Here is a 56,576-nt window from a genome sequence, read left to right as displayed (position 1 = left end):
TTAAGCTCCAAGAAACTTCATCGGAAGGCAGCGATGCGTCGAATCAACGCTCTGCCAAGTTATTCGCCATCAACCAATTGTTTGGATACCAGATTGGGCGGTCTATTCGCCTGACAGGTTTAATACCGTTTAAAGGACTAAGTCAAATGTACGCGATTACAGGAATTACAGGAAAAGTCGGCGGTGTCGTCGCCCGAACGCTTTTGAAGGCAGGACTGCCTGTTCGTGCCGTTGTCCGAGACATCGCAAAGGGTCAGCCATGGGCAGAGCTCGGTTGCGAAATCGCTCTTGCGGAAATCGGCGACGCCGAGGCACTTACGAAGGCTTTTGACGGTGCAGACGGCGTGTTCTTGATGACACCTCCAAACTACGATCCCCAACCTGGCTTCCCGGAAACACAGGCTAACGCTGTTGCAGTCAAGAAAGCGCTGGAGACTGCGCGGCCAAAACAGGTAGTATTCCTTTCGACAGTTGGTGCGCACATCGCCGAACCGAACCTGCTCAATAACTCCAAGATGACCGAGGAGATGCTTCGCACCCTGGACCTCCCGGTGTGCATGCTCCGTGCGGCCTGGTTCATGGAAAACGCGGCGTGGGATGTAGATGCGGCGCGCACCGGGGCAATTCATTGCTTCCTGCAACCGCAAGACCATCCAATACCGATGGTGGCTGCTGATGAGATAGGAAGCAACGCCGCAGAAATCCTTCGTGACGAATGGACCGGCGTGCGAATTGTCGAACTGGAGGGGCCTGCGCGCTATAGCGCAAACGACATCGCGTCCGGGTTCAGCGCCGCCCTCGGCCGTCCTGTGCGCGTGGTCCCGGTGCCGCGCGATACATGGGAAACACTGTTCCGGTCCCAAGGCATGCAATATCCAATACCCCGTATTCGGATGATCGATGGATTCAACGAGGGTTGGATTGACTTCCAGGGCGGTATTGGCATTGAGCACCGCAAAGGCCAAATTCCTCTCGATGATGTCCTGAAGGCGCTTGTCGCGTAACTGGGCAAAGATACGTCGACAGAAAATCGGTTTCTGTCTCCCGCTACCTATCCGCCCGAACAAATGACAAGATGGCATTGATGAGATGAGAGTCGCGATATTGTTGGCTCGGAGGAGTCCTCGGAAAATCGACCCGTTGATTAGTTAATCGGACGGCTGGGGGTTGAGCAAAACGTAGTCAACGCCCAGCCGCAAATCAGGGGGTTACAGTGGCGACAGATCTATCAATTGAGGAATCGCACGGTTCCTCAACTCACCGCATCGGCTTTGCGATGACTGCGCTTATGGCGCTCGCATGCGGACTTATCGCAGCCAGCAGTTACCTCGCACAACCTCTTATCGTCTTCATCGGGCCCAAGGTCGGACTGCCGCTTTGGGGCGCAAGTCTGGTCATGACACTCAGCCAGGCCGGCTACTGCGTCGGACTAGTCCTTCTCGCCCCACTCGGCGATCTCCTGGAAAATCGACGACTCGTTTTGTTGACGCTTTCCGGACTCTGCGTCGCGTTGACTGTGATGGCTGGCGCTACCAATGTTGTTTTGCTCCTGGTGGCCGCGTTTTCTCTTGGTGTCGGAACCACCGCCGTACAGATGCTTATCCCTTTGGCGGCGCACATGACTGACGATGCGTCCCGAGGTCGAGTAGTTGGCAAGATCACTGGCGGATTACTCGCAGGCATCATGCTTGCGCGACCTATCGCGAGTGTCGCTGAAAACGTCGTGGGGTGGCGGGGTCTATATATTCTCGACGCCGTCATTCTTGTCGCGCTCACGTTTCTTCTCAGTCGCCAGCTTCCAGTTAGGCAACCGGACGCAAAGCACGACTACAAGGCGTTGATCGGATCTTTACGTTCGCTAGCGCGAACGCACCGAGCCCTACGGCAACTCTCGGCGGCCCAGGCATGCCTATTCGCGGCATTTAGCCTCTTTTGGGGTACTGCGCCAATCATCCTCATGCACCGATTCGGGTTCAACTCGACGGCAGTGGCATTGTTCGCGCTCGTCGGCGCGGCCGGCGCATTGTCGGCACCTGTCGCTGGCTACGCAGCCGACCATGGGTTCGAACGGATTGGTCGCAAGGGTGCGATTTCGCTTGTCGTCTGCGGGTTCGCGGTGGCGGGGACCCTGGATTCGGTGGCAGGATGGGTCATAGGAACGCTGATGATCGACGCAGGTGTGCAGGCATCCCACGTCATTTCACAGCGAACCATACTAGCGCTGGACCAATCAGCCAGCAGTCGCCTGAACAGTCTGTACATTGCCATCTTCTTCCTTGGCGGTGCCTTGGGCTCTGCTCTGGTCTCGCCCCTGCTGCTGACCAATTGGCGATGCACCGCAGTGGCAGGAGCGCTGATTGCCTCCTTGGCCGCGGTATTTTTTCCAGGCAAGATGCAATGATCAGCGCGGCTAGCAGTCAGGCCAAGGGGCGCGTCGAGCGCGTGAACCACTACCACACGCACTTTCCGCGATCCAGACGAACGCCTATGGATCGGCGCGGCTTCGCCGATCGACAAACTTGTGCAGGGCGAGTGCCCAGCCAACTAACTCCCTGTCCGCCCCCGGCTTCCCGACCAGTTGCACACCGACCGGCAGGCCATCCTCGCTCAACGCAGTGGGCAAATGGATGCACGGCCAGCCCAGCAGGGACCACGCTTTATTGAAGGCCGCGGTTCCAGTCGATTCGAGCCCTCTGGGAGCCGGACCCAAAGCGCTCGACGTCAGGACGACGTCCGCATCGCCGAAGTAGTCCGCCCAACATAAACGCTGCGTGTTTTGCCACGCCTTCATCTCGCGATAAGTCTGCGCCGGCATCTCCAGTCCTTGGTCGATAGCCTCACGCAACGGCCGGCTCAGTTGCGCTGCGTGCTCCGAGGCCACCGGTAAGAGGCTGCGCGCCAGTTCGTAACGCATGATCACCGAATGCGCTTCGAGAAATCTGGCTGGGTCGGTTAATTCAGGGACCGGTTCGATCGTCGACAGATCGCGAAGCGCACTCCTCGCATCTTCGAGAGCGGCCTGTGCAGCGTGTTCCAGCACATGTCCGGGATTGCCCGGCAAAAAACCGATCTTTACCGTCCGCATATGTTCGGTTGAGTACAGCGGAGGTGGAGCATCGGGGAGCATGACTTCCGCGACCCGCGCCACGTCAGCCACATCGGCGCAGTACCAGCCGATCACATCCAGCGACTCGCACATTATCTTCATACCGTCGCGACCGAGCGCCCCGAAACTCGGTTTGAAGCCGACGACACCGCAAAACGCAGCCGGCCGGATCATCGATCCGCCAGTTTGCGTGCCCAATGCCATTGGCACCATGCCTGCCGCTACGGCAGCGGCCGAGCCGCTCGATGAGCCTCCCGGCGTATGTTGGCGGTTTGCCGGATTGCGCGTGGGTCCCGGCGTCATATAAGCGAATTCGGCCGTCGCCGTCTTGCCGATCGGCACCGCTCCGGCTCGCCGTAACAAGGCGACGCAGGATGCATCGAATTGGGAGGGCGAAGTGTTGCAGGCCTCGGAACCGCATCGCGTCGGCATGCCGGCCACGTCGATGATGTCCTTCACGCCGAATGGAACCCCCGCCAGCGGACCGGATGCGGTCCGCGCGGACGCGTCAATGAGGTCGCTCGCAGACGCGACATGCGACCAAGCGTTCAACTCTCGTTCTCGCCGTGCAATGACCGAAAGCGCACGGCGTGCTGCATCGAGTGAATCGTCCACCCCCGTTTGCACTCGACGGGAAATCTCGACGACGGAATAGGCATCGGTTGCCATTTTCATTCCGGGATCGTCAATAGTTGGCCGCGCTGCACTTTCCTCAACTCCGCCCTGCCGCGCTAAAAGGATGTTCCTGCAACCAGTGATTCGCGATATCGATGCGGCGGCACATCCACACATCCTCCCGCCGCGCGAGGCTGTCGAGCAAACGCTCGAGTCCCGCGGCACGGCCAGGATGACCGATCAAACGCATGTGCAGCCCGATAGACATCATCTTCGGCGCTCGAGCGCCTTCGCGGCACAGCATCTCGACCGCGTCGTTGACGAACATGTAGAAGTCCTCCCCGGTCGCCATCGCGCCGCGCGCGAACTTGACGTCGTTATTTGTCAGGCTATACGGAATCACCAGATGCGGCTGCTGTTGCACCGTCGTCCAGTACGGGAGCTCGTCGTTGTACGCGTCAGAATCGTAAATGAATCCACCATGCTCAACCAGCAACTTGCGAGTATGAACGGTCGGCGCATAACGGCAATACCAACCCGCTGGTGGCCGTCCCGTGGAGTGGGTAATAGATTCGAAGGCACGCCGGATTTCCTCCGCTTCCTGCTCTTCAGTGAGATCTTGCGCCCTCACCCAGCGCCGACCGTGACTGCACACGTCCATGTCGCCATCGCGGATTACCTGCGCGAATTCCGGATTGCGCTCCAGCGCCTGCGCGCAGGCGAACGCGGTGGCAGGCAAACTGCGCTCCTCAAGCAGGCGCAGTACGCGCCAGATACCCACCCGGCTGCCATACTCGAACATCGACTCGGCAGCGAGATCGCGGCCCTCGAAGCCGCCCGCCCCTCCTTCGCCCAGGCCACTTTCAGAGTGGCCGTCGCCATCAGAGAAGGACGCTTCCGCGCCTTCCTCATAGTTGATGACTATATTGACTGCGAGTCGGGCGTCGTTGGGCCACCGGGGGTGGGGCGGCCGGCGTCCATAGCCGGTGAAGTTCCGTTCCAGGTGATCATATTTGCCGTCCATTGCGTGCTCCTGCTCTATAGCGCGACCATAACAGGCTCGGCCAGTCTCGTTACGACGGTGTCATCGCTGCGGCCGCTGTCCGCCATGATCACCGCTACCTCATTGACGTCGTCGAGCGACGTAAACGCGAAGTGCCAGACCGAGCGTCGATAGCACACGCCCTGGCCGCCGTCACTGGTAAAAGCGGAGAGCGTGGCGAGGTCGGGAAGGCCGTCTTCGCCGGGTAGTGCAACCGCGATCAGGTATGGAACCTCGCGCATCGGAATGAAGGTCTGATGGGAGTGCGGATGGCATTCCATCGTATCGATGGTGATAGACCGAGTGCGGCTCGGCTGCAAGCGGTTAATCCACAGACGCGGCGTAGTGCCAGCGTCGAGTCCGGCAAACGGCATTGAAAAATCGCGCCGTCGCTTTTCGGTCTTGTTTTCGAGAACTTCGCCATAGACCTCGAACGCGTTCGCGCTTAATGGCTTTACATCGATGTACGGTGCTGCGCCTGCCGTCGTCATATCAAACTGCCTTCCCTAAAGCACGTCGCGATGTTGTGAACATCGGTGTGCGACTAAAGAGTACCGTTAGCACGGTTCCCAAGACCAAAAAGCCCGCAAAAATCCACGCCGGCAGAGCGAATCCACCGCTGACCTGACGACTCCATCCCAGCAGACTGGGTGCGATCACACCAGACAGGTTAGCCAATGAATTAATGACGCCAATTGCCACGGCTGCCGCTGTGCCGGTCATCAATTCGGAAGGCAGTGTCCATAGCAGCGCGTTGGAAGCATAGACGCCCATCGCCGCGAAGCAGAGAGCGATCATGGCGGCCCAGTGCACGGGCAACAGGAACGCGAGAGCAATGAAACCGAGCGCACCGAACAGCGTCGCCGTGGCCAGATGCGCGACGCGTTCGCGATGGGTATCGGAATGGCGCGCCCATGACACCATTGCAATCACGCCAGCAAGATACGGTACGGCGCTCAGAAAACCAACCGTCGTATTGCTATAGCCAAAACTCTTGATGATCTGCGGCAAAAAGAACGCGATGCCGGTCGTACCAAATACGATGCAAAACAGCGTGCCGGCCAGCAGCAAGACAGCGCGGTTCGCGAACGCTGCTGACAACGGATAGCGTGCCTCTGAGTCGAGTGCGCGACGCTCGCTCTCGAGCATGCGTTCCAACCTGTCCTTGTCGTCAGGGCTCAGCCACGTCACGTCCGCGGGGTGATCGGCCAGCCACCATAGACAACCGATGCCGAGTACAACCGCGGGGATGGCTTCCAGTAGAAACATCCATTGCCAGCCGCGCAGGCCAGATACGCCGTTCATGCCGTCGAGGATCAGCCCGGAAATCGGACCGCCGATCAGGCCCGACAGTGGGATTGCAACGATGAAAATGCCTGTGACCCGTCCCCGGTAACTCGCGGTGAACCATCGGCTCAAGTAAACCACAATGCCCGGGAAGAAGCCTGCTTCTGCCATGCCAAGCAGGAAGCGCAGTACATAGAAACTCTTCTCGCCCGACACGAACATCATGGCGCCGGAGACCAGCCCCCAGGTCACCAGGATGCGTGCGATCCATCTTCTTGGCCCGACCTTCGAGAGTATGAAGTTGCTTGGCACCTCGAACAGAAAATAGCTGACGAAAAACGCACTCGCCCCGATTCCGTATGCCACGCTCGACAGCCCGACGTCCGCGTTCATTTGCAGCGACGCGAAGGCAATATTGACCCGGTCGACGAACGCGACGAAATAAAGCAGCATCAGGAAAGGCAGAATTCTCCATGCCACCTTTGGCATGACCGTTTGTTCGACACCGGAAAAGTTGACGCTTGCGACTTTATTCATTGGGGTGTCTCGGTCTGAGGGGGTTGGGCCGTTACGGCGCGCATCCGGTCTTCGGGATGCGATAACTGGCATTATCAAAAGCGGCCTTACAATAATCAACTATTGAAAATTATTCACACCGTATAAGAAAAGGTTATTGTGAACACGAGACTGCTGGGTATCTTCAGGACCGTCATGACGTCGCAGACCACGGTCGGTGCTAGCCGTGTGCTCGGGATCTCGCAGCCGGCTGTCAGCACTGCGCTCGGCCAACTTGAATCGGAACTTGGATTCCCGCTCTTCAATCGCGTGGGAAACCGGCTGGTCCCGCGCGAGGAGGCTAAGCTGCTGTTCAGCGCATCAGAAGCCATGTTCATGTATTCCGAGGCTCTCGACCAGACCGTCGAGGACATCAAGGAGAACCGCCTCGGACATGTGCGTGTGAGCGCCACGCCGCAGCTCGGGCACTCGATACTTCCGCAGGCAATTCAGCGTTTCATGATCGGCAAACCCGACGTAAAGGTGTTCTGCGACGTCGTCGATTCATTCAAGGTGATCGAAAGCGTTGAAGCGCTGGCGGCCGATTTCGGCCTGGCGATGGCGCTCGAACCCGAGCTTGACCAGTCGCTGAAGATGGTGAAGATCGCGTCGATCGAGATGGTTTGCGTCGTGCCCCATGGACATCCGCTTGCGCGGCGCAAACGCGTCGTGCCGGCCGATCTCGAGCCGTATCCGCTGATCGGTCTGTCGAGTCTGGCGCGCGTCAGCACGCAAATTGCTGCGGCATTCCGCGACGCCGGCGTGCCGTACCGCGTGGCTGTCGAGACACGCTATTCGGAGACCGCGTGCAGGCTGGTAGGCGCCGGCGCCGGTGTCGCGGTGGTCGACGCACTGTCGGCCGTCGCACATACCGGTCAGCAGCCGATTGTCGCGCTGCCGTTTCGGCCGAAGAACACGATCGACGCGTGGGCGATTTCCTCGAAAGACCGCCCTCTGACGCGACTCGCGGAAGCGTTGCTGGTTGAAACACGTGATGCGATAAAGGCTCTCCGGCCATAGGGCCCGTTAAACCTCAGATCCCAACCCGATCGGATTCGGGCGCGCGGGCGTGGTCGTCCGACTTTTCGGAAGTGGCGCTCCGTCTGTTCGCGCCCGTGATTAACGGGTCATGTAGGTCACGCTGCTCATTGCCCGATCGCGGGCGGTATGCGCTCATGCCAATCAGTCACCTGCTGATAAGCCTGACCGATACGCAGCGCCAGCGATTCATCATATCCACGGCAAACGATTTGCAGCGAGCTCGGCAAGCGCTCGGCGGTAAAGCCGTTTGGCAGCGACAGCGCGCACATATCGAGAAGGTTGACGAAGCGCGTGAGGCGGGTTGGTTGGTCGTTTTGATTCACCTCGCTGAGCGGTATGGCCACCGTCTCCGTTGTCGGTGTCAAGAACGCGTCCACCCCTGCCAACGCGGTTTTCATCCCCTGCTTCATCTGGTCCCGGCGGTGCAGCGTTGCCAGATAATCCTGAGCCGAGATGCGGGATGCACCAAGGATGCGAGAGCGGACCACTTCGTCGAGCGGCAGGCGCGGATCCTCGACGAGATGCCCGTGAGTGAAATACGCCTCCGCCATCGTGACGTTGGTCATTGAAATGAATTCAACGAGGCTAAACGGCAGAGCGATATCGACGATCTCCGCGCCGAGCCCGCTCAGCACTGCAAGTGAGCGGTCGTAAGCGTCCAGCACATCGGCCGCGACACCCAATCTTTCCTCGGACGGAAGGCGCGCGAGCCGCAGACCGCGGACGCCATGCTCCAGCGTCGAGATGGGATCGGCCGGCAGGTGGCCGCTCGTGCGATGATCGCGCGGGTCGGGGCCCTGCAGGAGATCGAAAAGCAGTGCCACGTCCCGAACTGTATGGGCCATCGGACCGGGCGTATCAAGAGTGGGGCTGAGCGGCAGGATGCCATACGTGCTGATTCGACCGATCGACGTTTTCAGCCCTGTAATGCCGCACCACGCAGCGGGCTGGCGGATCGAGCAACCGGTATCGGTACCCAGCGCCCAAGGCGCGAGGCGGGCCGCGACGGCGACGGCGGAGCCGCTGCTCGAGCCTCCAGGCGTGCGCGGCACGTCAGCGTCCCACGGATTCCACGGTGTGCCTCGATGCTGGTTCATCCCCCACGCGCCACAAGCGAATTCCACCGTGTGCGTTTTGCCAAGCACAATCATCCCTTGGCTCACCAGGCGACGCACGACCGTTGCCGTTACGGTCGCGCGATGATCGAGCCGGCTCGCGGAGCCGCCTGTCGTGATCCGTCCTTCGATGTCGATGATGTCTTTGATGGCCACCGGGATACCATGCCAAGGTCCCACCGCATGGCCCGAACGAATCGCCTTATCCGTTGCCTCAGCGGCGAGTCTCGCCTCTGGCGCATAAACCTCCACGAATGCGTGCAGCTTCGGGTCGTGCGTTGCGATACGCGCGAGCAGCGCATCCATCAAGTCCACAGGCGACAGACGCCGTGCCGCGATTTCCCGCGACAGGACATACGCGGGTGCGAGAGCAATATTGTCAGTCAAGTCAGGATCTCCACTTCATGCCGAGTACAGGCCCTCGACAGGTTCGTATAGGCAGCGCGGAACGGTGTGCACTTCGGTCTTACTGCATATTGACCAGAGTCGCATATTATTCGCAACTTCAGGCGTTGCGCACAGCCGCGTGACTCGAACAAAAAAGTCTACGGGATTCCCGGGGCGATTCAAGTATCAAGCGGCAGCTGAATTCGGCCTGCGAGCAATAAAGTCAATTTCGACGAGCGCGTCGCGCGCCAATCCAGTCACGCCTATACAGGTCCGCGCCGGCAATTTCCCGGGCGGGAAACAGGCAGCATAGACCGCGTTCATCGTCGCGTAATCTCGTTTGAACTCGGTCAGAAAGATCCGCACCGAGAGGACATGTTCGAGGCCAAGCCCGATCCCCTTTAACACGAGGACCAGATTGTTCATTACCTGGGTCGTCTGTGCGGCCACGCCTTCTGGAAGCGGTGCGCTGTCATCCTCCGGTGATGTCGGCATCTGGCCAGTGAGAAACACCCAGCCGTTTTGTTCGGTTGCATGCGAGAAGGGACCGACCGGGGTAGGCGCGCCCTCCACCATCCAGAACTTCGTTGATGAATCCATCTGCTGTCACTCCATGATCAAAGAAAAGCGTCGTATGAGTCCGCACCAGCAGCGCTCCCATACCTCGCGCTGGCACATCCGGCACGCCAGCCCATGTGCAACGCCCGCGGCCCGGACGAGAACGCTTAGCCCCCCGCGCCGCCAATGAAGACGTTCTTGCGGATCGAGCCATGCACGCCCCAGTTGCCGTCGACGACTTGCGTGACGCCGAAATCCGCGGCGACCGACATCAGCGCGATGGCCTCGTCCTCGCTCAGCCTGTGTACGGTCATCAGGAAGCGGCGCAGCTTGCGGAACGCATCACGCATCGCCTTGTCGAGGCTCGCGTGCTGTGCCACCTCGATCTGTCCGGCCGGACCGAGCTCCGCCAGGTAATTCGCGAAGGTGAAGCCGTACACCGACCATTGGTCTTCGGTTTCCAGCATCGGGTGCGTGAGGCCTTCGAGGATAGTGCCGCCCAGGTCGTTCCTCTTGTGCAGCACGAATTCGAAGTCTCCGGTCAGCGAGGTCTCGATGGCGGTACCGCCGAGCTCGCTGTCACCCTGTGCCGCATGCGGATCGCCGACGGAAAAAAATGCGCCTTCGACAGCGACCGGGTAGTACATCCGCGCCCCCTTGCCGACACGCCAGTCGTCGATATTGCCGCCGGTGTAGCTGGGTGGATTGGAGCTGACGTAGTCGACCTCCGTCGGCGCAAGTCCCATGGTGCCGAAATGCAGCCGGGCGGGTACCTTCACGTTCGACAGGATGCTTTCCCGCTTCTTGACCAGCGAATGATCGACCTTCACGCCGGGGTAGTCGATCGTCGTATGCACGATGCCGTCCGGATCCGTCTGCGGCGTCCACACGTAGTTGTAGACCGCACGTGCGAACGGCTCGCCCGAGGAATCGAGCTCGAAGATCGTCACGACTTCACGCGGCTTCGGCTCCTCGATCAGATCGCGATATTGGAAGCCCCAGGATGCGGCGACGTTCGAACCGAAACAGCGGCCGCGATAACACGCATTGCAGCTCGGCCGCGGCCGTACGTCGAGTATCCGCACTTCGAGCACGTCGCCGGGCTCGGCCCCTTCGATCGCGACCGGCCCGGTCAGCAGATGCACGCCGACACCTTCGCCGGAACCGACCGTAAACGGTCCATCGGTTGGCCCCGCGCCACGGCGCGGCATGGCCTTGTGCTCGCGGGTCCAGTTAAAAATACTTTCGGCGCCGGGGTCGCCCGCTACCATCCGTTCGTGATCGTCGTTCGCATGGTGAGTCAGCGTCTCGATCGTGATCCGGTCGCCGGAGCGCACCGTCAACGCGGGCGCGACTTTCTTGCTGAAGTAACCCCAATGAACCGTTTCAGGCGACACAGGCAAAGTATGGTGCTTCATGGTTGTTCGATTCTCGCAAAGGGCCGGGCAAAGCTGAACGGCGCGTGCCGTCACGACGCGACTTCGAGCCGATTGTCGGCGCCCATCACGTTCAGGAATCGCGCCGTCAACGGATCGCGCGGGTGTGTGAGCACTTCGTGCGCAGGCCCCTGTTCGACCACCGCGCCGCCGCTCATGAACACGACGCGATCGGCGACCTGATCGGCGAAGCGCAACTGATGCGTTGAGATGATCATCGTCAGACCGCCTTCGTCCACGAGGCGCTGGATCACGTCGAGTACTTCGCCGACGAGTTCGGGATCGAGCGCGGACGTCGGTTCGTCGAGCAGGAGCACGCGAGGATTGGGCGCAAGCGCGCGGGCGATCGCGACGCGCTGCTGTTGGCCGCCGGACAGATGGCGCGGCAACGCGTCGGCGCGATGACTGAGGCCAACGCGTTCGAGCAGTTCACGCGCCCGGCGCTCGGCATCGGCGGGCGCCATGCCGTGCACCCAGCGCAGCGGCCCCGCGATGTTCTCGCACGCAGTCAGATGGCTGAACAGGTTGAAATGCTGGAACACCATGCCGACGCCAGCACTCGCACGCTCATTGGCGATATCGCCCTGCGTCATCGGCTGACCATCGTCCCGAAAACCGAGGCGCTTGCCGCCGATGCGGATTTCCCCCGCATCCCACTGCTCCAGGTGGTTGATACAGCGCAGCAGCGTGCTTTTGCCCGATCCGCTCGGCCCGAGCAGCGCGATAACCTCGCCGTAGCGGACGGTGAGGTCGAAGCCGTCGAGCACCGTCTGCTCACCGTAACGCTTGCTCAGCCCCTTCACCTGCACGGTCGCGCTCTGCTTCTGGAGCGTCGCGTAGCGCTGCGCGCGCTCTGCGTGAACATCACGCTGAACGTCACGCGCGTTGGGCATGGGCACGGGCGACGGCGCCGGTTCGAGCAGCGCATCGGCGGGAAGTGTCGCGCCCGCGCCGGGTGGGTTCGCCGCAATTTGGGCACGGCGCCACGGCAGCAGCCGTGCAAAGCGTCCAGACGGGCTGCGATCGAGATCGAGTGACGTTTCGGCGAACAACTGGATCGCGGCGATCACGCCGGTCAGCACGAGATACATCAGCCCGGACGCGAAGAAGATCGAAAAGAAATCGAACGTCGACGACGCGAGCTGGGTGCTGCGCAAGGTCAGTTCGTCGACTGCGATCACGGATGCCAGCGACGAGTTCTTCAACGCGCTGACCGATTCGTTCCCGAACGCCGGTATCATCGTGCGGATCGCCTGCGGCGCGATCACGCGGCGCAGCAGCACGGTCGGCGTCATGCCGAGCGCCTGCCCCGCGAGCAGTTGCCCACGGTCGACACCGAGCACGCCAGCGCGCAGGATCTCCGCGATGAACGGCCCCTCGTTCGCCGCGAGCGCGAGACCCGCTGCGCCCATCGCGCTCAACTTCAAGCCGATGTGCGGCAACGCGTCGTACGCGAACACAAGTTGCAGGATCAGCGGCGTCCCGCGAAAAATCACCGTGTAGCCTCGCGCGATCGCGGCGAGCGGCCCCACCTTGCTCAGTTGCATGCTCGCGAGCACCAGTCCCACGATCAGACCGCCCGCCAGCCCGAGGGCCGTGACCGCGATCGTAAAACCGATGCCGCTTAGCAGATACGGCAGGCCGAGATAGTGCAGAAACAAATTCATCAGTTCAAGGCAACCAGCTTGGGGGTTTCGAGGTTTTCAACGCCGAGCGACCACTTCTTTAGCAAGTCGGTCTGGATGCCGGCCTTCTGGATCGCGACAAGCGCTGCCATCACGGCTGCGCGCATTGCCGGGTTGGTTTTCGGTACGCCGATACCGATCGAATACGGCAGCGTCACCGCACTGGCCTTTTCGAGTTGGTTCGGATACGCCTTGACTGCCTGGTCCACCGTGTTCACGTCGTTGATATATGTGTCGGCGCGGCCCGCGAGAATCGCCTGGATCGCGTTCGCGTTGTTGTCATACAGCTGCACGGCGGCTTCCGGCTTGTTCGCCGCCTTGCAGGCCGGCGCAAGATTCTGGATCAACGGCACTTCGACGTAGCCGGTGTTCTCGGCGGCAGTCGTGCCGCACATCGTCGGGTTGATGCCGCTGATCTTCTTCGGATTGCCCTTCGCTACGAGCACGCCGTCGAACACCTTCGAATAGGTGATGAAGTCCGCCGCCTTCGCGCGCTCTTCGGTCGCATACATGTCGGAGATCACGATGTCCGCCTGGCCGCTTTGCAGCGTCGGCAGCAGCGCGGCGAACGAGACCGGCTTGTACGCAATCTTGAAGCCGAGGCAGTTGCCAATCGCGTCGCCGAGGTCGATGTCGAAGCCGATATATTTACTCGGGTCATTCGGGTCCAGCGCTTCATAGCCCGGCGTGTGCGGATTGATCGCGTTGATCAGCGTCTTGCCCTTGAATTGCGGGTATTTCGCCTGTAGCGCCACGCATTCGGCAGGCGCCGGCGCGGCAGCCTGTGCGTGACCCGACAGCAGCAGCGCCAGCATACTGACGGCGCCAAGAACCAGCTCGCGCCAATGGCGGGCAAAACCGCCTGCGCGCCGCACTCGATGCCCATGATCGACAAGATTGGTATACATCCCTGAACCCCCTGAAGCGGCAGATGCCAATGGCCCACACCATGTACGCCTTGTTGCATCGCACCAGCGCGAGAGTATGTGAACGAAATTCCGCGGACTTGTCCCAGCGCGCACAAATGCTTGTACGGGGATGAAGGAGTTGGCATACAGCGAATCGCAGACGAGAAGCGGGCCAGAATTTCGCGCCGAGAGACGCAGGGGTAGAGTCAAGATGAAGCAAACCCGTTGCCTTGGCGGAGGCCGACATGAAGTTCTGCGGAATATCAAGCGCGACGCGCCGACTATCGGCTACCGACTGCTAAAGACGTGCCAGGCATTGGTGAAGTATTTGCGACGGTGATCATGCTGGAGACCGGAACGGTGGCACGGTTTGCCAGCGTGGGGCAGTTCAGTTCGTACTGTCGTTGCGTCGATAGCGTAGGGCAAAGCAACGGCGGGGAGAAAAGCGAAGGCAACACCCGCGACGGCAATGCATGCCTCGCGTGAGCGTCCATCGAGGCGACGAACTTTGCACTGAGGCAATGCGCGCCGGCACGGCGTTTCTATGAACGCATGTAGCGCGCGACCAACCGGATCGTCGCGCTCAAGGCCGTGGCCCACAAACTTGCGCAAACCTGCGCCCGGCGCCGTCCAGCCCGAACTTCACCGACCAGCGCAGCACCGTCTCGTATGTAAGCTGAATGCCGCGTGCGGCCAGCAGTTGCTCGACCATGCGCAGGCTGAGCGGGAAACGGTAGTACAACCACGCCGCACAGCTAATCACATCGGGCGGGAAGCGATAGCCCGCAAGTTCGCAGTACCCGCCCGGCTATGCCGTCATGTCGATCGCTTGTGTTGACCGCAGCACGGATGTTGCATTGCGCGGCGAACCCGTGCTTATCCCCGTGTGCGTATTGGTGCTTACATCAACACCTGGCCGCCATCGACCACCAAGGTCTGCCCGGTGATCCAACCCGCGTGCGAGCTGGCGAGAAACAGCACCGCATTCGCGACCTCTGCGGGCGTCCCGAGCCGGCCGAACGGAACCGAACGCAGTATCCGCTCATATAGCTCGGGATCGGAAGTCTTGCGCTGTTCCCACGATCCACCGGGAAACTCGATCGAGCCGGGCGCAACCGAGTTGACACGGATCCGGTCCGGCGCGAGCGTCAATGCATGGGAGGCCGTGTAGTGTACGACCGCTGCCTTGATCGCCGCGTAAGACTGGGTGCGTGTCGACGGACGCAGCGCTGAGATGGACGTCACATTGACGATGGCGGCGTTGGCCGACTGCCGCAGGAATGGAAGCGCGGCATGACCCGCTCGCACCGTTGCCATGAGGTCGACCTGGATGCCGGCCTCCCAGCCGGCTTCGGTATCCCCACCTCCGAAACCGGACGCGTTGTTAATCAAAATGTCGATACCGCCGAGCGCGTTGCCGGCCATCGCAATGTAAGCGGTGATCGCCTCGCCGTCAGCGAGATCGCAAGGTGCGGTATGGACCGGACGGTCATAGACGGCCAGTTCGGCCTCCACCGCTTTCAATCCTTCCAGGTTGCGTGCACAGACGGACACGGCGGCGCCTGCCTGCGCGAACCCGAGCGCGATGCTGCGGCCGATACCGCGCGAGCCCCCCGCGACGACGACACGTTTACCGTTGAAATCGAAACCCATGTTTTTGCCCTCCAGGACAGCTAAACCAGCACGTGACCGCCGTCGACAACAATGACTTGCCCTGTGCTGAAGCCCTGCTGCATCAGGTAAAGATACGTTTGCGCGACGTCGCTCGCCTCCCCAACCCGCCGTACCGGCATCTTCCCGGAGATATGGTCGTAGAGACTCTCGCGATCGGCTTTGCTCATGTTGTCCCACAGCGCGGTACGCAAGACGCCAGGTGCCACGGCATTCACACGGAGCGGTGCAAGCTCGACGGCTAGTGTCCGTGTGAGTGATTCAATCGCCCCCAGGATACTGGCCGGGATTGCCCACGTAGGCAGTGGACGCGACGAGGCCACTCCGCTCGTAAGGGTGATGGAGCCGTTCGCGCGAATGAGCGGGGCTGCATATTTGACGGCCTTGAGCGCCCCCCAATAGCGCACCTCGAAGGCCCGCTGCGCGGCTTCGATGTCGAGTTCAGCAAGGGTTTGCAGGAACAACGACTCCCCGGCGGTGTAGACGAGGTGGTCTAGCTCACCGATGCGTGCAAAAAACGCGCGCACTTGCCCCTCGTCGGTAAAGTCGAGTGACTCGCCGCGCGTGCCTCGAGGTAGGCGCTCAAGTGCGGCAGCGACGCGCTCCGGCCTGCTCGAGGCGATGATGACTTCGGCTCCGGAACGCGCCGCAGCTTCGGCTACGGCAAAGCCAATTCCTGACGTGCCCCCGGCCACAACGACCCGGCTTTGTTGAAGAGTAATGCTGGTAGATTGGCTGTTTCCCATGCTTGAAGTTTCCGTGAGAGAGCGGTCCACGCGGTGGCGTCCAGCGTAACGCAGCATGTACTGCTGAACCACAGATCGACGCGCTACCGCGGCCGCGTCCGAGTGTACGGGATTTGTGGAAATCGCGTTGAAGGCGCCGCGCGAGAGTACATTTGAGTACATTTTTCGGGAGCTTCGCATTCGGTGGACCAAGGTGACGTGAGCCTTGTCACCGCGACGGCGCGCATTGGCTCAGAAGGCTGTAGACGGATCTTGGGTGAGTTCGGAAAAGCGATGCCACGTAGCAAATCGCAAGGCCAACTGTTTGCGAAAAGTAAAGTAGCAGATGTCGCCTGATGGCGAATGCTGCGGATCGGGCCTTGGCTCGAGAGAAAAGTCTGAGTGCGTTCAGGCTTTCGAAATCCATGCATGCGACGCTCGCGTGCGCGCGTCGGCTGATGGCTATTTTTCGCGCGATTATTCATTCGTGCGGAGGCTTTCAAAAACACATGATTAACGTGCATCAACTCGGGGACCTCCGCCAATCGCGGCGCGATAGCTGCGAAGCTGGTCTGTCACGATCTTGCGCGGTACTTCGCGGCACGAGGCGAGTACGCGTTCGAAGAAGCGCTTCGGTACAGCCTTGTCGCGACGTTGTTGCAGCAGGAGATCGAGTTCGGCGCCTTGTTGATTTCACGCGATGCGCAAAACTCGCGCCAAACTCATCACACCAGCGGCGAATCGTTTCGAAGCTGACGACCACACCGCGTTCGAACGGCAGTTCTTCGATATCGCGTAGGCTAAAGTGAATCAACCATGACGATAATTGACCCGGTAGAGCGGCAGCATGATCTCAAACCTCGACGTCTTGCAGACGACACCGCGTGTAGCTCAGCAGCGATGCTCGCGTGGATGATCGAAGAGAAGGGGATTGCACCGCATATTCGGGTCTGGGAGAAAACGACGCGCAAGGACAATACATTGTCTAGCAGCAAGTTTCAGTGGGATGAACAGGCCGATGAATATCGCTGCCCCACCGGGCACGCACTACGCAGTGATCGTCGTAAATTCAGAAATCCGCGCTCGCCAGTCACGATGGCTGACACGATCATCTATCGGGCAAGCCAGCTCGACTGCGAGAGCTGTTGGATGAAAGATCGCTGCTGTCCGAACACACCCATTCCGCAAGATCGCCCGCTGCATCCATGAAGCTGCGCGTGACGAAACGAGGCGTATTGCGAAGGCGTCTGAATACAACCGCTCTTGCCGTGAGCGAAAGAACGTGGAAATGATCTTCGCTCATCTCAAACGCATTCTGAAGCTCGACCGTCTCCGATTGCGAGGTCCAAGCGGTGCCCATGATGAGTTCCCGATGGTAGCGACTGCGCAAAATTTGCGAAGATTGACCAGGTGGCTCCTGGCAGGAAGCAAGCAGATGAACCAGGCAGTTGCATGACGAGCAACGGGAACCGTTGCTTCGTTCAAGTCGCCGCTTCGCCGATCGCCACAACTCGAAAACGTTCTGCCAACTCCTGCATCTCCGACCACAATTCGACATTTTTCCAATGTGAGGGACTTCCCCATCTTGAGGCAACGTTCAGGTCGCATGGCATCGAGTGCCAGGATTGAGGTGTCAGCCATCAATCTGAACAGGAGGGGAAGTCATGGACCGCCTTGCTACGGTCGGCATCGACCTCACAAAGAATGTGTTCGCGCACCCTGCAAGTCACGTAAGTTTCCGTTCCACTGGAGCAGGTATGAGCTGCCACCCAACAGCTATTCAGCATCCTCGATAGCGGCCGTTCGTAGTCGTTCAACATCACTGCATGTTGCCCGTAATTCCACGTCGCGGAGCCACTCACACTGCGCGCCGCACGGTGGCCAACGTTGCTGCTGTGCCAAGCGTCAGGATCTGGGCGTCGCGCTCGTCGCGTTCATCGCGATTGGCAAATGCGACGACCGAGCGCGTGCCGTCATGAGCGATGAAGCGAAGGACGTAAGGGCGAATTGCAGATATCGGTGAGGACTGTGAAGCGCATGAGACACGAACCCGTGCGAGTGCGGCTAACGACATGATGACTTCCAATCGGACAGCGAGACAACCGGGCGCCCTGCTTCTGAAGATCCAGCTGCGGCACCGCCGCAACCACTACGCCGTTCTCCGCAGAAACCTTAGCTTCGGCGACCAATGGTTGTTGCACGGTTGCCCGTTTCCACGCGCCAACCTCGCTCACTCTCTCGACGCATCGACGTCGAGGAGCATCCAAATTTCTTTCAAATAAAAAACTAACATTACTTTTAGCTTTCATATATAAAGGCAAAGCATGTTGCGAACAGCCTTGTCTCGCTCCATGTCCTCGGCCCGCCGGCATTGCCAGCGGGCCTTTTTTTCGCAGCGAAATAATGTCGGCGCTTACATACAGGCAGCTTTCATATTAAGAATTACGTGGTGATAACCCCAATAATTCTTTCACTTGACTTACTTGATATATCACATACTGTATGGGGTGGATCACCGGTTATCGTGCCGGTGGCGGGCGGAGAAGCCACCTTGGCCCCGCAAACATCAGGCAGCAAGACCTAGGAGACAGTTATGAGCGCGGATCTACAGGGAGGGGCGTCGTCGTGGAGGGCGTCGCCGTGGGTGCAACTCGTATTTGGTGTGATTTGCATGGCAATGATCGCGAACATGCAGTACGGCTGGACGTTGTTCGTGAATCCAATCAATGAGAAATACCAATGGGGTCGCACGGCGATCCAGGTTGCATTCACCATCTTCGTGGTGACGGAAACGTGGCTCGTGCCGATCGAAGGTTATCTCGTTGACAAGTACGGTCCGCGTCCCGTCGTGGTCGTCGGCGGCCTGCTCTGCGCAGCGGCATGGGCGCTCAACTCGGTGGCGTCGTCGTTGCAGCTGCTGTATATCGCGGCCGCCATTGGTGGCGTCGGCGCGGGCGCAGTGTACGGCACCTGTGTGGGCAACGCGTTGAAGTGGTTTCCCAATCGTCGCGGGCTCGCTGCGGGCATAACCGCGGCCGGCTTCGGCGCAGGCTCGGCGGCCACCGTCGTGCCGATTGCCAGCATGATCAAGAGCAGCGGCTATGAAGCCACGTTCCTCTGGTTCGGTCTTGGCCAGGGCATCATCGTTTTTATACTCGGTCTCGCGCTGCTCGCGCCGCCGGCCACTCTGCTCGCGTCGGCGAAGAGCGCGGTGCAACGCGTGGTCTACAACGCGACGCCACGCGAAGTGATTAGTTCACCGGTGTTCTGGGTCATGTACCTGATGTTCGTGATGATGGCTGCGGGCGGCCTGATGGCGACCGCGCAGCTCGGACCGATCGCAAAAGACTTCGGTCTGCACGATTCGCCGGTTTCACTGCTCGGATTGACCTTGCCCGCACTGACCTTCGCGCTGACTATCGACCGCGTGTTGAATGGTCTGACCCGGCCGTTCTTCGGCTGGATCTCGGACCGCATCGGCCGGGAAAATACGATGTTCATCGCGTTCGCCATCGAGGCGGTCGGTATTCTGGCGCTGTCGAAGTACGGTCAAAGCCCGGTTGCGTTTGTCCTGCTCACCGGCATCGTGTTCTTTGCATGGGGCGAAATCTACAGCTTGTTCCCCGCCACTTGCGGCGACACGTACGGACCGAAATTCGCCGCCACTAACGCGGGGCTGTTGTATACGGCGAAGGGAACGGCCGCGCTGCTGGTGCCATTTACCAGCGTCGTCACGGCGATGACGGGCAGCTGGCACGCGGTGTTCATGCTCGCGTCCGGAATGGCCGCAGTGGCGGCACTGCTCGCCCTATTCGTGCTGAAGCCGATGCGTCGCGCCTATGCGGAACAGCACGCTACGCCGGCTCTGGAGATGCCGTACGGTCCAACGTTCGTCAGTGACTCGGCTCGAGTTTCGGCCGACGGCGGATAATCGGCGAGACAGTTGAGCGGTTCCCGGTCGACTGTGAGCGCGAGGTTCCGGGCAGTCCCTTCCTGGTCCTGAACCACGATGATTTCCGTATCCGATCTCGGAGGGAGAGAGATGACGCGGTTCGTTCACGGCGGCAGCCGTCCGCGAAGTTTTCTCCTTCCTGATGCACTCGACGACTACGTAACGGATACGAATCGCGTGCGTGTCGTCGATGTATTTGTAGATGAGCTGGATTTTCGGCAGCTAGGGACGGAGGGCAGCGAGCCTGCGCTCATATACCGTCCTTCGTACCACCCCGAGGTGACGCTCAAGATCCATATCTACGGTTAGCTCAACCGCATTCAATCCAGTCGCCGGCTCGAACGTGAAGCGCCGCGCACCGCGCTATTCAAACCCAAAAAGCTCCACCGGATTGTCGATCAGCAACAGCCGTCGTGCTGCTTCGACATGCACGATATCGGCAATCAGATCGACCAGATCGCCATCGTAGTCGAATGGATGAGGGAATAACGTTGCGAGAATAAATCGGTTCAGTCGCGCAGTGCGCTCGGATAAAGTGGTTTGACCTCGCCTCGGCAACCTCTGCCTATCAGGCCCGACCATAGAATTTCTTCTCCACAGGACCAGCCCATGACGACATCGAATTCACGCACCGCCGAACATGTAATCGACCGCCAATTCCTCGACCGCTGGTCGCCGCGCGCTTTCCGTTCCGATCCCATTCCCGAGGCAACCCTGCTGACGCTTCTGGAAGCGGCCCGCTGGGCACCCTCCTCCTATAACTCCCAACCCTGGCGGTTCGTCTATGCACGACGCGATACGCCTCATTGGGAACAATTCGTCGGGTTCCTTAACGAATTCAATCAGAGCTGGGCGAGACACGCTGCGGCCATTATCATCGTGCTGTCGAAGAACACGTTCACGCCACCCGGCGGCGCAACTGAAGTCCCCGCTCCCACTCATTCGTTCGATACCGGCGCCGCGTGGGGCTATCTGGCGCTCCAGGCCAGTCTCTCCGGATGGCATGCGCACGGGCTTGCCGGCATCGAACGCAAAAAGATCCGCCAGGCGCTCGCGGTCCCGGACGCCTATTCGATCGATGCCGCCATCGCGATCGGCCGCGCGGGCGACAAGTCATCACTGCCGGAGGCATTGCAGGCGCGCGAAGTACAGAGCCAGCGCAATCCGCTGTCCGCCATTGCGTCAGAAGGGCGACTCGCGCTCTGACGAGAGGATTCAGCGAGGCGAGCATGAAGGCCCGCCTCGTCGAATTTCAATGCGCCCGAATCAGCAACTCGTAGCTCGCGTCCTGGCTCGCGGTCGACTGCCGTTCGCGGCCCCAGCCGATGGCCTGCCGATATTGCCCGAACACTGTGTCAACGGCCTCGCCGGCCGGCATCGGCTCGACCTGCGGCGCCACGAACAGCGCGTCTTCAGGGCAATACAGCTCGCACATGAAGCAGGTCTGGCAATCGCTCTGACGGGCAATACGCGGCGCGCCATTTTGCACGATGTCGAACACATTGGTGGGGCACGCGCGCACACAGATGTTGCAACCGGTGCAGCGCCCGCTGTCGACGATTTCGATCATGCCGGCACCCCTTCGACTTTCGCTACTGGCCGCGACACGGCCAGTCTGTCGATCCAGACTTCATCCAGCCCGCCGCTCAACAAACGCTGCCCCTGCGATGGGTCGAGCGCGGCGTGCTCGCGGCGCCGATGCATTCCACGCGTCTCGGTGCGCTGCTGCGCGCTGCGATACATCCAGCGCGAGGTGGCCAGCATCGCTGCCGCCTCGCGCGCGCGCACGGCCTCCAGCGCGCTTCGCGCCGGCGCGGCGCCGCGCACGCGATGCCACAGCGCATCGAGTCGTGAGAGCGAGTCGTCGAGCAGATCGCCCTCGCGGGTCCAGTTGCGCTGCGTCGGAAACACCTCGTGCTGCACGCTGCGAATCACCTCGTTGCTGTCGTACGGCGCCGCGCCGCCGCCGTCGCGCAGCCCTGCGCCGCCCGCTCGCAGTACCCGGCCCTGACGGCCGGCGCGGCCACCTGAACGGGCGTAGTCCGCCGCGCCCGCGCCGGCCCAGAAACCGGACGCCATCGCCCACGCCGCGTTATGGCTGCCACCGCCGGTAAAGCCGCCGCAGATCAGCTCGCGCGTGGCTGCGTCGCCGGCGGCATACAGCCCCTCGGCGGAAGTCGCGCACGTCTTATCGATCAGATGGAGGCCGCCGGTTCCACGCACCGTTCCTTCCAGACGTAGCGTGACCGGGAAATGCTGCGTGAAGGGGTCGATGCCGAGCCGGTCGAATGGCAGGAAAAAGTTCGGCTGCGCCGTGCGCATCCATGCGCGAATCTGTTCGTCGGCGCGATCGAGGCAGGCAAACACGGGCTCGCTCTGCAACGTTTGCGCTATCACGCCACGCCCGTGCGACGACCCCGCGCCCGGAATCACGGAACCGTCCCGGTAGTAGAACGTCGCCCAGTTATAGAACAGCGATTTCGTTACCGATGAAAACGCCGGTCCAAGCCCATACGCATTCGAAAACTCCATGCCCGATAGCGCCGCCCCTACTTCGGCGGCCATCAACTGGCCGTCGCCGGTGAGCACGTTGCAACCGAGCGCATTGCTGAGAAACGCGCAGCCGCCCGTCGCGATCACGACCGCGCCCGAGCGCACGATCCACGCGTCGCCGGCCTGGCGATCGACGCCGGCCGCGCCGGCCACCGCGCCGTGCTCGTCGACCAGCAGTTCCAGCGCCGGGCTGTGATCGAGTATGCGGACGCCGGCTTCCTTGGCGCGCTTGCGCATCAGGCGCATGTACTCGGGTCCCTGCAACGACGTGCGTCGTTGTTCGCCGGATTCATCGACGGGGAACGGATAGCCCCACTCGGCCAGTTGCTGCGCATTGATCCAGGTCTGCTCGAGCACGCGATCCATCCAGGTCTGTTCGGCGAGTTCTCCGCCCAGCTTGAAGCGACTTGCCTTCGCGTTGCCGCGCGCGTCGCCGTCGGGCGGCACGTACCAGACGCCTGTGCCGGCCGGCGCGGTCGCGCCCGAGGTGCCGCAAAACCCTTTGTCCGCCAGCACCACCCGCGCGCCGCGCGCGGCCGCGCTGATCGCCGCCCATGCGCCCGCCGGACCGCCGCCGATCACGAGGACGTCGGTATCGTGCCGCAACGCATTGTCCGCGGCCGTCACTGAAGGCCGGCCATGTTTTCCCGCACCGTCCGTCATGAAGGAGATTCCCTTAGATGATGTGCCGACTGCTTGAAGAAGCTGAACGCTCAACGTTCGCCTTGCCAGGCCGTCAGCCGCCGTTCCGCCAACATGACGGCGTGATTGAACACGAGACCGAGTAACGCGAGCGTGACGATGCCGGCGTACATCTTCGGAATCTCGAACGTGAACTGCGAATAGTTGACGAGGTAGCCGAGGCCCGCCTTCGCGCCCACCATCTCAGCCGCGATCAGCACGAGGATGGAATACGCACCGGCGACGCGAATGCCCGTGAAGACAGTCGGCACCGACGCCGGCAGCACGACCTTGCGGAATAGCTGCAACGGGGTCAGCCCCATCGAGAGCGCGGAGCGGATCAGCAATGGATCGACATTGCGCACGCCGCTCACGGTATTGAGTACGACAGGCCAGATGCAGGAGTACACGACCATCGAGACCTTCGAGGTCTCGCCCATGCCCAACACCAGCACAAAGACAGGAAGCAGCGCGAGCGGCGCGGTATTGCGAAACAACTCGAGCAGCGGATTGAGAACCTCGGCAAGCGTCCGGTACCAGCCGATGACAAGTCCCAGTGGCACACCGACGGCCACCGCAATCGCAAAGCCACCCACGGCCCGCGTCGCGCTTGCAAACAGATGATCGGAGAGCTCGCCTGAACGCACCATCTCGAACAGCGCGCCGAGCACGGTCGAAAACGGCGGCAAAAACGTCGCATCGACCCATCCTGCGCGCGGCAGAATCTCCCACAGCGCACAGAAGGCGACGATCGCGACGCCGCCACGCAGCACGCGCGGCAATGCAGTTACGACACCAGAAGCAAGCGAATTCGCCGACGAGAATCGTGTCGATAAGGTACTCATCACTCAGACTCCCTCCTGTATCAAGCCGCGTGTGCAACCGCGAGGCGCGAAGTCGCCCGGCGCTGATGCGTCAATTGCCAGATCTCGTGTCTGAGCCGAACGAATTCCGGCGTCGAGCGCAAGTCCTCGGAGAGGTCACCGCGCGCCAGATGCACATCGAGCGCATGGGTGATGCGACCGGGCGCGGCCGCCATCACGAGAACCCGTTGACCGAGATAGATCGCCTCGTCGATTGAGTGCGTGATGAATACGACGGTCGTGCCGGTGCGCTGCCAGATGCGCAGCAGTTCGTCCTGCAAGGTCTCGCGTGTCTGCGCATCGAGCGCGGCGAACGGCTCGTCCATCAGCAGCACGGCCGGCTCGAAAGAGAGCGCGCGAGCAATCGCGACGCGCTGCTTCATGCCTCCGGATAGCTCATGCGGATAGCGGTCGCCGAACCCGCCGAGGCCGACCAGTTCAAGGAAAGAACGGGCACGCCCGGCGCGCTCCGCTTTAGCAACGCCTTTCGCCTCCAGACCGAACTCGATGTTGCCGAGCGCCGTCTTCCACGGAAAGAGCGCGTATTGCTGGAACACGATGCCGCGATCGAGCCCCGGCCCTTCAATCGCCTGGCGGTCGACGAGTATCTGCCCGCGATCCGGCTTCGCGAGGCCTGCGATCAGATCCAGCAAGGTCGTCTTGCCGCAGCCGCTCGGGCCGACCAGCGTAATGAACTCGCCCGCCTGCACAGTGAAGGACACGTCCTCCAGCACGCTGAAGTGTCCGCGTCGCTTGAGATGAAACCCCTTCGTGACATTGCGCACGCCGATTGCAGCACCCATATTCGCGGGCCTCGTGATTCCATGCAGTGGCCGCCTAATGCGCCGCCACTGACTGGTTGAACGGATTGAACTGGTTCGAATAGATGTTTTCGGGCCTCACCTGTTCGGGCTTCAACACACCATTCTTCACATACCAGTCGATGTACGTCGTGAAGTCGTTGGCGTCGATCAGGCCGCCCTTGCCTCCCACACCGGCCGATTTCCAGTAGTTGACGATCGAAGTGTCTTCATTGCGATGCCGCGTCTCCACGATCTTCTTCAGACGGGCGACCACTTCCGCACGCGGCGTGTTCTTCGCCCATTCGATCGCGCGGGCCGTTCCGTCGACGAATTTGCGCACCGTATTCGGGTTCTGCGCGATGAAGCGATCCGTGAACAGATAGCTCGCGTAGCCGAACGAGCCGAACAGCTGATAGTCGGTGGTGAGCAACGTCGCGCCGCCGTCCGCGAGCAGCTTGTCTTTGATGATGTCTTCGAGGAACACCGCATCCAGTTGCTTCTGCCTGAGCAACTGTGCGAGATTGACCGGCGGCGCCGCGACGAACACCACCTTCTGGATCTCTTCTTTGGACAGACCTGCCTTCTCGAGATACGCGGTCACCAGATACTGCTCGTAAGCGCCCGGCGTGTTCACGCCGACCTTGCGGCCGATCAGGTCACGCGCACTGTGGATCGGACTGCCTTGAAGCACGAACAGTCCACCATTGGTCTCCTTGTCGGTACCAACGTAGGAAATCACCGCCTTGACCGGCGCATGCGCCGCCACCAGTTTGACGATCGAACCGTTGAACGCACCGCCGAAGTCGACGTCGCCGGTAACCGCCGCCTGGATATCCTGCGGTCCGCTGATCGTATTGCCCACCCATTTGAGTTTGATCGGCGCAAGGTAGCCGAGGTCTTCGGCGAGTTCGGGATACAACACCTTGCTGGCCCACCCCTGATAGCGCAGTTCGAGCTTCTCAGGGGTTTGCGCCAACGCCGGGCTTGCTGAAGCCGCGACGCCCGCGGCGAGCGCCGACAGATAAAACAGGCGCGCAACACGATGCCGTAAGTCACGTGCGGTTTGCTTCATGCTTCGATCTCCGTGATCCGACGAGGAAGGCGTGCGTGCGCGGTTCAGAACACGCCGTCGTGTTCCAGCGTGATGCGATGAATACGCCGGCGCGCCGAGCCGTAGTCTCGCGCCGCGTAATGTTGGACCTGACGGTTATCCCAGATCGCGACATCGCCGGCACGCCATTCGAAGCGGGCTTGTACTTCCGGCGTCTTGATGAGGTCGTAGAGATAGTTCAGCAGACTCTGGCTTGCCGTTTTCGATACGCCGAGCAGATGGCTGGTATGCCCTTCATTGACGAACACCAGCTTGCGGCCGTTCTCCGGATGCGTCTTGATGACTGGCACTTCAATGGGCGGATATTTTTGCGCGGCATCGCGCACGCGTGCCAACCCGGCCTCCACACTCTGCTCGCTCGTGCCTTCGGGAATGTCGTAACCGCTCAGCAGATCGGACAGCGCGTTCTTCTTGGGCGACGCAAAGAACGTGTTCACCGCTTTCAGCTTCTCGAAGTAGCGGGCCAGATCGGGATCCAGCAAGTCGTAGACTGCCGCCGACGAGGTCCAGATCGTGTCGCCGCCGCCCCCCTCAGGAATCTCCTGCGCGTGGAGGACGGTGGCCTTCGGCGGCTGCGGTTGCCATGAAACATCCACGTGCCAGTTGTCGGTGCCGCCGGACTGGGTTTTATCGCTGTGGGCGATGACTTCGATCTCCGGGAACCCCGCGACGGCCGGCAGATAGATATTCTTGCGAATGGGCGTGCCGAAGATGCGCGCAAGCGTGACGTGCTGTTCTGGCGTAAGCGTCTGCTCGCGAAAAAAGATCACGCCGTGATCGACCAGTGCCTGCCTCACCGTTTGTTGGTTCTCATCGCTGAGCGGCTGCGACAGGTCGACGTTCTCGATCACTGCGCCGATCAGCGGCTTGTAGCGGCGTACGCGAAGTTCCTGGTGAACGGTGGATGGCGATTGCTGGCGGTCGAGCACTGTACTCATGACGTCCTCCTTGGGGTCGATGGCGTAATTCATGAAAGCAGCATCGATGCGGCATCGGCAACCAACGATTCAGCTCATGCTTATGCGTTGTCGGGCGATTCGATTAGTCGCCGTCGCGGCAAAAAAAGTCCACCAGAGAAGCGCTTTGGTTCGAATAAAAGCTTATTTCTAAGCCCGCTTGTGTTTGCCTATAGTCGAAGGTCGGGTCGTTGCTCCGCAAGACGTCGATTCTGGACGGGCGATCCGTCGTTCGCCCCATTGCTGTCAATACACGCCGATTGCATTCGGGCGACGCTGCCGTGAAGCAACGCGCTGAAACTGCAAAGCAAAGCATAAAAAACTGTTTGTCATTGCGATGTCAAACGGCCTTTAATAACAGGCTCGCCTTCGTGACATGCCGAAGTTGACCAATGTCTGCCCCCGCATCGGGGTATCGCTGAAGTAGCAATCGTGTGTCAGGACTCGTCTCCGCATGGCGGGTTGATTTGTACCGGCTCCATATCGGAGCACTCTTTTTTCATGGCTGATATGGAACCGACATGGCTGACTTAACTTCTTCTCGCAACAGCTATGTCTCTTCGAAACGAATGCGTGCAGGTGTTTCGAGAGGTGCGCTTTATAGTTGGCTCTCCTGGATTGTTCCAGTTCTGGTCCTGGTGCTTTGGGAGGCTGCGGCGCGTATTGGACTGATTGCGCCTCAGGTGCTCCCGGCTCCAAGCAGTGTCGCGGAAACCGCATTGGATCTGACCAGAAACGGCGATCTTTTCGTTCACCTCGGCGTCTCGCTTCTGCGTGCAATGGCGGGCTTCCTCATTGGGGGAATCATCGGCCTCGCGCTTGGCATCATGGTCGGCTTCTCACCGCTGGCACAGGCCCTTTTCGACCGTTCGATCCAGATGGTGCGCGCGGTCCCTTTCCTTGCGATGCTGCCGCTCGTCATCGTCTGGTTCGGTGTGGGCGAGGTTGCGAAAATTTTCCTTGTCGCGCTCGCGGTCCTGTTCCCCATCTATATCAACACCATGCTTGGCATCCGCCAGATCGATCCGAAGCTGATGGAGCTCGCCAAGGTTATCGGGCTGAACTGGACCGCGATCGTGCGACGGATCATTCTGCCCGGAGCGATGCCGTCGATCCTCACGGGCGTACGTTATGCGCTCGCTCATGCCTGGCTCGCGCTGGTCATCGCCGAAACACTCGCGACCACAAAGGGCATCGGCTTCCTCGCAATGGATGCCCGCGAATTCCTCCAAACCAATGTCATTTTGCTGACCATGATCATCTACGCGATCATCGGCGTCGTAGCGGACGCGCTGGTACGGGTGCTTGAAACCCATTTCCTCTCATGGCACGCGAATTACGCCAAAGGAGAGCAAAAGTGAGCCAAAGCATCGCACTGCCCCGTGGTTCCGAAGTATCGGCACTCGTCAACGAAGATCGCGTCAGTCAGTCCGCGCTGGGCGTATCGGTACGTGGCCTGCGGCGCTGCTATGGCACGCGTGTCGTCATCGATGCACTGGATCTTGATATCCACCAAGGCGAATTCGTCGCGCTGCTGGGTGAAAGCGGGTGCGGGAAGACCACCCTGCTGCGCGCGCTGGCAGGCCTCGATCTGCCCGACGCTGGGCAGATCCGCGCGCCCGAGCGTCCTTCCGTCGTGTTCCAGGAGCCTCGTCTACTGCCTTGGGCTAGGCTGTGGGAGAACGTCGCTCTAGGTCATGAAACCACTGTCGGCCGAGCCGGCGCGGCTCGTGCCCTGGCCGAAGTCGGGCTTTCCAGCCGGGAGAACGACTGGCCCCGCAATCTCTCAGGCGGTCAGGCGCAACGCGTCGCGTTGGCGCGGGGCCTCGTTCGCGATCCCGCCCTTCTGCTGCTGGACGAACCGTTTGCGGCGCTCGACGCGCTCACGCGGATCAAGATGCACGGTCTCGTCAAGGAGCTCGTTGCCCGCCACCACCCGGGCGTGCTGCTCGTGACGCATGACGTCGACGAAGCGCTCACGCTCGCCGACAGGATTCTCGTCATGCGCACTGGGCGCATCGCTGCTTCTTTCCGACCCAAGAACCACACGCCACAGGAACTGCGGTCCACGCTGCTCGCAGAACTGGGCGTTCTGTCTCACTGATCGATTTCCTGCACGACTCCAAGGACCTGACAAGGATGAATGATTCTTCACTGAGCCGCCGCCAACTATTGCGCGCGGCGGGTGGCCTGCTGGCCGGCGCCGCCGCCAGCAGCCTGTTCCCAGCGCGGGCAGCCGAGCCGCGCAAGCTGACACGCAACACCGATACGGTTCGCATCGGCTGGGGGTACGGCAGCCTGCCGGACATTGCCAAGCAACGTGGCGTGTTCGAAAAGACGCTCGCCGCAAAAGGCATCAAGGTCGAATGGATCGGTCCGTTCCCGAACCATGCGCCGTCAATTCAGGCAGTGGTCGGCGGCAGTGCGGATTTCGGCTTCTGGGGATCGACTACGCCTGCATTGGCCGCCATGCTGGCCGGCTCACCTATCGTCTTCAATGCGTTCGACGTCTATTCCCCACGCTCGACTGCCATCATCGTGAAGAAATCGAGCGGCATCAACTCGGTCGCCGATCTGGCGGGCCGCAAAGTTGCCATCAACCGTTCGGGGCTTGGCGAATTCCTGCTCATTGCAGCCCTGGAAAAGAACCACATTGACCGCGACAAGGTCGAGTTCGTTTATCTGAATCCGCCCGATGCCGCGCCCGCGTTCGCGCAAGGCAAGGTCGACGCCTGGTCGATGTGGTCGCCGGCGGTGGATATCGCGCGTAATTCGAACGACGCCAAGGACATCTTCAACGAGGGACGCGACCTCGATTTCCTGATTGACTACAGTTCGCTGGTAACGCGTCGCAAATTCACCGAAGAGAACTCCGAACTGATTCGCGCGGTAATCGACGCGTACTACGTCGAAGGCTCCTGGCAGTCGACGCATTCCACCGAAGCCGAGCAGCTCGCACAGGGAGAAGCCAAATACCCGAACCAGGTGCGCGACTATCTGGCGAGCCTGAAGCGTGTGAATCAATTCCACGAACCCGACGACGCCGCTTTCATCGCGCAGCTTCAACGGGCAGCCGACTGGCTCGCGGAACGCAAGATCATCCGCTCGCGGATCAAGGTCGCGGATTACAGCATCAAGGTTTGATGGAGCACCATGACCACGCCTGAAACCACGATCGTCGACAGCGGCCGGCCCCAGCTTGTCTCGCCACTGTCCGCAAGCCTCGGCTTCTCGGAGGCCATCGCCGATATCGCATCGACTGCGGCAGAGCGGGAACTGACACATCGTCTGCCGTACGATGAGATCGCGAAGCTCAAGGCGCTAGGGGTCGGTGCGCTACGCCTGCCGACCGATGCGGGAGGGCAAGGTTTGTCGTTGACCGAGCTCTTCTTCGTAGCTCGCGATCTTGCTGCGGCCGATTCCAATATAGCCCATGCTTTTCGTAACCATCTGTGGCAAGTCGAAGCCTCGCTTAGACAACGAGACCACCCTTTCCATGCGCATGTCCTCGACCTGACCAGGCAGAACAAGACCGTCGGGCTCAGTTTTACCGACAGCGACGCGGTGGCGGCGGGCGCTCGTCCGAGCCGGGTCCTGAGCAGGCTCGAATGGGACGAAACACGGCATGCCTACATCGGCTCGGGCGAGAAAGTTTATGCGACGGGCAACCTCTACAACGACGCATTCATCGGCGTTGCTGTGGAAAGCCGTGCGGGCCGGACTGTGCAATACGTGCTCGACCGAGGCGAAGGGGTCAGCGATCACGACGACTGGCAGGGATTCGGCCAGCGCCTGACAGGCTCGGGCACGGCGGCCTTTCGCGCCGTGATCGTGCCCGCCACCCATGTTTACCCGCCGGATTCGCCGAAGCCTGAAGAAGCCGCGCCGTGGGGATACACCTTTCATCAGGTCTATCTGACCAACTGCATCGCTGGCGTCGTGCGGCGCATCGTACTGGACGCTGTAGAGGTTCTGCGCGCGCGGGGGCGCAACTTCTATCATGGCGAAGCCGCGCATCCTACCGAAGAGCCTGTACTGCAGTCGTTGCTCGGTCGTATGCGCGCATATGCGGCCAGCACCGAGGCGACTGTAGACCGCGCTGTCGGAGCGCTGCAACGAGCCTGGGACAGCTATGGCACGAGCGACGAATATGAGACTACGCTTGCCGCCACGCTCTCGGCGGCAGAGGCCAAGGTGGTGACCGACGATCTCGCCCCGCAGATCGCCAGTTGGCTGATCGACCTCGGGTCAGGCTCGGTCGTCTCGCGCGTGGGCGCTCTGGACCGGCACTGGCGCAACATCAAGGTCATTGCCTCGCACAATCCGCGGCTTTACAAGGAGCGCCTGCTCGGGCAGAACTTGCTGACTGGGCGTCTTCCGCCCACAGGCGCGTTCTTCTGATCACGAACCACGTCGTACCTGGCTTCAGGTGCGACCCTTGATTGACTCCAACCCGATATTCCGCATTCAGGCGGAAAGGAGACGCCGAACGCGCGGCGCCACCTCTTCCGCAAAGCGCTGCATATCGGCCTCGAAGGGCTGGAACTGCAGCATGAACAGTTCAATTCCCGCGCGGTGAAACTCGGCAATACGGCGCGCGACCGTATCGTAATCGCCAACGAGCCTTGCGGCCGTGCCCCCGTTCGAACCGACGCGTGGCGACTGTGCGAACGTCTGGATCATCACCACGTTCGGATCGATATTGGCTTTCTGCCGATCCCTCAGCGGTTTGTCCAGCTCGGCCAGCGCGAACAGATGTTCGAGGTGAGCCTCTGCCTGCGCCTGTGTTTCGCGTGCGATCACGAACGCCGACAGGCCGAAACGCAAAGCGTCCTGCCCGACGGGGCGCGCGCGAGCGGATACGTCGGCGATCAGGCGTGCGACGTCGTCGTGCGGTTGACCATTGATGAACCACACGTCGCCGTGCGCCGCCACCAGTGCGCGCGCCGGCTCCGACTCACCACCGACGTAGATCCGCGGACGTGCGCGAAACGGATCAGCGGGACGCAACTGATACCCGTCGATGTGGAAGTTATCGCCGCGGTGATTCACCACTTCGCCGCGCAGCAGCGCATCGACGACCGAGATCCATTCGCGGCCGTACACGTAGCGTTCATCATGTTCCGGAAAACCGATGCCGGCGCGTTCGAGCTCCGGACGATTCCACGCGTTCACCAGATTGATCGCAAAACGCCCGCCGCTAATGTGCTCGATTTGCTGAGCCATTTTTGCGAGCACGACCGGGTGATAGAGATAGGGCTTGATGGCCGTAATGATCTCGATGCGCGACGTGAGCGCCGCCCATGCAGCCGATGCCGTCCATGCCTCGAGCTGGTCGAGCGAGGCGTCATGCGGATTGACCGTATGCTGGGCGACGAGCACCGAGTCGTAGCCGAGGCGCTCGGCCTCGAGCACGAGCGTCTTGTTGCGTCCCCAGGAGGCGTCATACGGTTCTGCGGGATCCTGCAGCGCCGCGCGGCTACCATGCACGAGCGCCCAGATGCCGAAGCGCGGAGGTTTGGCTGACATCGCTTTGATCAACGGGAAGATACAGGTGAAGGGACGCCCATGCTACCGCTACCTGTACGCCTCGCCATCCAATTTCTATCGATATGCAATTGCCAGGAAGGCATTAGGACCCTCGTCGCGCAATGCGCGCATACAACAATGCGGACTACCCCGCGCCCCACAAGTCGACTCAACAGTCTATTTTCTGTATCTGCCATTTACAGCATATTTTCTGTATTTGTCGAATACATAATATATACTGTTTCTGTCACTCACAGACTGGTTGATGTTTTCACGACTTCCCGAGGTCACCCGTGGACTATCCCGTTAAAACCCCTCGTCAGTTGCGGCCACTTCTTGTCGGCTTCCGCAAGGCCGCCGGACTCACGCAGTCCCAGGTGGCGAGCCATTTGGGGGTCGCCCAGCAAACCTACGCCCAACTCGAGGCAAAGCCCGAATCCGCGAGCATGGATCGGCTATTCCACGTTTTGAAGTTGCTCAAGGTCGATATCGTTCTGACCCAGGTGTTGAGCTCGGCCAATCCCGAAGGCCACCAATCCGGGCGTCTGCGTATAGCGGGGCCGCCGGTCGCGGCAAAGCAGAGCGTGGCAAAAAAGCGTGCGACTACTACGGCCGCGAAGACAGCGGGGACCCGGAAGGCGGCCGCCACACCGGCGCGCGGTAGCGGGCAAGGCGCGCCGAAGCCGCCCACCCGGAAGCGAGTGGCACCAGTGACTACTGCCCCCAAGAAGCGGGAGGACTGGTAGCAATGGGCCGCCGCTCGCACGCCAAAAGCCTCAACCTCTGGATGAACGGGTTGCCAGTCGGTACCTGGGAGACCACGCGGGACGGAGAGAAACTCACCTACTTCGAAGATTGGATAGCAGACGAACAGGGACGTCCTCTATCGCTCTCGCTGCCTTTTACGGCCGGCAATCAGCCCTATCGGGGCAAGGTGGTCTCGGACTATTTCGATAACCTGCTGCCTGATAGCAGGGCTATCCGCGAGCGCATCGCAGGGCGCTACAAAACTGGCGGCACGTCGCCGTTTGAGTTGCTGGCCAAGCTTGGACGAGACTGCGTAGGCGCTACCCAGATGCTGCCTCCAGACGAAACCCCGGTGAATCTTGAGCAGATCAGCGGGCGCCCCCTCAACGAGGCGGAAATCGCGCGGCTACTGCGGGAAACAACGGCCCCGCCCGTATTGGGCCAGCATGAGCCCATCGATGACCTGCGCCTGTCCATCGCCGGCGCGCAGGAAAAGACTGCGCTTCTGTGGCACGACGACCAGTGGGCCATCCCGGAAGGCAGTACCCCGACCACGCATATCCTGAAGCTACCTCTTGGACTGGTCGGAAACATGCGCGCCGACATGCGCACGTCGGTGGAAAACGAGTGGCTGTGCTCGAAAATCGTCGCAGCGTATGGTTTGCCGATCGCCAGTTGCGACATCGCCACCTTCGAGGACCAGAAAGTGCTCGTCGTCGAGCGATTCGATCGCCGGTACGCGAGCGACGGTTCATGGATCCTGCGGCTTCCCCAGGAGGATATGTGCCAGGCGACCGGGACGTCCGCCGCCGACAAATATGAGTCAGATGGCGGGCCCGGAATCCAGAAGGTCATGGAAGTCCTGGCCGGTTCAGAACGGTCCGCGATCGATCAGCGCCATTTCTTCATGACGCAGATCGTGTTCTGGATGCTCGCCGCCACCGACGGGCACGCGAAGAATTTCAGCATCGCACACCTGAAGTCCAACCGCTATGAGGCCACGCCGATCTATGACGTTCTCTCCGCGCACCCGATCATTGGCAATGGACCGAACCTGCTTCCTGCGCGTCGGGTGAAACTGGCAATGGCGGTGCGTGGCAACAACGCTCACTATCTGATCAACGATATCCGTCGACGCCACTGGATTGCGCAGGGGCAACGAGTCACGCTTGCTCCGGCCGACGTCGAGGAGATGATCACCACCCTAACGGACATGACGGAGGATGTCGTCGCGGAGGTGAAGGCGCTGTTACCCGCCGCGTTTCCAAATGATGTGTCGGACAGGATCTTTGAGGGCCTGCGACAACAAAGCGCGAAGCTCGCCGCCCAGTAGGCCCAGATTCGCCGCCGATGTAGCGAACAAACATATCCCCAAGGAAATGTAATTTGCCGCTCCAGTATTGGGCGGCGAACTTGTGTCCGTGATTTGAGCACGGATGGGGCATGTCGACGCATGCATTGCGCACGCACAGGACCTCAGCATCCCGTGCGACGAAAATGCAATCAAAAGTCAGCATCAAGCAGTGCTGGCGCCTATCGCGATCGGCGTCGGGCCGCCGGCCTTCGGCGTGGAATCACGACGGAGTTTCGTCACGGATCTCGCGTTCAACTACATGAATGCGGGATCGAGTCGGGCTGTGTCAAAGCGTCGCGGGCGGTCGAAAAAAAAGCCATACATTGCCCACATTCGCGATGTTTCATCCAGCCGTCAGTTCGCGGCCATCTTGGCGCCACTCTAGCTTTGTATGATCAGCACAAGCGAGTGCCGAACAGCAAACGGCATCCGCATTCCATCGATCCATGGTTCAGCGGAGAATCAGATTCATGAGCAAAGAGTCTCAACAGCCCGACGCCAGCGAAGACGATGCCGAGTCGGTGCTTGAACGCCCAACGCGTCGATCGTTCCTGGCCCGCGTAGGTGCTGCCGGGGTAGCAATCGGCGCCGGACAACTTCACTCAGTTGCACTCGCGGATTCCGATGACACTAGTCTCGAAGCATCAGCAGCGTCGACCGCGAACAGCGCCAATGTGCATGTTCAACTGAATGTCAACGGTACGAACTACAACTTGGATATCGATCCTCGTACAACCCTGCTTGACTGCGTGCGAGAGCATCTACATTTGACCGGCACCAAGAAGGGTTGCGATCACGGTCAGTGCGGTGCGTGCACGGTTCATGTCGATGGCAGGCGAGTGAACTCGTGCCTGAGCCTTGCCGCCACCCACGAGGGAGAAGCGATCACAACCATTGAAGGCATCGGCAAACCCGGCGCCCTTCATCCGATGCAGGCGGCCTTCGTCGAACATGACGGCTTCCAGTGCGGGTACTGCACGTCAGGGCAGATCATGTCCGCCGTCGCGCTTCTCAAGGAGCCATACGGACACAGCGACGACGATGTCAAGGAAGCGATGAGCGGAAATATCTGCCGCTGCGGTGCCTATTCGAACATCGTGGCCGCCATCCAGCAGATTCGTCGCAAAGTTTAAGCGGAGTGCGCACATGGAACCCTTTCAGCTCAAACGCGTCGCCAATGTTAGCCAGGCGATCGACTTCGCGAAAACTGCCGCTAACGGTCAACCAAACGGCGCGTCGATCCGTTTCCTCGCGGGCGGGACGACGCTGCTCGATCTCATGAAGCTTGACGTCGAGCGTCCCACCCATGTGATCGACATCCATCGCCTGCCGCTCGATCAGGTCGAGGCAATCGCCGGCGGTGGTGTCACGATAGGCGCAACGGTCCGCAATGCCGACCTCGCGAATCACCCGTTGATCAAGACGCACTACCCGGTCTTGTCTCAAGCGTTGCTATCCGGCGCATCGGCCCAACTGCGCAATATGGCGACGACCGGGGGCAATCTCTTGCAACGCACGCGCTGTGTCTACTTCCGCGACACCGTCATGCCATGCAACAAACGCGAACCTGGCACGGGCTGTTCCGCGATTGACGGGTACAACCGAAACCTGGCCATCCTGGGGACTAGCGAGCATTGCATCGCGACCAACCCGTCGGACATGAGCGTCGCGATGACCGCACTCGAGGCCACGATCCACGTCGAAAGCGCGCAGGGCAAGCGGGACATCGCCATTGACGACTTCTTCCTGTTGCCCGGCAGCACGCCCGAACGCGAAACCACCCTCAAGCCCGGCGAGCTCATTACCCACGTGACGCTTCCCGCGCTGGTGCCCGCCAATCGCAGCGTCTATCTCAAGCTGCGCGACCGCGCGTCGTACGAATTCGCATTGGCCTCCGCAGCGGTCGTCATGAGGGTCTCATCGGACAAGATCGATCACATCCGGATTGCACTAGGCGGCGTCGGCGTCAAGCCGTGGCGCTCAAAAGAGGCAGAAGCCCAACTGCTCGGACGAACGCCAGACGCCACGACTTTCCGAGCGGCGGCCGAAGCAGCGCTGCAGGCGGCGCACATACAGAGCCAAAACGGCTTCAAGGTCGAACTCGCAAAGCGCTGCATCCAGCACGCACTCACACTTGCCACACAAACTGCCTGATGCAACGGTCGTGACGCGGAGAGAATATGCAATTAGCTAGCAATAAAACGCAACCGATCATCGGCGGCGACTTTACTCGAATCGACGGGCCGCTCAAAGTCAGTGGCACCGCAACCTATACCTCGGATGTCAACTTGCCAGGGACGCTTTACGCCGTTCCCGTTTGCGCGACGATCGCCAAGGGGCGCATCACCCATCTGGACACCGCCGCGGCAGCAGGCATGCCGGGGGTCCGGGCCGTCTTCACACGCGAGAACATCGGCAAGTTCTATCGCGTCGGTTTTGCGACTGATACGAAAATCGACGAAAAGCGCCCGCCATTCGACGATGACAACATCTACTACTATGGCCAATACATCGGCCTGGTGGTAGCCGATACGTTCGAACAGGCAAGCGCAGCATCGCGAGCGGTGAAGGTGGCGTATTCGTCGAGCCGACCCGATGTCCGCATCGAAATGTCGGCAGAGCAGGCCCCGAGCGTCGACACGCAGCGAGGCGACGTGGATACCGCGTTCGCGGCTGCCCCTGATGCGCAAAAGCTGGACCGGACCTACACGACGCCGATTGAAACGCACAACCCTATCGAATTGCATGCGACGGTGGCCGTGTTCGATGGTATGAGCTACACCTTCTACGAAACGTCCCAGTCGATCGTCAACCAGCGCCTTGTCATGGCGCAGATGCTCGGTGTGTCGCAGGACCAGGTGCGCGTGATCACGAAATACCTGGGGTCCGGATTTGGCGGCAAGCTGTTTCCGTGGTCACACTCTTTGCTGGCTGCCGCCGCGGCCCGCAATCTGATGCGGCCGGTCAAGCTGGTGGTAACCCGTGCGATGATGTTCCACAACGTCGGTCACCGCACCAACACGCAGCAACGCGTGCGCCTGTCGGCGACGCCCGAGGGACGTTTCACATCGCTCCAGCAAGACTACGTCTACCAGGCCGCACGCAAGGAAACGCGTAAGGAGAACTGTGGCGAGACAACGGGCTATCTCTACAGCTCACCTAACCTGCGCGCGACCGCGGCGTACGCACGCCGGGATATCGCACCTAGTACGTCCATGCGGGGCCCTGGTGCCGTTCCCGGCCTGTTCGCCATCGAGTCCGCTGTCGACGAACTCGCCATCAAGCTCAATATCGATCCCGTCCGCTTGCGTCTGATCAACGAGCCCGCGATTGACGAAGGCTTGAAGGTGCCGTTCTCTTCGCGGCATCTCAAGGAGTGCCTGACGCTCGGCGCCGAGAAATTCGGTTGGGCGCAGCGCACGGCGGCGGTCGGGTCCATGCGTCGCGACGGCATGGTGGTGGGCTGGGGGGTTGCAGCGGGGTCGTGGGCCGCGAGGCGCCTCGCAGCGGAAATCATCGTCGAGCTTCACGCCGATGCGACAGCGCGCGTGTCGACAGCTACCCAGGATATCGGCACTGGAACCTACACGGTACTGGCTCAGATTGTCGCCAATGTGACCGGCATCCCGCTCGAGCGGATTTCCGTGGTACTCGGTGACACACGCTTGCCACCCGGACCGATGTCCGGCGGCTCAATGGCGACCGCATCGCTGGTTCCGGCAGCGACGCAGGCGGCGCAAGCAGCGGTCCAACAACTTCTGGTCGCCTCGGCCCAGGCGGACAATTCGCCGTTCAAGGGCCAACCGACCACTGAGCTTGCGTTCGACCGCGGCATGGTCTACCGGAAAGGGACCGCGCCGGGCGCGGGCGTACCGTTCGAGCGGATCCTCGCACCAGCACAGATCAATATGGTGGTCGGAAGGGGCCGGTCCGGCGCGAGTCAGGACGATCCCGACGCAGCCAAAGTGTCGATTCACTCGTACTGCGCGCATTTCATCGAGGTGACCTGGCAGCCGCAGACAGCACGATTGCGAGTCAACCGCGTAGTGAGCCTGATTGACGGCGGTAAGATCATCAATGCGCGCACAGCCCTGAACCAGATCGAAGGGGCTGTCGTGATGGGCGTCGGCATGGCGCTGTTTGAAGAAACGCACTACGACCCGCGCACCGGGGCCCCGATCAACCGCAACCTCGCCGACTATGTCATGACCACGCATGCGGATGCGCCGAAGATCGACGTGACTTTCCTCGACTATCCGGATCTCGCGTTGAATCCGCTCGGCGCACGCGGGGTCGGCGAAATCGGCATGGCGGGGATAGCCCCCGCCATTACAAACGCCGTGTATCACGCAACGGGTGTACGGGTGCGCAACTTCCGGTTCGGATCGAGGACCTGCTAGCCACTCAGGCCCTCGCGTAAGCGGGGGTGCCCAACAAGCTGGATCGAATGATCAATCTCCACTGCTGGCCGGCTCCGCTCTTAGGTGAACATTCGGCGAATTCCAACCTCGACGGGAAAGAATGTCGGCGATCTAAAACAGTCTGGGTGTACCGGCCCAGACAACGACCGACTCGATGTGGGCGGTATTTACCCAGCTATGCGGCACCGTCGATTCGTAATGCGCGCTATCTCCCGCGCGCAATACAAATGTCTTGCCCTCCAGCGTCAGCGATACCTGACCGGCGATCACGTACATGAACTCCTCGCCAGCATGCGTTGTCACTTCGGAGCGCTCTTGCCCGGGCGGCATCCTCACGAGAATGGCCTCAAGATGACGGCCTCCGGTCAGGTTCGTGAGTCTGGCAAACAGGTTCGCCGAATCCGCAAAGCCAAAAAACGTCAACTGCTCCGCGCGGCACACCGAACGTTCTTCACTGGGCGTGTCGAGGAAATACTGCACGGCCACTCCGAGTGATCTAGCGATACCCGCCAGCGATGTAAGGGAGGGGCTTGCCAGGCCTCGTTCGACTTGCGACAGGAATGGCTTCGAAATGCCGGCCGCAGTGGCCGTATCATCGAGCGTGCGCTTTAGCCGCTGCCGCAGCCCGCGTATCTTGCTACCCAGCGCAAGAGGTGAATCGCTATTGTCAGTTTTAGTGAGGTCAGTTTTAGTGAGCATGGCACGCCGAAATTAGCCATTCTTAACGGTTGTAACAACTTAATAATGCTACCGATGCGCTCGGCAAGATGAGCGATGTCGTACCCTCGCATCTGTCGCGGGGTGCCTGCTAGCGACGAAGTCCGGGCTCTGACCGACTACATCAGCGGCGGACAACAACTCAACCGTGGGCCACCCATGGAATAGTGCGCCGCCCTCTCTCCAGCTGTTGCTCGGTCCTCGGAATGGCCAAGATCGTTTAGCCGACTGTAATCCGCTCGGCCTTTTTCATTTGAGTCGGTTCTTCAGCGGAGCCCCGCATCAGCTCAGTCAATCTGCGGCTATTCTGATCAATTGTTATTGTCAGGCTTGACGTTGCGTCGCACTTTGCAAAAATTTTTTGCGCCAAATCCTTGATTCAACTTCCGAGCGGCATGCTGTAGGAAAACGAAAGGTTGTTCACATCCAATCACATTGACCTCCACGCCTTCTCATGCGCGAACTGGAATCCCCCGAACGCAGCACGCAACACGGATGATCAGCATCGCGGGGAACTGCCTACCCGATAGCGACACCCCAAGCTTACTAGTGGTAGTCTTGAAGTCGACTACCATCATGCCGAGCCGGAGCAATATGAATAAACAGTGGACCGTGACAGATATTCCGCCGCAGATCGGCAAGCGAGTTCTCATCACCGGTGCGAACAGCGGTATTGGCTACCATGCTGCATTGACTCTGGCGCGCAAAGGCGCGCAAGTCATACTTGCGTGCCGCGATAAACAACGCGGAGAAGAGGCCTTAGCCCGTCTGAACGCCGCCGCACCCGACGCTCGTGCTGAACTGGCGATTCTCGATCTCGCATCCCTCGCGTCCGTAGCACAGTTCGCACAGAGGGAACTCGCCGGGCAACGCCCCATTCACATTCTGGTCAACAACGCTGGCGTCATGGCGCCACCGAAACGGTGCGAAACTGCCGACGGCTTCGAACTGCAGTTTGGCACCAACGTACTCGGCCATTTCGCGTTGACTGCGCTCCTTATGCCCGCTCTCAAACTAGCGGCGACTGGATCGCCTGAGCGACCACGCATCGTCACGATTGCTTCCATCGCGCACAAGCAAGGACAGATCGATTTCAACGACCTCCAATCCACAAAGACGTATTCGCCGATGCAGTCCTATCGGCAGTCAAAGCTCGCGGATCTTATGTTTGCGTTCGAGCTCGACCGGCGTTTGCGCGCTGCCAACTCCCGTGTCATGTCGGTTGCCGCTCACCCCGGCGTCGCAAACACCAATCTGTTTCGGGGCGGTGACCGCTCCGCGATTTCAAGAGCTGCCCGCGAGCTCCTTAGTCATTTCATCGGTGCCGCGCTGAACACCGATTACGCAGGCGCCCTGCCGACCCTTTACGCTGCTACTTCGCGTGACGTCAGTGACGGTGGCTACTATGGTCCGCAAGGCTTTCTGGAGGCACGCGGAAGCAGGATTGGCGAGGCGAGTGTCGCCAGACAGGCAAAGGACACTTCGAATGCCGCCCGTTTGTGGCAGGTGTGCGAGGAGCTCACTCAGGTACGCTTGCGCCCATAGTGCGAGCCGGCCAAACCCTGAAGCGAGGATCAGGAACGGGCTTCTTCCTGATCGTTGCCATGCTTATCGTCGCTTGCCGTACAGGCTGACCGGCGCATACGGATAAGGCTTGGCCTCACCCACGAACTCCAGGTAATCGGCGCGCACGCCGGGGTAGCCGATCATCTTCCACGCGGCCACGTCTTCGTTGCCGCCGTACGATGGGTCGAAGAAGTAGCCTTCATTGACGTTGACCAGCAGGAACGATTCAAAGAACATTTTCAGCTTGAAACCGTCAACCTTCAGCTTGCCCGGCTCGATCCGCATCGAGAAATCGGTCTGTTGCGCATGCGCCAGCTCAGTGAACGTTTTGCCGCCGAAATGTTCCCGGCAGTACGCGTCGATTGTGCGAATGCCGAGCCGGTACTGTCCCTTCGGCGTCAGCTTCGACTGATAGCCGAACTCTGCCTCGGCAGGCAGGAATGGGGCCTGCATTTACCAACGCGTCGCTTCGCCGTAAGGCGTTTGCATCTGAAAAATCAGGCAATCTTGAACACGTCGACAAAACCGTGCAGGTTACGGGATTGCTCGTTGAGCGCCTGAGCAGCGGCCGTCGCCTGCTCGACGAGCGCCGCGTTTTGCTGCGTGATGGAATCCATCTGGCTGACGGCGGTATCAACCTGTTCGATGCCGGAACGCTGCTCTTCCGCAGCGGCTGCGATCTCATTGACAATATCGGTGACCTGACGCACGGCATGCAAGACTTCCTGCATCGTCTTGCCCGCGTCCGCGACGAGTTCGGTGCCGACCGTCACGGTCTGTACCGATTCGGCGATCAGATACTTGATCTCTTTCGCCGCCGACGAAGAGCGTTGCGCGAGACTGCGCACTTCCGAGGCGACTACCGCGAAGCCGCGTCCCTGCTCGCCAGCGCGCGCGGCTTCAACGGCCGCGTTCAGCGCAAGAATATTGGTCTGAAAAGCAATGCCTTCGATAATCCCAGTGATATCGGCGATCTTGCGGGAGCTCGCGTCGATGCTGCCCATGGTGCCGACCACACGCTCGACCACCTCGTTGCCGCGTGTGGCGACCAGCGAGGCGCTGTCGGCGAGCGAACTCGCCGTGCGCGCGCTGTCCGCGTTCTGCTTCACCGTGGCCGTCAATTCGCTCATGCTAGCTGCGGTTTCCTCGAGCGATGCCGCCTGCTCTTCGGTGCGTGAAGACAAGTCCATCGTGCCCGAAGCGATTTGCGCCGTTGCGCTCGCAATTGATTCGCTACTGCCGCGCACGGCTCGCACGGTCCTGGCGAGACTCGTCTGCATCTTCTCCACGCCGCGCAGCAGCGTGCCCATTTCATCTTCCTTGGCGATTTCGACGCAACGGTTCAAATCGCCTTCCGCGATCGCATCGAAATGCTCGAGCGCCTGGGTCAGCGGACTCATGATCGCGCGGCGCAGTGCCGCCCAACTCAGACCGGCGGCCACGACGCCGACCACGATCATCAGAATCGACAGCGTAACGAACGTGTGAAAGCTCGACTCCGCCGCCTCGTAATTCTTCTTTGCGTTGGTGTATAGCGCGAGTTTGACCTTCTGGTTCGCAATGTTCATGTCGTTGTAGAGATCGCCCAACTGCGTCATCGTGATCTTGTCGGCCAGGGCGTGATCATTTCCCTTGATCGCATCGATGAATGCGGAAATACCACCTCGCATGGCTTTCCGGCGCTCGCTCGCATTGCCGATCAAGCTCGCCTCGTCGGCTTCGTGCGGCTGCTCGACGAACTTCTGCCACCACGTCTCCGACTCGTCGAAATAGCCGCCGGCACGTTCGATCAGTCCGGCAGTCTTCGGATCGTCCGGATGCAATGCGACGCGATCCAGCACGAGGCGAGTACGCGCAATATAAATTTCCGCGTTACCGATGTTCGTCGCTGCGGTCAGCTTGTTCTCGTAAGTATCCTGGTTCGCGCGATTGGCCCGGCTGGTACCGAACAAACCCAGAACACCGATCGCCACCATCAAGACAGCTAGAAACCCCATCGTCAACGCAATACGCACTTGCAGCGACATAGCTGCTTTCCCAGTTTTCATTTCTCTTCTCCGAAGACGCCACTGTGCGAATCACAGTCGTTCATCCCTGTTTACGGCAAGCACTGAACCAGATTTAGAGACGACTGAACTCGTTTGCATAATTTCGAGTGCTAACTTGTCGATTGACAAGTAGCCTCATTGTTAATACGTCAGGATAACTGAATTAATATGGACGACGCGCCGACTTTGAACTGACGCGTCGCCTTCTCACGGATGGCTCGGATGCAAAGAGTGAAGGTGAATTGGTCAGAGTTGCGGAGACAAATGAACTGATGGGTGATATTGCGCAGGAAGAGTGCGGATGAATTGTTCGATAGACGGCATTTTGATTGGGAGGTCGTGCCCTCTGCGCGCCGAATTGATGCATTGCATTCGCAAAAGCCGGTTCAATCCTTTCGAATCTGATCCCCAAGGATGCCGCTGCGTCGGTCGTATGCAATGCGACCCTGTTCGTTCGTTAAGACATCCTACCTAGATGAACATTCGATCCGCTCACTTACCTACACTCGAACTTTCAAATCGAAGGTCCCGACAAGCTGGAAAACTGGGTGCGAAGTTTATCTGCAATTCCGTGTATATAGTTCATGTGCATTTAACCTGGTCTTAACTTGTATTTATCAATGAACGCGGTCCCAGGTCGCGAGTTTTCGTGGCGCTGGTTAACCCGCCTATACCTCTGTATAGGTAGGTTACGCTAACGCGGCATCGGTATATCCCACCGTAGAGTAGATTCGTGCACCGGCAAAACCTACTCTTCTCTCATTCCGACAGAACCAGCGGGCGCGCAAGCTCGCATGCGGCAGGAGAACCGAATGACTCTTGAATTTTTAAGCCATCAAGTCATTTTCGACCAGGCTGTCCAGCATCTGTTCCAGCAGCGCCAAGCAGCGCTCTTGCCGCGCGGCGGCGGCGCATATCGCGGTTACTGCGGCGGCTGTCCAATCGGCAACTTCATCAAGCCACGCGACTACCTGACAGTGATGGAAGGGGTTCCCATTCACTATGTCAGCAGACAAAAGCATGAAGTGCCCACTTATATGGACGTGGGTGTCGCTGCGCTGAGAAGAGCGCTACTGCGTTCGAAAATCAACGTATACGACCCGCAGACGGTCAGCCTGCTGAGCTGCCTGCAAAACGTACATGACGTGTTCGGCGTCTGGGAATGGGGCGACAGGCTGCAATCGATCGCGCATCAATTCGGCCTTAACGCAGACCAGCTGACGAACGCTGCGTGAGGAAGGCCCGGGCTCGAGCACACGGCGTGCAGTGCCGCTATGATTGCGACTGCAGTTCCTTGCCAACCCGCTGGAGTACGTTATGCCGGAAGTCGTTGTTTACGCAGTAGCAGGGCGCTCACCTGAGCAAAAGAAAGCGCTGATGACGGGGATCACCAAAGTTGTGGTTGACAGCCTCGGTGTCGCCGCTGAACAGGTTGTCGTGCAGATCGTGGAGTCTCCATCAGACTCCAAGTCAAGAGGCGGCATTCCGTTCAGCGAGCGTCAGCGCACTTCCTGAACCCGCATAATCCGCATCATGACCGGCCGGTGTGCGGTGACGCCGCCGACCGGGCGCGGACGTAATCCACCGACGAGCTCAGGTTGCAACCGCCGCAGTCGTATCCACGAATAGCGCGTACAGTGACTGCCCGGCCGCCATGAACAGCCGGTTGTGCGCCGCGCCGCCGAAGCAGACGTTCGCGCAGCGTTCGGGCAGAGCAATGCGCCCAATCGCGTTGCCGTCCGGCGCGAATACCATCACACCGTTCAGTCCCGGTCCGGTGCCCCAACCGGCCCATAGGTTACCGTCCATGTCGCAACGGAAACCGTCTGGCGCGCCGTTCTCGCCCGCATCGACGAATACGCGTCCGCGCACGAGGCGCCGACCCTCCTCGACATCGTACACACGGATGCGCCGCGGCTTCGAGCCCGATTCGACGATGTAGAGGCGGCGTTCGTCGGGCGAGAAGCAGATGCCGTTCGGATTGACGATGTCGTCGGCGACCACCTCCGCCCGGCCGGTGGCCGGGTCGAGGCGATAGACGTTGGTCGGCAGCTCGGGCTCACCTTTGACACCCTCGTAGTTGTTGGAGATGCCGAACGGCGGATCCGTGAACCAGATGCTGTCGTCGCTCTTCACGACCACATCGTTCGGCGAATTCAGCCGCTTGCCGTCGAAGCGGTCGAGCAACAAGGTCAGCGTGCCGTTGTACTCGGTGCGCGTCACGCGTCGGTTGCCGTGCTCGCAGGTGATGAGCCGCCCCTGGCGGTCCCGTGTATTGCCGTTCGCGTACCCCGAAGCCCTGCGAAATACCGACGTCGCGCCAGATTCCTCGTCCCACCGCATGATGCGGTTGTTCGGAATATCGCTCCACAGCAGGAAGCGGCCGTCGCCAAACCACACCGGTCCTTCGCCGAAGCGCATGCCAGTCGCAAGCCGCTCGACCGCCGCGTTCGTGATCCGGTATTTCAGGAAGCGCGGATCGAGCACTTCCACTGCGGGATCGGGATAGGTTTCACTTTGTTGCCACATAGTGCTGGCTCTTGAGTCAACGGGGCTGCTTGATGAACGCTTCGAATGCCGTAGCGTAGTCCGGATGCCAGCGCGACAACGCGGGCCGGTTCTCGACGATATCGCCTGCGGCCCATAGGATGCGCAGTTCATCGAGTGAACGCGGCACGTCGTTGTCGGGACACAGTATGTAGAAGTCGCCGGCGTCGAGACGCTCGAACATGAAATCGACCGTCTGCTCGGGCGTCCATGCGGCGGCGGGCTTTTCCACGCGGCCGTTGCGTGTCAGTTCCGTGAACACGAAGCCAGGAATCAGCAGATGAGCGCTAATCCGGCAGTCGGCGGTGTTGCGCAGTTCGTGCTGCAGCGCTTCGGTGAACGCTTTCAGACCGGCCTTCGCAACGTTGTACGCGGGGTCCCCTGGCGGCGTCGTGATGCCTTGCTTCGAACCGGTGTTGATCACAAGTCCCGGACGACCGCGCTTGATCATGTCCGGCACGAAAATCTGCGTACCGTGGATCACGCCCCACAGGTTGACACCCAGCACGCGCTCCCAGTTCCCAGTCGGACCGAACATCCCACTACCGGGCTGAATGCCGGCATTGTTCATCAGCACGTCGGTTCCGCCGAAGCGTTCGACGACGGTTGCGTGCAGGCGGCGAACATCGTCGGCGACGCTGACGTCGGTCTCGACCGCAAAGACGTCTTGTGTGCCGCTTGGGGTCAGCGCGGCGATTTCCTCCACCGCCTGCGCGACGCGGTCGGCGCCGAGGTCGGCGATGCAGACGCGCAACCCAAGCTGCGCAAAGCGTTTGGCAGCAGCCAGGCCGATGCCGGCGGCGCCACCGGTGATCACGGCGACGGCGCCGGGGGTCAGGGCAGAATGAGTCATGAGAATCCTCGTTGATGCCGGAATCGCGGCGCCTACAAGCGACTTACGATCCCGATCCGTTGGAACAGTGAGTCGGCGATCCTAGCATGACCGTTTCTTTCGTGACCGGCCGGGCTCCCAATGACGAGCGGTCCTAAGCATGTTGCGCTATTGCCGCGCGAAGCGGCCAGTCGAGCGTCAGGTCGCCATCGCGGGCAATTTGAGCAAGTCCAGGAAAGCACGGGCGACGGGTATGAGCGGTTCTCCCGCGCTTCCCTTAAAAACGGCCGCGAGTTCCCAGCAGGGCTCCTCGGCCTCGCGCAGACGCGCCGTTGCGACCGGTGCGCCGTGCGTATTGCTGCCCCTCGCGGCAACCACGGATTCGGGCACCATGCTGATCGCAAGCCCCTGTGCGGCCAGTTCAAGCAACATCGGCATGTCGTTGACCTCGAAGCTGGTCCGGCGCTGCAGCCCTGCCGCCGCAAAGCTTCGATCGACGAGCCGCCGCACGCTCCACTCCGGGCGCAGGTCGGCGAATGTTTCGTCGACGAGATCGGCCAGCTCCAGCCCGCTGGCGCCCGCAAGTCGATGATACGTCGCGCAGACGACAACCATTCCTTCGCATGCGAACATGTGCGATCCGAGATCGTCGAGCGGCGTATCCGGCGGCTGCGTGAACGCGAGGTCGAGGCGCCCTTCCCTCACATCGTCGATCAACGCACGCGAGCCGTCCAGTATCAATTCGATATCGATCCCACCGAACGCGGCCCGAAACTGTCCTAGAGAAGCCGGCAGGTCGACGAAAGGCGCGAGACCGTGAATCGCACCGATACTCAGCCGGCCGCGTGCGAGCCCATGAACCTGCGTGACGGCGTGCCGCGCGTCGCGGGCGGCAGCCAGTACCCGCTGCGCCTCTGCGAACAGCACTTCGCCGGCAGGCGTCAAGGCGACTCGCCTCGTGCTGCGATTGAACAACGGTCCGCCCAGGTCTTCTTCCAGCGAGCGGATCGACGCAGACAATCCGGACTGCACAAGGTTGAGGCGCCGCGCCGCGCGCGTGAAATGTCGCTCTTCCGCGACCGCCACGAAATGTTCGAGTTGCTTCAAATCCACGTTGGCACTCTTTCTGCAGAGACGATTAATCACGGAAACCGCTTAATTGGATCACATCTTTCTATTGGAATGGTAATTCAATCTCCGTTATCGTCGCATGTCTGGACACGTGAAACGCCGCGCACGAAATGCGGGCGCAATGGGACTTAACGACCGCACGCCAGTTGCGAATCCTCACAGCATATAGGGAGATTGCTTCATCATGGACTACCGTCAACTTGGCCGTTCGGGCCTCAAGGTGTCGACCGTCACGCTGGGCACGATGACGATGGGCGGCAAAGGCAAATTCGCCAGCGTCGGCGAGGTCGGCCTCGACGATGCGCGCCGGCAGATCGACATGTGCATCGACGCGGGCGTCAACCTGATCGATACCGCAGACGTCTATTCGAACGGTGCGTCGGAGGAAATCGTCGGCCAGGCGCTCGGCGGCAAGCGCAAAGGCGGCGTGCTGATTGCGACGAAAGCCCGCTTTCCCATGGGTGACGGCCCGAACGACCGGGGTCTGTCGCGGCATCATTTGATAGAAGCCTGCGAGGCGAGCCTGCGCCGTCTCAAGACCGATGTAATCGACCTCTACCAGGTGCACGAATGGGACGGACTCACGCCGCTCGAAGAAACGCTTGAAGCGCTCGACCTGCTTGTCCGGCATGGCAAGGTCCGGTATGTCGGCTGCTCGAACTACTCGGGCTGGCACCTGATGAAGGCGTTGCATGTGAGCGAACGCGATCGCCTGCCGCGCTTCGTGAGTCAGCAGATTCATTACACGCTCGAAGCACGCGAAGCGGAATACGAACTCGCGCCGATCGCACTCGATCAAGGCCTGGGCATTCTCGTCTGGAGCCCGCTCGCAGGCGGCCTGCTGTCGGGTAAGCACCGCCGCGACGCGACGCCCGAGGGCACGCGCCAGCTCGCCGGCTGGACGGAGCCGCCGATCCGCGACGCCGAACGACTGTGGTCGATCGTCGATACGCTTGTTGAAATCGCCGGCGAGCAGAATGTCTCGGCTGCGCAGGTCGCGCTCGCATGGACGCTCGGGCGCCCCGCCGTCACGTCGGTCATCATCGGCGGACGCAACGAGAAACAGTTGCTCGACAACCTCGGCGCGGCCAACCTCAGGCTGAGCGCCGAACAGCGCGAGCGGCTCGACAAGGTGAGCGCGCCGCCCCTGCTCTATCCGTACTGGCATCAGGTGCAGACCGCGCACGATCGTCTTTCAGTTGCGGACCTGTCGCTGCTGGAGCCCCATCTCAAGGCGTAGACGCGCATCCATTCCCCATCTCATGGCGGTGGTCGGCATGCTGGCGGGAGGCTGCCTCAGTGACAGCCTCCTGAAAAAGGGTAATTCGGTAACGGTCGCGCGCAAGTTGCCGGTGATCGTCGGCCTCGTGTTGACCGCCACGATCGTTCGGCAATCTGTCCGGTATTACTACGCCCGTCGTTTTCGGCATGATCCTGCAGCGCACGCACAACTTCCACTATGCGATGTGATACGTCTCGATCGTCGCCGTTCTGGGCATCCTTTCGTAAATCTTCCTCGTCGGCAAAATCGAAATGATCGTGCCGCCGAAGAAGCGGAAACCTAACGCGTACGGGGTTACGCAGTCGAGCTAGGCTCAAACAGGCTGGCTTACGCTAGCCGCGCCAAAGAAACGCAAACGCCGCCTTATGTGATGGCGCCAATCTGCCAGGGCACGAATTCATTCTGGCCGTATCCGTGAATCTCGCTTTTCGACGCCTGGCCCGACGCGGTCGCAAGCATGAGTTGGAAGATCTCCTCACCGAGTTCGTCGACCGTTCGTTCGCCGTCGAGGATCGACCCGCAATTCAGGTCGATGTCCTCTTCCTGACGTTGCCACAAAGCAGTGTTGGTACCCAGTTTCAACGAGGGCGACGGCGCGCAACCATAGGCGGAGCCGCGGCCGGTCGTAAAGCAGATCAGGTTTGCGCCGCCCGCGACCTGCCCGGTCGCCGAAACCGGATCGTAGCCCGGCGTATCCATGAAAACGAGACCGCGGGCACGCACCAGTTCGGCGTACCGGTACACGTCGACGAGATTGGTCGTACCGCCTTTCGCTACGGCGCCAAGCGACTTTTCGAGAATCGTTGTCAGCCCACCGGCCTTGTTCCCGGCCGATGGATTGTTGTTCAGATCGGCATTCATGCGCGCGCAGTATGCTTCCCACCAGTGGATCCGTTCGATGAGCTTTTCGCCGACTTCACGTGACACGGCCCGGCGCGTCAATAGATGTTCGGCGCCGTAGACCTCGGGGGTTTCGGAGAGAATCGCCGTTCCACCGTGCGAGACCAGGCGATCGACTGCCGCGCCGAGTGCCGGATTTGCGGTAATGCCGGAGTAGCCGTCTGAGCCGCCGCATTGCAAGCCGATTACGAGGTGCTTGGCATCCACGGGCTCACGCCGTACCTTGTTCGCTTCCCCGAGCATCGCCTTGACCTGTTCGATGCCCGCCGCCACCGTGCGCGCCGTGCCACCGGTCGCCTGAATGGTCATCGTCTTCAGCGCCGCGCCGGACGTAAGACCCTGGCTTTGCATAAGCCCATCGATCTGATTGGTTTCGCAGCCCAACCCGACTATCAGCACGCCGGCGAAATTAGGATGCCGTGCATAACCACCGAGAGTGCGCCGGATCATTTCCAGCGCTTCGCCTTCGGAATCGATCGCGCAGCCCTGAGCGTGCGTCAGCGCGATCACGCCATCAACGTTTGGATAGTCCGCAAGCGCTTGCGGATGAATATCGCGACGAAAGTAATCTGCGATGGCGCGTGCCGCCGTTGCGGAGCAATTGACCGATGTCAGAATGCCGATGTAGTTACGCGTTGCGACACGTCCGTCGGCGCGTACGATGCCCATGAACCGCGCCGCCGCTGCGACCGTCGACGCCGGCTTCGCATCTGCGCCGAACGCGTAGTCCCGATCGAAATCGCCCATCGCAAGGTTGTGCGTATGGACATGCTCCCCGGCTTCGATGGCACGTGTCGCAAAGCCGATGATCTGGCCGTAGCGCCGCACTGGCGCGCCCGTTTCGATAGCGTGGACGGCAAGCTTATGACCCGCCGGGATCAACCCACGTACGGCAAGACTACCGCGGATGCGCATGCCCGCGACAAGCTGGTGCCGCGCGATGACGACATCGTCATCTGGATGCAGTTGCACGATTGGCTCTACAGTTGCCGAAGGATCGGCCATTGTGTTCTCCGCGTCGAATATCATGACGTTGCCTCCTCGATCTGCGCTGCACGCACGACCTCGCCTGTTACGGCATCAAGGCCGACGAGCGTATTGATCGATGCGCAAGCGCCGCATCGTCCGCCGATGTAATGATGTCCGAGAATGCTCATGTGAATTTCCGGTTAAATCGCGTGCAGCGTATCTGCATGTGCCTAGCGAAGCGTCGCTTCGGCCGAGCCAATCGGCGCTTCGGCTACGCGGCGTGAATGCAAGCCGATGCTCATAAGCAGGAACACGCCGACGACGCCTGCAAACGCCAGGGTGAACATGCCTGCACGAGGGCTATGAAAGAGCGTCTCCACTGCCGTCTTTAATGTGGGCGCGATGAAGCCGCCGAGATTGCCGAGCGCGCCGATCATTGCAATACCGCTCGCTGCCGCGGTACCGCTCAGGTAGGCCGTCGGCAAGGTCCAGAAGAGCGGCTGGACGACTACGAAGCCGACCGTCGCGATACAGAATGCGACGAGCACGGGTCCAATGTGATTGCCGAGGGTAGACAGTGCTATTCCTGCCGCAGCCGCAGCCAGCATGGCGATGGCGAGTTGCCGGTGCTTCCCGCTCGCGTCCGCGTAGCCGGTGATAAAGCGCAGTGCGATGAGTGCGCACAGCCAGGGAATGGCGGTCAGAAAGCCGACCTTCGAGCCGATGGCGGTACCGGTCAGCTCCGAAATCCGCGTCGGCAGATAGAAGATGACGCCATACACGCTCACCTGAATGGCGAAATAAATCGATACAAAGCGAAGCACGTTCCAGTTGCGCAGCGCGGTCAGCGCAGTAGCCGGCCCATGCGCAACCTTGTGCCGGTCTTCCGCTGCTATGGCGTTTTCCAGGGCGTCTTTTTCGGCCGACGTCAGCCACTTCGCGTGGCGCGGTTTGCTCACCAGATAGAAGAACGCGACGATGCCAACAGCCGACGCAGCGAGACCTTCGATGAGAAACATCCATTGCCAGTTATGCAGACCCAGGCGGCCACCCATGACCTCCATCAGATAACCTGATAGCGGGCTGCCCAACACGAGCGCCACTGGCAAGCCAAAGTAGTAGATGCCTAGCGCCTTGCCGCGTTCACGTGCGGGGAACCAGTATGTGGAATAGAGAATGACGCCGGGCGAAAAACCTGCTTCGGCCACGCCCAGAATGAAGCGCAGCGCATAGAACGAGGCCTCGTTGTGCGCAAACATCATGGCCGCCGACGCAAGCCCCCAAGTGACCATGATCCGGCTCAACCAGAGCTTCGCACCCACCCGATGCAGCATCAGATTGCTCGGGATCTCGAACACCGCATAGCCGATGAAAAAGATCCCCGCCCCGAGCGCAAACGCCGCGTTGCCGATGTTCGAATCGACTTGAAGGGCCTGTTTGACAAACCCGACGTTCGAACGGTCAAGCATCGATAGCGCGAACATCAGCGCGAGGAAGGGCGCAAGCCGCAGGCGCGCCTTGCGTACCGCGCTTTCCAACGGGTCTTGCGTAACGTGTTGAGTCTGCATCTCGTCTATCTCCTTGAGGAAGCCGGGTATGCCGGTCTGTTATGGGGGGTTAGAGCCGGTTCATACGTGATCAGAGAGAGGCTGTGTCCAGTAGTCCTCGTGCAGCAAGGTTCGCCATCAGCGCGCGCACGCCGAAGGTCCACGGCTCGATGCGGTCGCTGTGGTTGACCCGGTTGACCAGCGTGCCGAGCTGCCGGCTCGAAATCTTCACGATATCGCCCAGCTTGTGTGTGAAGCCCGCGCCAGCGGCGTCGCGGTCTTCGATTGGTGCAAAAAGCGTTCCGAGGAACAGCAGCGCGCCATCGGGGTATTGATGGGTCGAACTGATCGTCTGCGAAACGAGATCGAGTGGGTCGCGCGTGATCTGGTCCATCGAACTCGTGCCTCGCAAGACAAAACCGTCGCTGCCTTCAACGCGCAAATCGACTGTCGCCCGGCGCACATCGTCGATCGAGAAAGTCTCGTCGAAAAGCCGCAGGAAAGGGCCAATCGCACACGAGCCATTGTTGTCCTTCGCCTTGCCAAGCAGGAGCGCGCTGCGTCCTTCGAAATCGCGCAGATTGACGTCGTTGCCCAGCGTCGCGCCGAGCGCGCGGCCGCGGCTGTCGATCGACAGCACGATTTCCGGCTCCGGATTGTTCCAGACCGAATTCGGATGCAGCCCGATTTCCGTGCCCGTACCCAACGCCGCCAGCACCGGCGCTTTTGTGAAGACTTCCGCGTCAGGGCCGATGCCGACTTCCAGGTATTGGGACCATAGTCCCTGCTCGATCAGTAGCGCCTTCAATTCGCGCGCCTCGGCGGAGTCCGGTCGGATGCTGGTGAGACTATCGCCGACGAGAGACCTGATCTGCTCTCGCACGCGCACCGCGCCTTGCGGGTCGCCCTTTGCCTGCTCCTCGATCACTCGTTCAATCAGGCTCGCCGCAAAGGTCACCCCTGCTGCTTTGATGACCTGCAGATCGCAAGGCGCGAGCAGATGGACGCGCTCCGGATCTTGCACGGTACCGCCCGTTGCATCGGCCGTATTGCCGATGATCGTCTCCAGCTTGCCGATCCAGCGGCCACTCGCGGCTCGCACCGTCGCGACCGGATCTTCCCGCTCCAGCAAGCTGCTGATGGTCGGTGCTGCGTCGGAAATGTCGAACACGCCGTCGGCGCGCAAGACGACTACGGCGGGACCTGCGGGCAATGAATTCGCGGCAGGTACCCAGGCGCGGCCGACAAGCGTGCCGGACAATCCGTCCGACGGAAGCGTGTCAGTTACGCTGAGTGAAAGCGGGGATGTCATGTCTGTCTCCACTGAAGTTTGTCTGGCGCGCGCGGCTTACCGCCAGTTCGCGCGTTGATTCGCCCAGCAGCAACTTTAGGCAGCCGACCGATAAACATCCAATCTCTTATTCAGTACAATCGATTCCATCCGGTTATGAGTTCGTGCGTGTTTACCCCATGTCCAGACAATTTGCGGTGCGTACGTCGAGCGTCCTGGCAAGGCTGCGCTTCAGACATCTTCAACTGCTCGATGCCCTCGGACGCACGCACAACTTGCGCATCGCAGCCGAACAGATGCTTATCACCCAGCCCGCGGCGACAAAAATCCTGAGTGACATCGAATCGATGTTCGGGGCCCAGTTGTTCGAACGGTTACCACGGGAGATGCGCCCAACCGATCTCGGCGTATTGTCCGTGCGCTATGCGACCGCGGCGGTAGCCGATCTGGGCAAGTTCGTGAACGAGTTCAGCACCTTGAGCGATGGCGGCTACGGTCATCTCACCGTCGGCGCTATCTCGGCTTCGGCCGCTCAGGTGGTGACGACCGGCATCAGGGAGATTCGCCGGCAGCGGCCGCAACTAGTCATCAAACTGGTCGAGCAAAGCAGTGACCAACTGGCGGTCTGGCTCGAAGAAAGGAAGCTGGACGTGATGGTCGGCCGTCTGACGGAGCCGCGCCATCAAGTACTGTTCGACTTCGAGGTGCTGTCCGGGGAACCGGTCTGGGTGGTCGTCGGACAGCATCATCCGTTGTTGCAGCGGCGGCGGCTGGAGTTGGCCGATCTTGGCGCGTGGCCATGGATTCTCTATCCGCAAGCAACGGCTATCAGGCAGCTGTTCGACGAAACGTTCGCCGGCGCGGGCATTCCTGCGCCGGTGGGCATGGTGGAAACGCCTTCAATCTTTTCGACACTGGAACTGTTGCAGGCAACCGACATGATTTCGCTGCAGCCACGTGCCGCTGTCGAAAAATATGTAAGCAAGGGTCTGCTCGGACACCTGCCCATTCCCATCACCCGGACCATGACGAGCTACGGTATCGTCACGCGCAAGCACGAATTGCCGTCACAGCCCATGCAGGAATTCATCGCCATTCTACGTTCCGTGGCGGGACGTGTCGGCGATCGGGCGCTGCCAACGCGCGACGGATCGGGCGAGGCAACGTGACGATAGGGATCGGCGAGAGCGGTCCGACGATAGCTTTAGAACGATGTGCCTATCTGGAACTGGAATTTCTGATACTGATCGCCTGCGTGCTTGACGAGCGGAAAACCGAGGCTCAACTTGAGCGGACCGATCGGCGAGATCCAGGCGAGCCCCAGCCCATAGCCGTAGCGCAATCCGTTCGCTCCGATGCTACTGCCTTCGCTGCCCCATACATTGCCGCCGTCGAGGAAGGTAAAGACGCGCAACGTGCGGTCGTAGCCGGATCCCGGCATTGGAACGGTCAGCTCGATATTGCCGACGACCATCTTCGAGCCACCGATGGGATCGTTGGTGGTCGCGTCGCGCGGGCCGAGCGAACTTGGTTCATATCCACGCACTGAACCGATACCGCCCGCATAGTAGTTCTTGAAGATCGGATAGGGCTTGCCGTTCAATCCATTGCCATAGCCGCCCTGAAAGTTCAGGCCAAGCACGAAGCCACGCGCGAATGAATAATAGTATTGCGCCTGGAGGTCTGCCTTGTAGTACGGCGTATCACCCAGCGGCGTGCCGTATTCGGCATTGGCTTGCGTATAGTAGCCCCGGCTTGGGACAAGCGCGCTATCACGGTCGTCACGCGACCATCCCGCCGTCAACGGAACATTGTTGGAGACACGGCCGAATTGCGTGACGTAATCCTTATAGCTCTGAGGCGTATTGGCGTCGATATCCAGACGGTTCTGCTCGAACCCCAGCCCGAAGTACACCATGTCGGCCTCGGAGAAAGGCACGCCGAACTTGAGGTCCGCTCCTGCCGTGATAATTCGGAAGCTCGAGTCGGTCGAATAATACAAGGGCTCAGTCGTGCGGTAATAAACGTCGGTGATGCGCTTGATGCCGTCAATCGTGAAGTACGGATCGACCTGTGTGACCGTCAGCGTACGGTTGGTAGTGGAGGTGTTCACATTCAGTGCGAGGCTCGTGCCCGAGCCGAACACGTTGTCCTGCGATACGCCTGCGGAGATAATGGGCCCCTCGCCCGAGCCATAGCCCAGGCCCAGCGAAATCGAGCCCGTGGGTTTTTCCGTCACCTTGACGTCGATATCGACCTGATCCTGCGTGCTTTCGACCGGCACCGTGGTCACGTCCACATCCGTGAAGTAGCCGAGACGGTTGATCCGGTCTTTCGACAGCGCGAGGCGGTTCGAGTCGAACCACGAGCTCTCCATCTGACGCATTTCGCGGCGCACCACTTCGTCACGCGTACGCGTGTTGCCGACCACGTTGATGCGGCGCACGTAGACGCGGCGGCTCGGGTCCACTTGCAGCGTGAGGCCGACCTTGTGGTTGGCCTGATCGATCTGCGGCTGCGCATTGACGTTGGCGAACGCATAGCCGTATTCGCCGAGCTTGTCGACGATGGCCTTCGTGGTGGCTTGCAGCTTTTCAGCCGAGAAGCGGTCACCCGGTTTGATCTTGATGAGCTTGGCCAGCTCG

52 protein-coding genes and 4 pseudogenes are annotated in these 56,576 nt (G+C 60.7%); 23 read left to right on the top strand and 33 right to left on the bottom strand.

Annotated features, from left to right (window positions below; all coding sequences use genetic code 11):
- Positions 1–146 precede the first annotated feature (146 nt).
- Both P0D96_RS31990 and P0D96_RS31985 read left to right on the top strand, forming a co-directional pair.
- Positions 147–1,004 carry an NmrA family NAD(P)-binding protein gene (locus P0D96_RS31990; RefSeq protein ID WP_408179594.1) on the top strand — a complete coding sequence of 286 codons (858 nt, stop codon included), beginning with the start codon at positions 147–149 and terminating at the stop codon, positions 1,002–1,004.
- Positions 1,005–1,213: 209 nt separating this feature from the next.
- Positions 1,214–2,401 (top strand): MFS transporter, encoded by a 1,188-nt coding sequence (locus tag P0D96_RS31985; RefSeq protein WP_408317474.1) that lies wholly within the window; start codon positions 1,214–1,216, stop codon positions 2,399–2,401.
- 84 nt (positions 2,402–2,485) lie between these two features.
- Here P0D96_RS31985 and P0D96_RS31980 read toward each other — a convergent pair whose 3' ends face one another.
- The 4 genes from P0D96_RS31980 to P0D96_RS31965 are packed head-to-tail and all read right to left on the bottom strand — an operon-like array spanning position 2,486 to position 6,587.
- Complete coding sequence (locus tag P0D96_RS31980; protein WP_408317528.1) at positions 2,486–3,775, bottom strand: amidase; 1,290 nt, start codon at positions 3,773–3,775, stop codon at positions 2,486–2,488.
- A gap of 43 nt (positions 3,776–3,818) precedes the next feature.
- The gene (locus tag P0D96_RS31975; RefSeq protein ID WP_408179591.1) at positions 3,819–4,745 is read right to left on the bottom strand and encodes a polysaccharide deacetylase family protein; all 927 of its coding nucleotides are present in this window, start codon (positions 4,743–4,745) and stop codon (positions 3,819–3,821) included.
- 14 nt (positions 4,746–4,759) lie between these two features.
- Positions 4,760–5,254, bottom strand: coding sequence for an ureidoglycolate lyase (locus tag P0D96_RS31970; protein ID WP_408317472.1), 495 nt, complete (start codon positions 5,252–5,254; stop codon positions 4,760–4,762).
- A 1-nt stretch (position 5,255) separates the two neighbouring features.
- The gene (locus tag P0D96_RS31965) at positions 5,256–6,587 is read right to left on the bottom strand and encodes an MFS transporter (protein WP_408317470.1); all 1,332 of its coding nucleotides are present in this window, start codon (positions 6,585–6,587) and stop codon (positions 5,256–5,258) included.
- A gap of 138 nt (positions 6,588–6,725) precedes the next feature.
- On the opposite strand from P0D96_RS31965, the gene P0D96_RS31960 reads away from it, so the two are divergent.
- The gene (locus P0D96_RS31960; protein ID WP_408179589.1) at positions 6,726–7,625 is read left to right on the top strand and encodes a LysR family transcriptional regulator; all 900 of its coding nucleotides are present in this window, start codon (positions 6,726–6,728) and stop codon (positions 7,623–7,625) included.
- Between the two features lie 125 nt (positions 7,626–7,750).
- Here the strand turns inward: P0D96_RS31960 and P0D96_RS31955 are convergent, their stop codons facing one another.
- From P0D96_RS31955 to P0D96_RS31935, 5 genes are all read right to left on the bottom strand, one after another.
- Positions 7,751–9,067, bottom strand: a complete 1,317-nt coding sequence (locus P0D96_RS31955; protein ID WP_408317468.1) for an amidase — start codon at positions 9,065–9,067, stop codon at positions 7,751–7,753.
- A gap of 267 nt (positions 9,068–9,334) precedes the next feature.
- Entirely contained in the window at positions 9,335–9,748 is a 414-nt protein-coding gene (locus P0D96_RS31950) for a RidA family protein (RefSeq protein WP_408317466.1), read from the bottom strand.
- 125 nt (positions 9,749–9,873) lie between these two features.
- Positions 9,874–11,124, bottom strand: a complete 1,251-nt coding sequence (locus P0D96_RS31945; protein WP_408317464.1) for an acetamidase/formamidase family protein — start codon at positions 11,122–11,124, stop codon at positions 9,874–9,876.
- A 50-nt stretch (positions 11,125–11,174) separates the two neighbouring features.
- Positions 11,175–12,809, bottom strand: coding sequence for an amino acid ABC transporter permease/ATP-binding protein (locus P0D96_RS31940; protein WP_408317462.1), 1,635 nt, complete (start codon positions 12,807–12,809; stop codon positions 11,175–11,177).
- Entirely contained in the window at positions 12,809–13,735 is a 927-nt protein-coding gene (locus tag P0D96_RS31935; RefSeq protein WP_408317460.1) for an ABC transporter substrate-binding protein, read from the bottom strand. Before P0D96_RS31935 ends, P0D96_RS31940 begins: the two co-directional genes overlap by 1 nt.
- A 306-nt stretch (positions 13,736–14,041) precedes the next feature.
- Between P0D96_RS31935 and P0D96_RS31930 the strand changes: the two genes are divergently transcribed.
- Positions 14,042–14,221: a transposase gene (locus tag P0D96_RS31930; protein WP_459252576.1), complete on the top strand. Its 180-nt coding sequence runs from the start codon at positions 14,042–14,044 to the stop codon at positions 14,219–14,221.
- Between the two features lie 148 nt (positions 14,222–14,369).
- On the opposite strand, the pseudogene P0D96_RS31925 reads toward P0D96_RS31930, so the two are convergent.
- The 4 genes and pseudogenes from P0D96_RS31925 to P0D96_RS31910 form a co-directional block, all read right to left on the bottom strand.
- Positions 14,370–14,498, bottom strand: a pseudogene (locus tag P0D96_RS31925) (IS6 family transposase); the annotation flags it as partial.
- Positions 14,499–14,635: 137 nt separating this feature from the next.
- Positions 14,636–15,388, bottom strand: a complete 753-nt coding sequence (locus P0D96_RS31920) for an SDR family NAD(P)-dependent oxidoreductase (RefSeq protein ID WP_408317458.1) — start codon at positions 15,386–15,388, stop codon at positions 14,636–14,638.
- Between the two features lie 20 nt (positions 15,389–15,408).
- Positions 15,409–16,152: an SDR family oxidoreductase gene (locus P0D96_RS31915; protein ID WP_408317457.1), complete on the bottom strand. Its 744-nt coding sequence runs from the start codon at positions 16,150–16,152 to the stop codon at positions 15,409–15,411.
- Positions 16,153–16,383: 231 nt separating this feature from the next.
- Positions 16,384–16,945 (bottom strand): annotated as a pseudogene (locus P0D96_RS31910) (DDE-type integrase/transposase/recombinase).
- Between P0D96_RS31910 and P0D96_RS31905 the strand changes: the two are divergent.
- Positions 16,939–17,587 (top strand): annotated as a pseudogene (locus tag P0D96_RS31905) (transposase); the annotation flags it as partial. The pseudogenes P0D96_RS31910 and P0D96_RS31905 overlap by 7 nt on opposite strands.
- A gap of 402 nt (positions 17,588–17,989) precedes the next feature.
- On the opposite strand, the gene P0D96_RS31900 reads toward P0D96_RS31905, so the two are convergent.
- The gene (locus P0D96_RS31900; RefSeq protein WP_408317455.1) at positions 17,990–18,205 is read right to left on the bottom strand and encodes a hypothetical protein; all 216 of its coding nucleotides are present in this window, start codon (positions 18,203–18,205) and stop codon (positions 17,990–17,992) included.
- A gap of 519 nt (positions 18,206–18,724) precedes the next feature.
- Between P0D96_RS31900 and oxlT the strand changes: the two genes are divergently transcribed.
- A complete protein-coding gene (oxlT, locus tag P0D96_RS31895; RefSeq protein WP_408317453.1) occupies positions 18,725–20,062 on the top strand; it encodes an oxalate/formate MFS antiporter in 1,338 nt (445 codons plus the stop codon).
- Positions 20,063–20,173: 111 nt separating this feature from the next.
- Positions 20,174–20,389, top strand: a pseudogene (locus tag P0D96_RS31890) (IS5/IS1182 family transposase); the annotation flags it as partial.
- Positions 20,390–20,446: 57 nt separating this feature from the next.
- Here the strand turns inward: P0D96_RS31890 and P0D96_RS31885 are convergent.
- Entirely contained in the window at positions 20,447–20,665 is a 219-nt protein-coding gene (locus P0D96_RS31885) for a hypothetical protein (protein WP_408317451.1), read from the bottom strand.
- A gap of 27 nt (positions 20,666–20,692) precedes the next feature.
- Between P0D96_RS31885 and P0D96_RS31880 the strand changes: the two genes are divergently transcribed.
- Positions 20,693–21,289 carry a nitroreductase family protein gene (locus tag P0D96_RS31880; RefSeq protein ID WP_408317450.1) on the top strand — a complete coding sequence of 199 codons (597 nt, stop codon included), beginning with the start codon at positions 20,693–20,695 and terminating at the stop codon, positions 21,287–21,289.
- Positions 21,290–21,335: 46 nt separating this feature from the next.
- Here P0D96_RS31880 and P0D96_RS31875 read toward each other — a convergent pair whose 3' ends face one another.
- The 6 genes from P0D96_RS31875 to P0D96_RS31850 are packed head-to-tail and all read right to left on the bottom strand — an operon-like array spanning position 21,336 to position 27,032.
- Entirely contained in the window at positions 21,336–21,653 is a 318-nt protein-coding gene (locus P0D96_RS31875) for a 4Fe-4S binding protein (protein WP_408317448.1), read from the bottom strand.
- Positions 21,650–23,299 (bottom strand): FAD-dependent oxidoreductase, encoded by a 1,650-nt coding sequence (locus P0D96_RS31870; protein ID WP_408317446.1) that lies wholly within the window; start codon positions 23,297–23,299, stop codon positions 21,650–21,652. The genes P0D96_RS31875 and P0D96_RS31870 overlap by 4 nt, the downstream gene beginning before the upstream one ends.
- 50 nt (positions 23,300–23,349) lie before the next feature.
- Positions 23,350–24,162 (bottom strand): ABC transporter permease, encoded by an 813-nt coding sequence (locus P0D96_RS31865; protein ID WP_408317444.1) that lies wholly within the window; start codon positions 24,160–24,162, stop codon positions 23,350–23,352.
- A gap of 20 nt (positions 24,163–24,182) precedes the next feature.
- Complete coding sequence (locus P0D96_RS31860; protein ID WP_408317442.1) at positions 24,183–24,983, bottom strand: ABC transporter ATP-binding protein; 801 nt, start codon at positions 24,981–24,983, stop codon at positions 24,183–24,185.
- Positions 24,984–25,017: 34 nt separating this feature from the next.
- Entirely contained in the window at positions 25,018–26,055 is a 1,038-nt protein-coding gene (locus tag P0D96_RS31855) for an ABC transporter substrate-binding protein (protein WP_408317440.1), read from the bottom strand.
- Positions 26,056–26,099: 44 nt separating this feature from the next.
- A complete protein-coding gene (locus tag P0D96_RS31850; RefSeq protein ID WP_408179693.1) occupies positions 26,100–27,032 on the bottom strand; it encodes a TauD/TfdA dioxygenase family protein in 933 nt (310 codons plus the stop codon).
- 539 nt (positions 27,033–27,571) lie between these two features.
- Here P0D96_RS31850 and P0D96_RS31845 point away from each other — a divergent pair.
- The 4 genes from P0D96_RS31845 to P0D96_RS31830 are packed head-to-tail and all read left to right on the top strand — an operon-like array spanning position 27,572 to position 31,451.
- Positions 27,572–28,411: an ABC transporter permease subunit gene (locus P0D96_RS31845; protein WP_408317438.1), complete on the top strand. Its 840-nt coding sequence runs from the start codon at positions 27,572–27,574 to the stop codon at positions 28,409–28,411.
- Positions 28,408–29,154 carry an ABC transporter ATP-binding protein gene (locus P0D96_RS31840; RefSeq protein WP_408317436.1) on the top strand — a complete coding sequence of 249 codons (747 nt, stop codon included), beginning with the start codon at positions 28,408–28,410 and terminating at the stop codon, positions 29,152–29,154. The genes P0D96_RS31845 and P0D96_RS31840 overlap by 4 nt, the downstream gene beginning before the upstream one ends.
- A gap of 35 nt (positions 29,155–29,189) precedes the next feature.
- Positions 29,190–30,194: an NrtA/SsuA/CpmA family ABC transporter substrate-binding protein gene (locus P0D96_RS31835; RefSeq protein WP_408317434.1), complete on the top strand. Its 1,005-nt coding sequence runs from the start codon at positions 29,190–29,192 to the stop codon at positions 30,192–30,194.
- Positions 30,195–30,203: 9 nt separating this feature from the next.
- A complete protein-coding gene (locus P0D96_RS31830; protein WP_408317432.1) occupies positions 30,204–31,451 on the top strand; it encodes an acyl-CoA dehydrogenase family protein in 1,248 nt (415 codons plus the stop codon).
- Between the two features lie 66 nt (positions 31,452–31,517).
- Here the strand turns inward: P0D96_RS31830 and P0D96_RS31825 are convergent, their stop codons facing one another.
- Positions 31,518–32,579, bottom strand: coding sequence for an LLM class flavin-dependent oxidoreductase (locus tag P0D96_RS31825; protein WP_408317430.1), 1,062 nt, complete (start codon positions 32,577–32,579; stop codon positions 31,518–31,520).
- Between the two features lie 293 nt (positions 32,580–32,872).
- Here P0D96_RS31825 and P0D96_RS31820 point away from each other — a divergent pair, with 293 nt between their 5' ends.
- From P0D96_RS31820 to P0D96_RS31800, 5 genes are all read left to right on the top strand, one after another.
- On the top strand, positions 32,873–33,325 hold the full coding sequence (locus P0D96_RS31820; protein ID WP_408317428.1) for a helix-turn-helix transcriptional regulator: 453 nt from the start codon (positions 32,873–32,875) through the stop codon (positions 33,323–33,325).
- 2 nt (positions 33,326–33,327) lie between these two features.
- Positions 33,328–34,659 (top strand): type II toxin-antitoxin system HipA family toxin, encoded by a 1,332-nt coding sequence (locus P0D96_RS31815; RefSeq protein ID WP_408317426.1) that lies wholly within the window; start codon positions 33,328–33,330, stop codon positions 34,657–34,659.
- Between the two features lie 491 nt (positions 34,660–35,150).
- On the top strand, positions 35,151–35,813 hold the full coding sequence (locus P0D96_RS31810; RefSeq protein WP_408317424.1) for a (2Fe-2S)-binding protein: 663 nt from the start codon (positions 35,151–35,153) through the stop codon (positions 35,811–35,813).
- A gap of 13 nt (positions 35,814–35,826) precedes the next feature.
- Entirely contained in the window at positions 35,827–36,834 is a 1,008-nt protein-coding gene (locus P0D96_RS31805; RefSeq protein WP_408317422.1) for an FAD binding domain-containing protein, read from the top strand.
- Positions 36,835–36,860: 26 nt separating this feature from the next.
- Entirely contained in the window at positions 36,861–39,080 is a 2,220-nt protein-coding gene (locus P0D96_RS31800; protein WP_408317420.1) for a xanthine dehydrogenase family protein molybdopterin-binding subunit, read from the top strand.
- A gap of 132 nt (positions 39,081–39,212) precedes the next feature.
- On the opposite strand, the gene P0D96_RS31795 is transcribed toward P0D96_RS31800, so the two are convergent.
- Positions 39,213–39,800: a cupin domain-containing protein gene (locus P0D96_RS31795; RefSeq protein WP_408317418.1), complete on the bottom strand. Its 588-nt coding sequence runs from the start codon at positions 39,798–39,800 to the stop codon at positions 39,213–39,215.
- Between the two features lie 612 nt (positions 39,801–40,412).
- On the opposite strand from P0D96_RS31795, the gene P0D96_RS31790 reads away from it, so the two are divergent.
- Positions 40,413–41,363, top strand: a complete 951-nt coding sequence (locus P0D96_RS31790; RefSeq protein ID WP_408317416.1) for an oxidoreductase — start codon at positions 40,413–40,415, stop codon at positions 41,361–41,363.
- Between the two features lie 63 nt (positions 41,364–41,426).
- On the opposite strand, the gene P0D96_RS31785 is transcribed toward P0D96_RS31790, so the two are convergent.
- Together P0D96_RS31785 and P0D96_RS31780 are read right to left on the bottom strand one after the other, a co-directional pair.
- Complete coding sequence (locus P0D96_RS31785) at positions 41,427–41,837, bottom strand: gluconate 2-dehydrogenase subunit 3 family protein (protein WP_408317414.1); 411 nt, start codon at positions 41,835–41,837, stop codon at positions 41,427–41,429.
- Between the two features lie 44 nt (positions 41,838–41,881).
- On the bottom strand, positions 41,882–43,432 hold the full coding sequence (locus P0D96_RS31780) for a methyl-accepting chemotaxis protein (protein ID WP_408317412.1): 1,551 nt from the start codon (positions 43,430–43,432) through the stop codon (positions 41,882–41,884).
- Positions 43,433–44,244: 812 nt separating this feature from the next.
- Between P0D96_RS31780 and P0D96_RS31775 the strand changes: the two genes are divergently transcribed.
- Positions 44,245–44,667, top strand: coding sequence for a hypothetical protein (locus P0D96_RS31775; RefSeq protein WP_408317410.1), 423 nt, complete (start codon positions 44,245–44,247; stop codon positions 44,665–44,667).
- A gap of 82 nt (positions 44,668–44,749) precedes the next feature.
- Positions 44,750–44,947, top strand: a complete 198-nt coding sequence (locus P0D96_RS31770) for a tautomerase family protein (protein ID WP_408317408.1) — start codon at positions 44,750–44,752, stop codon at positions 44,945–44,947.
- 78 nt (positions 44,948–45,025) lie between these two features.
- Here the strand turns inward: P0D96_RS31770 and P0D96_RS31765 are convergent, their stop codons facing one another.
- The 3 genes from P0D96_RS31765 to P0D96_RS31755 all read right to left on the bottom strand — a co-directional run bounded on the left by P0D96_RS31765 (position 45,026) and on the right by P0D96_RS31755 (position 47,924).
- Positions 45,026–45,961, bottom strand: a complete 936-nt coding sequence (locus P0D96_RS31765) for an SMP-30/gluconolactonase/LRE family protein (protein WP_408317406.1) — start codon at positions 45,959–45,961, stop codon at positions 45,026–45,028.
- Positions 45,962–45,977: 16 nt separating this feature from the next.
- Entirely contained in the window at positions 45,978–46,832 is an 855-nt protein-coding gene (locus P0D96_RS31760) for an SDR family NAD(P)-dependent oxidoreductase (RefSeq protein ID WP_408317404.1), read from the bottom strand.
- 177 nt (positions 46,833–47,009) lie between these two features.
- Positions 47,010–47,924 carry a LysR family transcriptional regulator gene (locus tag P0D96_RS31755; RefSeq protein WP_408317402.1) on the bottom strand — a complete coding sequence of 305 codons (915 nt, stop codon included), beginning with the start codon at positions 47,922–47,924 and terminating at the stop codon, positions 47,010–47,012.
- Positions 47,925–48,126: 202 nt separating this feature from the next.
- Between P0D96_RS31755 and P0D96_RS31750 the strand changes: the two genes are divergently transcribed.
- On the top strand, positions 48,127–49,182 hold the full coding sequence (locus tag P0D96_RS31750; RefSeq protein WP_132379862.1) for an aldo/keto reductase: 1,056 nt from the start codon (positions 48,127–48,129) through the stop codon (positions 49,180–49,182).
- A 22-nt stretch (positions 49,183–49,204) separates the two neighbouring features.
- On the top strand, positions 49,205–49,507 hold the full coding sequence (locus P0D96_RS31745; RefSeq protein ID WP_408317400.1) for a hypothetical protein: 303 nt from the start codon (positions 49,205–49,207) through the stop codon (positions 49,505–49,507).
- 80 nt (positions 49,508–49,587) lie between these two features.
- Here the strand turns inward: P0D96_RS31745 and P0D96_RS31740 are convergent, their stop codons facing one another.
- From P0D96_RS31740 to P0D96_RS31725, 4 genes are all read right to left on the bottom strand, one after another.
- A complete protein-coding gene (locus P0D96_RS31740) occupies positions 49,588–51,129 on the bottom strand; it encodes a UxaA family hydrolase (RefSeq protein WP_408317398.1) in 1,542 nt (513 codons plus the stop codon).
- Positions 51,130–51,149: 20 nt separating this feature from the next.
- Positions 51,150–51,281 carry a hypothetical protein gene (locus P0D96_RS31735; RefSeq protein ID WP_408317396.1) on the bottom strand — a complete coding sequence of 44 codons (132 nt, stop codon included), beginning with the start codon at positions 51,279–51,281 and terminating at the stop codon, positions 51,150–51,152.
- A gap of 42 nt (positions 51,282–51,323) precedes the next feature.
- Complete coding sequence (locus tag P0D96_RS31730) at positions 51,324–52,661, bottom strand: MFS transporter (RefSeq protein WP_408317394.1); 1,338 nt, start codon at positions 52,659–52,661, stop codon at positions 51,324–51,326.
- A gap of 70 nt (positions 52,662–52,731) precedes the next feature.
- Positions 52,732–53,952 (bottom strand): fumarylacetoacetate hydrolase family protein, encoded by a 1,221-nt coding sequence (locus tag P0D96_RS31725; protein WP_408317392.1) that lies wholly within the window; start codon positions 53,950–53,952, stop codon positions 52,732–52,734.
- A 158-nt stretch (positions 53,953–54,110) separates the two neighbouring features.
- On the opposite strand from P0D96_RS31725, the gene P0D96_RS31720 reads away from it, so the two are divergent.
- Positions 54,111–55,100 (top strand): LysR family transcriptional regulator, encoded by a 990-nt coding sequence (locus P0D96_RS31720; protein WP_408317524.1) that lies wholly within the window; start codon positions 54,111–54,113, stop codon positions 55,098–55,100.
- 35 nt (positions 55,101–55,135) lie between these two features.
- On the opposite strand, the gene bamA is transcribed toward P0D96_RS31720, so the two are convergent.
- Positions 55,136–56,576: outer membrane protein assembly factor BamA (bamA, locus tag P0D96_RS31715; RefSeq protein ID WP_408317390.1), on the bottom strand; the 1,441-nt coding region annotated here is incomplete at its 5' end.

It is taken from the genome of Paraburkholderia sp. RL17-347-BIC-D (assembly GCF_046027915.1).
Lineage (GTDB): Bacteria > Pseudomonadota > Gammaproteobacteria > Burkholderiales > Burkholderiaceae > Paraburkholderia.
The sequence above is the reverse complement of the archived record's forward strand: the minus strand, read 5'-3'. Positions and strand labels throughout refer to the sequence as shown.

Bases quoted from the DNA above. Each gene is read 5' to 3' on its own strand.
- P0D96_RS31990 (WP_408179594.1), top strand. From the start codon at position 147: ATGTACGCGATTACAGGAATTACAGGAAAAGTCGGCGGTGTCGTCGCC.
- P0D96_RS31980 (WP_408317528.1), bottom strand. From the start codon at position 3,775: ATGGCAACCGATGCCTATTCCGTCGTCGAGATTTCCCGTCGAGTGCAA.
- P0D96_RS31975 (WP_408179591.1), bottom strand. From the start codon at position 4,745: ATGGACGGCAAATATGATCACCTGGAACGGAACTTCACCGGCTATGGA.
- P0D96_RS31970 (WP_408317472.1), bottom strand. From the start codon at position 5,254: ATGACGACGGCAGGCGCAGCACCGTACATCGATGTAAAGCCATTAAGC.
- P0D96_RS31965 (WP_408317470.1), bottom strand. From the start codon at position 6,587: ATGAATAAAGTCGCAAGCGTCAACTTTTCCGGTGTCGAACAAACGGTC.
- P0D96_RS31955 (WP_408317468.1), bottom strand. From the start codon at position 9,067: ATGGATGCGCTGCTCGCGCGTATCGCAACGCACGACCCGAAGCTGCAC.
- P0D96_RS31950 (WP_408317466.1), bottom strand. From the start codon at position 9,748: ATGGATTCATCAACGAAGTTCTGGATGGTGGAGGGCGCGCCTACCCCG.
- P0D96_RS31945 (WP_408317464.1), bottom strand. From the start codon at position 11,124: ATGAAGCACCATACTTTGCCTGTGTCGCCTGAAACGGTTCATTGGGGT.
- P0D96_RS31940 (WP_408317462.1), bottom strand. From the start codon at position 12,809: ATGAATTTGTTTCTGCACTATCTCGGCCTGCCGTATCTGCTAAGCGGC.
- P0D96_RS31935 (WP_408317460.1), bottom strand. From the start codon at position 13,735: ATGTATACCAATCTTGTCGATCATGGGCATCGAGTGCGGCGCGCAGGC.
- P0D96_RS31920 (WP_408317458.1), bottom strand. From the start codon at position 15,388: ATGGGTTTCGATTTCAACGGTAAACGTGTCGTCGTCGCGGGGGGCTCG.
- P0D96_RS31915 (WP_408317457.1), bottom strand. From the start codon at position 16,152: ATGGGAAACAGCCAATCTACCAGCATTACTCTTCAACAAAGCCGGGTC.
- P0D96_RS31900 (WP_408317455.1), bottom strand. From the start codon at position 18,205: ATGTCGTTAGCCGCACTCGCACGGGTTCGTGTCTCATGCGCTTCACAG.
- oxlT (WP_408317453.1), top strand. From the start codon at position 18,725: ATGAGCGCGGATCTACAGGGAGGGGCGTCGTCGTGGAGGGCGTCGCCG.
- P0D96_RS31885 (WP_408317451.1), bottom strand. From the start codon at position 20,665: ATGGTCGGGCCTGATAGGCAGAGGTTGCCGAGGCGAGGTCAAACCACT.
- P0D96_RS31880 (WP_408317450.1), top strand. From the start codon at position 20,693: ATGACGACATCGAATTCACGCACCGCCGAACATGTAATCGACCGCCAA.
- P0D96_RS31875 (WP_408317448.1), bottom strand. From the start codon at position 21,653: ATGATCGAAATCGTCGACAGCGGGCGCTGCACCGGTTGCAACATCTGT.
- P0D96_RS31870 (WP_408317446.1), bottom strand. From the start codon at position 23,299: ATGACGGACGGTGCGGGAAAACATGGCCGGCCTTCAGTGACGGCCGCG.
- P0D96_RS31865 (WP_408317444.1), bottom strand. From the start codon at position 24,162: ATGAGTACCTTATCGACACGATTCTCGTCGGCGAATTCGCTTGCTTCT.
- P0D96_RS31860 (WP_408317442.1), bottom strand. From the start codon at position 24,983: ATGGGTGCTGCAATCGGCGTGCGCAATGTCACGAAGGGGTTTCATCTC.
- P0D96_RS31855 (WP_408317440.1), bottom strand. From the start codon at position 26,055: ATGAAGCAAACCGCACGTGACTTACGGCATCGTGTTGCGCGCCTGTTT.
- P0D96_RS31850 (WP_408179693.1), bottom strand. From the start codon at position 27,032: ATGAGTACAGTGCTCGACCGCCAGCAATCGCCATCCACCGTTCACCAG.
- P0D96_RS31845 (WP_408317438.1), top strand. From the start codon at position 27,572: ATGGCTGACTTAACTTCTTCTCGCAACAGCTATGTCTCTTCGAAACGA.
- P0D96_RS31835 (WP_408317434.1), top strand. From the start codon at position 29,190: ATGAATGATTCTTCACTGAGCCGCCGCCAACTATTGCGCGCGGCGGGT.
- P0D96_RS31830 (WP_408317432.1), top strand. From the start codon at position 30,204: ATGACCACGCCTGAAACCACGATCGTCGACAGCGGCCGGCCCCAGCTT.
- P0D96_RS31825 (WP_408317430.1), bottom strand. From the start codon at position 32,579: ATGTCAGCCAAACCTCCGCGCTTCGGCATCTGGGCGCTCGTGCATGGT.
- P0D96_RS31815 (WP_408317426.1), top strand. From the start codon at position 33,328: ATGGGCCGCCGCTCGCACGCCAAAAGCCTCAACCTCTGGATGAACGGG.
- P0D96_RS31810 (WP_408317424.1), top strand. From the start codon at position 35,151: ATGAGCAAAGAGTCTCAACAGCCCGACGCCAGCGAAGACGATGCCGAG.
- P0D96_RS31805 (WP_408317422.1), top strand. From the start codon at position 35,827: ATGGAACCCTTTCAGCTCAAACGCGTCGCCAATGTTAGCCAGGCGATC.
- P0D96_RS31800 (WP_408317420.1), top strand. From the start codon at position 36,861: ATGCAATTAGCTAGCAATAAAACGCAACCGATCATCGGCGGCGACTTT.
- P0D96_RS31795 (WP_408317418.1), bottom strand. From the start codon at position 39,800: ATGCTCACTAAAACTGACCTCACTAAAACTGACAATAGCGATTCACCT.
- P0D96_RS31790 (WP_408317416.1), top strand. From the start codon at position 40,413: ATGAATAAACAGTGGACCGTGACAGATATTCCGCCGCAGATCGGCAAG.
- P0D96_RS31785 (WP_408317414.1), bottom strand. From the start codon at position 41,837: ATGCAGGCCCCATTCCTGCCTGCCGAGGCAGAGTTCGGCTATCAGTCG.
- P0D96_RS31780 (WP_408317412.1), bottom strand. From the start codon at position 43,432: ATGAAAACTGGGAAAGCAGCTATGTCGCTGCAAGTGCGTATTGCGTTG.
- P0D96_RS31775 (WP_408317410.1), top strand. From the start codon at position 44,245: ATGACTCTTGAATTTTTAAGCCATCAAGTCATTTTCGACCAGGCTGTC.
- P0D96_RS31770 (WP_408317408.1), top strand. From the start codon at position 44,750: ATGCCGGAAGTCGTTGTTTACGCAGTAGCAGGGCGCTCACCTGAGCAA.
- P0D96_RS31765 (WP_408317406.1), bottom strand. From the start codon at position 45,961: ATGTGGCAACAAAGTGAAACCTATCCCGATCCCGCAGTGGAAGTGCTC.
- P0D96_RS31760 (WP_408317404.1), bottom strand. From the start codon at position 46,832: ATGACTCATTCTGCCCTGACCCCCGGCGCCGTCGCCGTGATCACCGGT.
- P0D96_RS31750 (WP_132379862.1), top strand. From the start codon at position 48,127: ATGGACTACCGTCAACTTGGCCGTTCGGGCCTCAAGGTGTCGACCGTC.
- P0D96_RS31745 (WP_408317400.1), top strand. From the start codon at position 49,205: ATGGCGGTGGTCGGCATGCTGGCGGGAGGCTGCCTCAGTGACAGCCTC.
- P0D96_RS31740 (WP_408317398.1), bottom strand. From the start codon at position 51,129: ATGGCCGATCCTTCGGCAACTGTAGAGCCAATCGTGCAACTGCATCCA.
- P0D96_RS31735 (WP_408317396.1), bottom strand. From the start codon at position 51,281: ATGAGCATTCTCGGACATCATTACATCGGCGGACGATGCGGCGCTTGC.
- P0D96_RS31730 (WP_408317394.1), bottom strand. From the start codon at position 52,661: ATGCAGACTCAACACGTTACGCAAGACCCGTTGGAAAGCGCGGTACGC.
- P0D96_RS31725 (WP_408317392.1), bottom strand. From the start codon at position 53,952: ATGACATCCCCGCTTTCACTCAGCGTAACTGACACGCTTCCGTCGGAC.
- P0D96_RS31720 (WP_408317524.1), top strand. From the start codon at position 54,111: ATGTCCAGACAATTTGCGGTGCGTACGTCGAGCGTCCTGGCAAGGCTG.